General features: G+C 60.6%; 60 protein-coding genes and 1 pseudogene (2 of these 61 cut by a window edge). 28 read left to right on the forward strand and 33 right to left on the reverse strand.

What is annotated here, in order from left to right:
- Both fadD1 and fadD2 read right to left on the reverse strand, forming a co-directional pair.
- Positions 1-1,646, reverse strand: partial view of a long-chain-fatty-acid--CoA ligase FadD1 gene (gene fadD1 / locus F2S13_RS07495; protein ID WP_166359839.1) — the 5' portion only. It extends 52 nt beyond the left edge of the window; the window shows 1,646 of its 1,698 coding nt (coding positions 1-1,646); the start codon lies at positions 1,644-1,646; its stop codon lies off the left edge, out of view.
- 369 nt (positions 1,647-2,015) lie between these two features.
- A complete protein-coding gene (gene fadD2, locus F2S13_RS07500; protein WP_166359840.1) occupies positions 2,016-3,704 on the reverse strand; it encodes a long-chain-fatty-acid--CoA ligase FadD2 in 1,689 nt (562 codons plus the stop codon).
- Between the two features lie 196 nt (positions 3,705-3,900).
- On the opposite strand from fadD2, the gene F2S13_RS07505 reads away from it, so the two are divergent.
- The gene (locus F2S13_RS07505; protein WP_166359841.1) at positions 3,901-4,845 is read left to right on the forward strand and encodes an alpha/beta hydrolase; all 945 of its coding nucleotides are present in this window, start codon (positions 3,901-3,903) and stop codon (positions 4,843-4,845) included.
- Positions 4,846-4,878: 33 nt separating this feature from the next.
- Complete coding sequence (locus tag F2S13_RS07510; RefSeq protein WP_166359842.1) at positions 4,879-5,349, forward strand: MaoC family dehydratase; 471 nt, start codon at positions 4,879-4,881, stop codon at positions 5,347-5,349.
- Between the two features lie 20 nt (positions 5,350-5,369).
- Here the strand turns inward: F2S13_RS07510 and F2S13_RS07515 are convergent, their stop codons facing one another.
- The 4 genes from F2S13_RS07515 to F2S13_RS07530 form a co-directional block, all read right to left on the reverse strand.
- A complete protein-coding gene (locus F2S13_RS07515; protein ID WP_166359843.1) occupies positions 5,370-6,605 on the reverse strand; it encodes an RNA polymerase sigma factor in 1,236 nt (411 codons plus the stop codon).
- Positions 6,605-7,096, reverse strand: a complete 492-nt coding sequence (locus F2S13_RS07520; protein WP_166359844.1) for an SRPBCC family protein — start codon at positions 7,094-7,096, stop codon at positions 6,605-6,607. The genes F2S13_RS07515 and F2S13_RS07520 overlap by 1 nt, the downstream gene beginning before the upstream one ends.
- Positions 7,056-7,460, reverse strand: a complete 405-nt coding sequence (locus F2S13_RS07525) for a YciI family protein (RefSeq protein WP_166359845.1) — start codon at positions 7,458-7,460, stop codon at positions 7,056-7,058. Before F2S13_RS07525 ends, F2S13_RS07520 begins: the two co-directional genes overlap by 41 nt.
- Before the next feature lie 89 nt (positions 7,461-7,549).
- On the reverse strand, positions 7,550-7,996 hold the full coding sequence (locus tag F2S13_RS07530; protein ID WP_166359846.1) for a YybH family protein: 447 nt from the start codon (positions 7,994-7,996) through the stop codon (positions 7,550-7,552).
- A 167-nt stretch (positions 7,997-8,163) separates the two neighbouring features.
- Between F2S13_RS07530 and F2S13_RS07535 the strand changes: the two genes are divergently transcribed.
- Entirely contained in the window at positions 8,164-8,649 is a 486-nt protein-coding gene (locus F2S13_RS07535; RefSeq protein ID WP_166359847.1) for a GNAT family N-acetyltransferase, read from the forward strand.
- On the opposite strand, the gene F2S13_RS07540 is transcribed toward F2S13_RS07535, so the two are convergent.
- On the reverse strand, positions 8,650-9,138 hold the full coding sequence (locus F2S13_RS07540) for a GyrI-like domain-containing protein (RefSeq protein ID WP_166359848.1): 489 nt from the start codon (positions 9,136-9,138) through the stop codon (positions 8,650-8,652).
- Positions 9,139-9,269: 131 nt separating this feature from the next.
- Between F2S13_RS07540 and F2S13_RS07545 the strand changes: the two genes are divergently transcribed.
- Positions 9,270-10,061, forward strand: coding sequence for an AraC family transcriptional regulator (locus F2S13_RS07545; protein ID WP_166359849.1), 792 nt, complete (start codon positions 9,270-9,272; stop codon positions 10,059-10,061).
- A gap of 213 nt (positions 10,062-10,274) precedes the next feature.
- Here F2S13_RS07545 and F2S13_RS07550 read toward each other — a convergent pair whose 3' ends face one another.
- Together F2S13_RS07550 and F2S13_RS07555 are read right to left on the reverse strand one after the other, a co-directional pair.
- Entirely contained in the window at positions 10,275-10,934 is a 660-nt protein-coding gene (locus tag F2S13_RS07550; RefSeq protein WP_166359850.1) for a LysE family translocator, read from the reverse strand.
- Between the two features lie 130 nt (positions 10,935-11,064).
- The gene (locus F2S13_RS07555; protein ID WP_166359851.1) at positions 11,065-12,309 is read right to left on the reverse strand and encodes a DUF3422 domain-containing protein; all 1,245 of its coding nucleotides are present in this window, start codon (positions 12,307-12,309) and stop codon (positions 11,065-11,067) included.
- 165 nt (positions 12,310-12,474) lie between these two features.
- Here F2S13_RS07555 and F2S13_RS07560 point away from each other — a divergent pair, with 165 nt between their 5' ends.
- From F2S13_RS07560 to F2S13_RS07570, 3 genes are all read left to right on the forward strand, one after another.
- The gene (locus F2S13_RS07560) at positions 12,475-12,816 is read left to right on the forward strand and encodes an FKBP-type peptidyl-prolyl cis-trans isomerase (protein WP_166360170.1); all 342 of its coding nucleotides are present in this window, start codon (positions 12,475-12,477) and stop codon (positions 12,814-12,816) included.
- Between the two features lie 227 nt (positions 12,817-13,043).
- The gene (locus F2S13_RS07565) at positions 13,044-13,622 is read left to right on the forward strand and encodes a hypothetical protein (protein ID WP_166359852.1); all 579 of its coding nucleotides are present in this window, start codon (positions 13,044-13,046) and stop codon (positions 13,620-13,622) included.
- A gap of 95 nt (positions 13,623-13,717) precedes the next feature.
- The gene (locus F2S13_RS07570; protein WP_166359853.1) at positions 13,718-14,143 is read left to right on the forward strand and encodes a 3-isopropylmalate dehydratase; all 426 of its coding nucleotides are present in this window, start codon (positions 13,718-13,720) and stop codon (positions 14,141-14,143) included.
- On the opposite strand, the gene F2S13_RS07575 is transcribed toward F2S13_RS07570, so the two are convergent.
- Positions 14,144-15,112 (reverse strand): AraC family transcriptional regulator, encoded by a 969-nt coding sequence (locus F2S13_RS07575; protein WP_166359854.1) that lies wholly within the window; start codon positions 15,110-15,112, stop codon positions 14,144-14,146.
- A gap of 239 nt (positions 15,113-15,351) precedes the next feature.
- On the opposite strand from F2S13_RS07575, the gene F2S13_RS07580 reads away from it, so the two are divergent.
- From F2S13_RS07580 to F2S13_RS07590, 3 genes are all read left to right on the forward strand, one after another.
- Positions 15,352-15,624 carry a DUF4242 domain-containing protein gene (locus F2S13_RS07580; RefSeq protein ID WP_166359855.1) on the forward strand — a complete coding sequence of 91 codons (273 nt, stop codon included), beginning with the start codon at positions 15,352-15,354 and terminating at the stop codon, positions 15,622-15,624.
- A 39-nt stretch (positions 15,625-15,663) separates the two neighbouring features.
- Positions 15,664-16,476 (forward strand): class I SAM-dependent methyltransferase, encoded by an 813-nt coding sequence (locus F2S13_RS07585; protein ID WP_166359856.1) that lies wholly within the window; start codon positions 15,664-15,666, stop codon positions 16,474-16,476.
- Between the two features lie 153 nt (positions 16,477-16,629).
- On the forward strand, positions 16,630-17,961 hold the full coding sequence (locus tag F2S13_RS07590) for a sensor domain-containing diguanylate cyclase (protein ID WP_343047367.1): 1,332 nt from the start codon (positions 16,630-16,632) through the stop codon (positions 17,959-17,961).
- A gap of 10 nt (positions 17,962-17,971) precedes the next feature.
- Here the strand turns inward: F2S13_RS07590 and gfa are convergent, their stop codons facing one another.
- Positions 17,972-18,550, reverse strand: coding sequence for an S-(hydroxymethyl)glutathione synthase (gfa, locus tag F2S13_RS07595; protein ID WP_166359858.1), 579 nt, complete (start codon positions 18,548-18,550; stop codon positions 17,972-17,974).
- 85 nt (positions 18,551-18,635) lie between these two features.
- On the opposite strand from gfa, the gene F2S13_RS07600 reads away from it, so the two are divergent.
- On the forward strand, positions 18,636-19,013 hold the full coding sequence (locus F2S13_RS07600) for a VOC family protein (RefSeq protein WP_166359859.1): 378 nt from the start codon (positions 18,636-18,638) through the stop codon (positions 19,011-19,013).
- On the opposite strand, the gene F2S13_RS07605 is transcribed toward F2S13_RS07600, so the two are convergent.
- Entirely contained in the window at positions 19,005-19,967 is a 963-nt protein-coding gene (locus F2S13_RS07605; RefSeq protein WP_166359860.1) for a threonine dehydratase, read from the reverse strand. The genes F2S13_RS07600 and F2S13_RS07605 overlap by 9 nt on opposite strands.
- Positions 19,968-20,053: 86 nt before the next feature.
- On the opposite strand from F2S13_RS07605, the gene F2S13_RS07610 reads away from it, so the two are divergent.
- The 3 genes from F2S13_RS07610 to F2S13_RS07620 all read left to right on the forward strand — a co-directional run bounded on the left by F2S13_RS07610 (position 20,054) and on the right by F2S13_RS07620 (position 22,400).
- Positions 20,054-21,397 (forward strand): aminotransferase-like domain-containing protein, encoded by a 1,344-nt coding sequence (locus tag F2S13_RS07610; protein ID WP_166359861.1) that lies wholly within the window; start codon positions 20,054-20,056, stop codon positions 21,395-21,397.
- Positions 21,398-21,468: 71 nt separating this feature from the next.
- Positions 21,469-21,960: an SRPBCC family protein gene (locus F2S13_RS07615; protein ID WP_425500220.1), complete on the forward strand. Its 492-nt coding sequence runs from the start codon at positions 21,469-21,471 to the stop codon at positions 21,958-21,960.
- 23 nt (positions 21,961-21,983) lie between these two features.
- Complete coding sequence (locus F2S13_RS07620; RefSeq protein ID WP_166359863.1) at positions 21,984-22,400, forward strand: GNAT family N-acetyltransferase; 417 nt, start codon at positions 21,984-21,986, stop codon at positions 22,398-22,400.
- Here F2S13_RS07620 and def read toward each other — a convergent pair.
- Positions 22,397-22,936, reverse strand: coding sequence for a peptide deformylase (gene def, locus F2S13_RS07625; protein WP_166359864.1), 540 nt, complete (start codon positions 22,934-22,936; stop codon positions 22,397-22,399). The two genes, F2S13_RS07620 and def, sit on opposite strands and share 4 nt — an antisense overlap.
- Before the next feature lie 9 nt (positions 22,937-22,945).
- Entirely contained in the window at positions 22,946-23,887 is a 942-nt protein-coding gene (locus F2S13_RS07630) for a YihY/virulence factor BrkB family protein (protein WP_166359865.1), read from the reverse strand.
- 313 nt (positions 23,888-24,200) lie between these two features.
- Between F2S13_RS07630 and F2S13_RS07635 the strand changes: the two genes are divergently transcribed.
- Positions 24,201-24,581: a hypothetical protein gene (locus tag F2S13_RS07635; RefSeq protein WP_166359866.1), complete on the forward strand. Its 381-nt coding sequence runs from the start codon at positions 24,201-24,203 to the stop codon at positions 24,579-24,581.
- 18 nt (positions 24,582-24,599) lie between these two features.
- On the opposite strand, the gene F2S13_RS07640 is transcribed toward F2S13_RS07635, so the two are convergent.
- Complete coding sequence (locus tag F2S13_RS07640; protein ID WP_166359867.1) at positions 24,600-25,436, reverse strand: CvfB family protein; 837 nt, start codon at positions 25,434-25,436, stop codon at positions 24,600-24,602.
- Between the two features lie 310 nt (positions 25,437-25,746).
- Here F2S13_RS07640 and F2S13_RS07645 point away from each other — a divergent pair, with 310 nt between their 5' ends.
- Both F2S13_RS07645 and F2S13_RS07650 read left to right on the forward strand, forming a co-directional pair.
- Positions 25,747-25,935: a hypothetical protein gene (locus tag F2S13_RS07645; protein ID WP_178118992.1), complete on the forward strand. Its 189-nt coding sequence runs from the start codon at positions 25,747-25,749 to the stop codon at positions 25,933-25,935.
- A gap of 176 nt (positions 25,936-26,111) precedes the next feature.
- A complete protein-coding gene (locus F2S13_RS07650) occupies positions 26,112-26,987 on the forward strand; it encodes a DUF6279 family lipoprotein (protein ID WP_166359869.1) in 876 nt (291 codons plus the stop codon).
- Positions 26,988-27,001: 14 nt separating this feature from the next.
- On the opposite strand, the gene aceK is transcribed toward F2S13_RS07650, so the two are convergent.
- Positions 27,002-28,723, reverse strand: a complete 1,722-nt coding sequence (aceK, locus tag F2S13_RS07655) for a bifunctional isocitrate dehydrogenase kinase/phosphatase (RefSeq protein WP_166359870.1) — start codon at positions 28,721-28,723, stop codon at positions 27,002-27,004.
- Between the two features lie 344 nt (positions 28,724-29,067).
- Between aceK and F2S13_RS07660 the strand changes: the two genes are divergently transcribed.
- A complete protein-coding gene (locus tag F2S13_RS07660; protein WP_166359871.1) occupies positions 29,068-29,970 on the forward strand; it encodes a DMT family transporter in 903 nt (300 codons plus the stop codon).
- An 89-nt stretch (positions 29,971-30,059) separates the two neighbouring features.
- On the opposite strand, the gene F2S13_RS07665 is transcribed toward F2S13_RS07660, so the two are convergent.
- Positions 30,060-30,953, reverse strand: coding sequence for an aspartyl/asparaginyl beta-hydroxylase domain-containing protein (locus F2S13_RS07665; RefSeq protein ID WP_218583851.1), 894 nt, complete (start codon positions 30,951-30,953; stop codon positions 30,060-30,062).
- A 41-nt stretch (positions 30,954-30,994) separates the two neighbouring features.
- Positions 30,995-31,969: a cysteine synthase A gene (cysK, locus tag F2S13_RS07670; RefSeq protein WP_166359873.1), complete on the reverse strand. Its 975-nt coding sequence runs from the start codon at positions 31,967-31,969 to the stop codon at positions 30,995-30,997.
- Positions 31,970-32,096: 127 nt separating this feature from the next.
- Here cysK and F2S13_RS07675 point away from each other — a divergent pair, with 127 nt between their 5' ends.
- The 3 genes from F2S13_RS07675 to F2S13_RS07685 all read left to right on the forward strand — a co-directional run bounded on the left by F2S13_RS07675 (position 32,097) and on the right by F2S13_RS07685 (position 35,365).
- The gene (locus F2S13_RS07675) at positions 32,097-33,170 is read left to right on the forward strand and encodes a DUF748 domain-containing protein (RefSeq protein WP_166359874.1); all 1,074 of its coding nucleotides are present in this window, start codon (positions 32,097-32,099) and stop codon (positions 33,168-33,170) included.
- A 140-nt stretch (positions 33,171-33,310) separates the two neighbouring features.
- The gene (locus tag F2S13_RS07680; protein WP_166360171.1) at positions 33,311-34,156 is read left to right on the forward strand and encodes an AAA family ATPase; all 846 of its coding nucleotides are present in this window, start codon (positions 33,311-33,313) and stop codon (positions 34,154-34,156) included.
- Between the two features lie 30 nt (positions 34,157-34,186).
- Entirely contained in the window at positions 34,187-35,365 is a 1,179-nt protein-coding gene (locus tag F2S13_RS07685) for a vWA domain-containing protein (protein ID WP_166359875.1), read from the forward strand.
- A 115-nt stretch (positions 35,366-35,480) separates the two neighbouring features.
- Here F2S13_RS07685 and F2S13_RS07690 read toward each other — a convergent pair whose 3' ends face one another.
- From F2S13_RS07690 to F2S13_RS07705, 4 genes are all read right to left on the reverse strand, one after another.
- Positions 35,481-36,401: a 5-oxoprolinase subunit C family protein gene (locus tag F2S13_RS07690; RefSeq protein WP_166359876.1), complete on the reverse strand. Its 921-nt coding sequence runs from the start codon at positions 36,399-36,401 to the stop codon at positions 35,481-35,483.
- Positions 36,398-37,102: a 5-oxoprolinase subunit PxpB gene (gene pxpB / locus F2S13_RS07695; RefSeq protein WP_166359877.1), complete on the reverse strand. Its 705-nt coding sequence runs from the start codon at positions 37,100-37,102 to the stop codon at positions 36,398-36,400. The genes F2S13_RS07690 and pxpB overlap by 4 nt, the downstream gene beginning before the upstream one ends.
- Positions 37,099-37,851 (reverse strand): 5-oxoprolinase subunit PxpA, encoded by a 753-nt coding sequence (locus F2S13_RS07700; protein WP_166359878.1) that lies wholly within the window; start codon positions 37,849-37,851, stop codon positions 37,099-37,101. Before F2S13_RS07700 ends, pxpB begins: the two co-directional genes overlap by 4 nt.
- A 78-nt stretch (positions 37,852-37,929) precedes the next feature.
- The gene (locus F2S13_RS07705; RefSeq protein ID WP_166359879.1) at positions 37,930-39,216 is read right to left on the reverse strand and encodes an MFS transporter; all 1,287 of its coding nucleotides are present in this window, start codon (positions 39,214-39,216) and stop codon (positions 37,930-37,932) included.
- Positions 39,217-39,379: 163 nt separating this feature from the next.
- On the opposite strand from F2S13_RS07705, the gene F2S13_RS07710 reads away from it, so the two are divergent.
- A complete protein-coding gene (locus F2S13_RS07710; RefSeq protein WP_166359880.1) occupies positions 39,380-40,309 on the forward strand; it encodes a LysR family transcriptional regulator in 930 nt (309 codons plus the stop codon).
- Here F2S13_RS07710 and F2S13_RS07715 read toward each other — a convergent pair.
- The 3 genes from F2S13_RS07715 to F2S13_RS07725 are packed head-to-tail and all read right to left on the reverse strand — an operon-like array spanning position 40,303 to position 42,141.
- A complete protein-coding gene (locus tag F2S13_RS07715) occupies positions 40,303-40,827 on the reverse strand; it encodes a DUF2937 family protein (protein WP_166359881.1) in 525 nt (174 codons plus the stop codon). The two genes, F2S13_RS07710 and F2S13_RS07715, sit on opposite strands and share 7 nt — an antisense overlap.
- An 11-nt stretch (positions 40,828-40,838) precedes the next feature.
- Positions 40,839-41,615 (reverse strand): class II glutamine amidotransferase, encoded by a 777-nt coding sequence (locus F2S13_RS07720; RefSeq protein ID WP_166359882.1) that lies wholly within the window; start codon positions 41,613-41,615, stop codon positions 40,839-40,841.
- Between the two features lie 28 nt (positions 41,616-41,643).
- On the reverse strand, positions 41,644-42,141 hold the full coding sequence (locus F2S13_RS07725) for an MFS transporter (protein WP_166359883.1): 498 nt from the start codon (positions 42,139-42,141) through the stop codon (positions 41,644-41,646).
- A gap of 131 nt (positions 42,142-42,272) precedes the next feature.
- On the opposite strand from F2S13_RS07725, the gene F2S13_RS07730 reads away from it, so the two are divergent.
- Positions 42,273-44,330: a S9 family peptidase gene (locus tag F2S13_RS07730; protein WP_166359884.1), complete on the forward strand. Its 2,058-nt coding sequence runs from the start codon at positions 42,273-42,275 to the stop codon at positions 44,328-44,330.
- A gap of 41 nt (positions 44,331-44,371) precedes the next feature.
- Here the strand turns inward: F2S13_RS07730 and F2S13_RS07735 are convergent, their stop codons facing one another.
- Positions 44,372-44,665 (reverse strand): hypothetical protein, encoded by a 294-nt coding sequence (locus F2S13_RS07735; RefSeq protein ID WP_166359885.1) that lies wholly within the window; start codon positions 44,663-44,665, stop codon positions 44,372-44,374.
- An 84-nt stretch (positions 44,666-44,749) separates the two neighbouring features.
- On the opposite strand from F2S13_RS07735, the gene F2S13_RS07740 reads away from it, so the two are divergent.
- From F2S13_RS07740 to F2S13_RS07755, 4 genes and pseudogenes are all read left to right on the forward strand, one after another.
- Complete coding sequence (locus F2S13_RS07740) at positions 44,750-45,433, forward strand: spermidine synthase (protein WP_166359886.1); 684 nt, start codon at positions 44,750-44,752, stop codon at positions 45,431-45,433.
- Positions 45,434-45,475: 42 nt separating this feature from the next.
- Complete coding sequence (locus F2S13_RS07745) at positions 45,476-45,850, forward strand: YajD family HNH nuclease (protein WP_166359887.1); 375 nt, start codon at positions 45,476-45,478, stop codon at positions 45,848-45,850.
- 59 nt (positions 45,851-45,909) lie between these two features.
- Complete coding sequence (locus tag F2S13_RS07750; protein WP_166359888.1) at positions 45,910-46,380, forward strand: TrmH family RNA methyltransferase; 471 nt, start codon at positions 45,910-45,912, stop codon at positions 46,378-46,380.
- 8 nt (positions 46,381-46,388) lie between these two features.
- Positions 46,389-46,646 (forward strand): annotated as a pseudogene (locus tag F2S13_RS07755) (YgaP family membrane protein); the annotation flags it as partial.
- A 152-nt stretch (positions 46,647-46,798) separates the two neighbouring features.
- Here the strand turns inward: F2S13_RS07755 and F2S13_RS07760 are convergent.
- Complete coding sequence (locus tag F2S13_RS07760; protein WP_166359890.1) at positions 46,799-48,025, reverse strand: DUF1704 domain-containing protein; 1,227 nt, start codon at positions 48,023-48,025, stop codon at positions 46,799-46,801.
- Positions 48,026-48,051: 26 nt separating this feature from the next.
- Positions 48,052-48,501 (reverse strand): YcgN family cysteine cluster protein, encoded by a 450-nt coding sequence (locus F2S13_RS07765; RefSeq protein ID WP_166359891.1) that lies wholly within the window; start codon positions 48,499-48,501, stop codon positions 48,052-48,054.
- Positions 48,502-48,677: 176 nt separating this feature from the next.
- Here F2S13_RS07765 and F2S13_RS07770 point away from each other — a divergent pair, with 176 nt between their 5' ends.
- Positions 48,678-49,271 (forward strand): nitroreductase family protein, encoded by a 594-nt coding sequence (locus F2S13_RS07770; protein WP_166359892.1) that lies wholly within the window; start codon positions 48,678-48,680, stop codon positions 49,269-49,271.
- A 39-nt stretch (positions 49,272-49,310) separates the two neighbouring features.
- Here F2S13_RS07770 and F2S13_RS07775 read toward each other — a convergent pair whose 3' ends face one another.
- The 5 genes from F2S13_RS07775 to F2S13_RS07795 all read right to left on the reverse strand — a co-directional run.
- Positions 49,311-50,243, reverse strand: coding sequence for a D-2-hydroxyacid dehydrogenase (locus F2S13_RS07775; protein WP_166359893.1), 933 nt, complete (start codon positions 50,241-50,243; stop codon positions 49,311-49,313).
- Between the two features lie 116 nt (positions 50,244-50,359).
- A complete protein-coding gene (locus F2S13_RS07780) occupies positions 50,360-50,653 on the reverse strand; it encodes a YcgL domain-containing protein (protein ID WP_166359894.1) in 294 nt (97 codons plus the stop codon).
- Positions 50,650-51,783, reverse strand: a complete 1,134-nt coding sequence (gene rnd, locus F2S13_RS07785) for a ribonuclease D (protein ID WP_166359895.1) — start codon at positions 51,781-51,783, stop codon at positions 50,650-50,652. The genes F2S13_RS07780 and rnd overlap by 4 nt, the downstream gene beginning before the upstream one ends.
- A 99-nt stretch (positions 51,784-51,882) precedes the next feature.
- Positions 51,883-52,512, reverse strand: coding sequence for a class I SAM-dependent methyltransferase (locus F2S13_RS07790; RefSeq protein WP_166359896.1), 630 nt, complete (start codon positions 52,510-52,512; stop codon positions 51,883-51,885).
- 57 nt (positions 52,513-52,569) lie between these two features.
- Positions 52,570-53,749 carry the 3' portion of a phosphoethanolamine transferase gene (locus tag F2S13_RS07795; RefSeq protein WP_166359897.1) on the reverse strand. Its footprint extends 470 nt past the window's final position, so 1,180 of the gene's 1,650 nt are visible here — the last part of the coding sequence; the start codon falls outside the window, past its right edge — the gene reads right to left on this strand; it ends in the stop codon at positions 52,570-52,572.

Below are 53,749 nucleotides of genomic sequence, written 5' to 3' on the forward strand. Positions count from 1 at the left end.
CGCCGCAAGATCTTGCCAACGTTGGTAGTCGGCAACACATCCCGGAACTCCACAGCCTTGGGCACCTTGTAAGCCGTGACATTGGCACGCATATGCGCCATCACCTGCTCCTTGGTCAAGGTCACCCCCGGCTTGGCCACAACAAACACCTTGATCGCCTCACCCGACTTCTCATCCGGCACACCAATGGCCGCACATTGCATCACGCCCGGCAGAGTCACCAACACATCCTCGAGCTCGTTCGGGTAAACGTTGAAACCGGACACCAGAATCATGTCCTTCTTGCGATCGACAATACGCAGATAACCATCCGGCTGAATCAGCGCAATATCGCCCGTCTTCAACCAACCCTCGGCATCGAGAATCTCATCGGTTGCATCCTGACGCTGCCAGTAGCCCTTCATCACCTGCGGGCCTTTGACGCACAGCTCGCCAATGCCGCCCAGCGGCTGCTCGACACCTGCATCATCGACGATCTTGCACAAGGTCGAAGGCACCGGAATACCGATAGTGCCGATCTGATTGCACTTCGACGGGTTGACCGTCGCCACCGGACTGGTCTCGGTCATGCCGTAACCTTCACAGATCGCACAGCCTGTGACTTCCTTCCAGCGCTCGGCAGCCGCCAGTTGCAAGGCCATGCCGCCAGACAGCGTGATCTTCATTGCGGAGAAGTCCAGGTTGCGGAAATCCTGGTTATTGCACAACGCCACGAACAGTGTGTTCAGCCCCACGAAGCCGGTGAACTTCCACTTCGACAGTTCCTTGACCATGGCCGACATGTCGCGCGGGTTGCTGATCAGGATGTTGTGGTTGCCGATCAACATCATCGCCATGCAATGAAAGGTGAAGGCATAGATGTGGTAGAGCGGCAGCGGCGCGATCAGGATCTCGCAGCCTTCCTGCAGCTCCGACCCCATCAAGGCCCGGCACTGCAACATGTTCGCCATCAGGTTGCGGTGGGTCAGCATTGCGCCTTTGGCAACGCCGGTGGTACCACCGGTGTACTGCAGCACGGCAACGTCGTTTCTGTCCGGATTGGCTTCTTTGACTGGCTGCCCTCTGCCCTGGCTCAACGCATCGTTGAATTTGATGGCGTTCGGCAGGCTGTAGGCCGGCACCATTTTCTTCACGTACTTGATGACACTGTTGACCAGCAAGCGCTTGACCGGCGGCAGGATGTCGCCGACTTCAGTGACGATGACGTGTTTGACGCCCGTCTTGGGAACGACCTTTTCCGCCAGGTGCGCCATGTTCGCCAGGCACACCAATGCCTTGGCGCCGGAGTCATTGAACTGATGCTCCATTTCGCGCGCGGTGTACAGCGGGTTGGTGTTGACCACGATCAGCCCGGCGCGAATGGCACCGAAGACGGCGATGGGGTATTGCAGCAGGTTGGGCATCTGCACGGCGATCCGGTCACCCGGCTTGAGGTCCGTATGCTTTTGCAGATAGGCCGCAAAGGCGCCCGACAATTCGTACAGCTCGCCGTAAGTCAGTGTCTTGCCCAAGCTGCTGAAAGCCGGCTTGTTGGCGAAACGCTGGCAAGACTGTTTCAATACCGCCTGAATATTCGGAAACTCGTCAGGATTGATGTCGGCAGCAATCCCGGCTGGGTACTTATCCTTCCAGAAATTTTCAACCATGGAAGCCCACTCCTCCAGCGACAACGCGAATTCTACACCGCATTTGATGCGATTATTATTGATATGGTTTTCTGGTTTATTGCAAACCGAAAAGATCAAAAGCGCGCCGAGAGTAGCAGCTTTGCCAGAGGCCGACTAGGGCTCAATAGCTTAAAAAAGTCACAAAAATGACTTAGTAGAACTTAATGGTCATTTTTAGAGTAAAAATACTAAAGGTCGCAAAACTGCTCTAATTTGAGGCTTTCATCGGTCTTTAGGGCCTCATCGCGGGCAAGCCCGCTCCCACAGATTCAGCTCCCACATGCCATTGTGTGAACACTGCAGGGCCCTGTGGGAGCTGGCTTGCCAGCGATGAAAACACCACCGATATCAGGCGATATCCCGCAACTCCCGCCGCAGAATCTTGCCCACCGGCGTCATGGGCAACGAATCACGTAATACGATCTGCTTGGGCACCTTGTAGCCGGTGAAATTCTCCTTGCAGTAAGCCTTCAACTCTTCAACGCTGATACCGTTGTCACGGGCCACCACAAACAGCTTCACGGCTTCGCCCGAACGCTCGTCCGGTACACCGATCACCGCGCAGCTGGCGACTTTCGGGTGCGCCATCACCACATCCTCGATCTCGTTCGGATACACGTTGAAGCCCGAGACGATGATCATGTCCTTCTTGCGATCGACGATGCGCACAAAACCATCCGGGTCGATCACGGCGATGTCGCCGGTTTTCAACCAGCCTTCGGCATCCAGGGTTTCGGCAGTGGCGTCGGGACGTTGCCAGTAGCCTTTCATGACCTGCGGGCCCTTGATGCACAGTTCGCCGCGCTCGCCGATCGGCATCTCGTTACCGGCGTCGTCGATGACCTTGAGCGCCGTGCCCACCACCGGAATACCGACAGACCCCAGGCGCGCCTTGTCACCGTAAGGGTTGGTGCAGGCCACCGGCGAGGTTTCGGTCAAGCCGTAACCTTCGACGATGCGGCAACCGGTCAAGGCTTCCCAACGCTCGGCCGTGGCCTTTACCAGGGCGGTGCCACCGGAGTTGGTGACCTTCAGGTTGGAGAAGTCCAGAGTCTTGAACTCCGGGTGCTCCATCAGCGCCACGAACAGGGTGTTGAGGCCCAGCAAGGCGGAGAACCGCCACTTTTTCAGCTCCTTGATGAAGCCGCCGATGTCCCGTGGGTTGCTGATCAGAACGTTGTGGTTGCCGGTCACCATCATGCACATGCAATTCGCGGTGAAGGCATAGATGTGATAAAGCGGCAGCGGCGCGATCATCACCTCCTGCCCTTCCTTGATGATCTTTTGCCCGTCGGCCCCGTGCTGGGAGAAGCAGGCCATGACCTGCTGCATGTTGGCGACCAGATTGCCGTGGGTCAGCATCGCGCCCTTGGCAAGGCCAGTTGTGCCGCCGGTGTATTGCAGCACCGCGATATCGCCCAGGCCGATGTTCACTGGCTTGAGAGCATGCCCACGCCCCTGCTTGAGCGCGGACTTGAACGACACCGCCTGAGGCAAGTGATAATCCGGGACCATTTTCTTGACTTTGTCGACGACGGTGTTGATCAACCAACCCTTGGCTGCTGGCATCAGGTCGCCCATCTTCGCTTCGATCAGGTATTCGATACCGGTATCGGGCACCACCTCCTGGACCAGCTTGCCGAACAGGTTCAGGTAAACCAGCGCCCTGGCGCCGGAGTCCTTGAATTGATGACGCATTTCCCGGGCGGTATACAAGGGGTTGGTATTGACCACGATCAGGCCGGCGCGCAGGGCGCCGAACACGGCGATCGGGTAATGCAGCACGTTGGGCATCTGCACGGCGATGCGATCGCCGGGCTTGAGGTCGGTGTGCTGCTGCAGGTAAGCGGCAAACGCCGCGGAGTAACGCTCGACTTGCGCATAGCTTAAGGTAACGCCCATATTGCTGAACGCCGGACGATCGGCGAACTTCTTGCAAGAGCGCTCAAAAACCTCGATAACCGATTTATAGGCACCCAGGTCCAAGTGTGAAGGGACGCCTGCAGGGCGCTTATCATTCCAGAAATCAGGTTGCATTATTCTTGTCCTCTTACCTGCGCCGGTCCGGGCCGTATCGCTTGTTTGCCGATACGGATCTTTTTGGACGTTAGCAGTTATGGAAGGTGTGGCAAACAGACAACCCCGCGTCATTTACATTGTGAATCTTATTGCTGGCCCAGCCTCGATCGGGAGTATGGGCTATACAATCTCCTCAATCCGTAGGGAAACGCCAATGAACCACGATACTTTCTGGCTGCCGGCAAGCGACCACTGCAGCCTGTACGTCTATCAGTGGCTGCCGCAAGGCCCACCGAAAGCCGTGGTTCTTCTCGCCCATGGCATGGCTGAACATGCTGCCCGCTATGGGCGCCTGGGCGAGGCCTTGAGCGCCGCCGGCTATGCCCTGTATGCCCACGACCAGCGTGGCCATGGCCGCACCGCCGAACAGGGCACCCTGGGGCTTTATGCCAAAAGCAACGGCTGGTGCAGGGTGGTCGACGACCTCGGGCTGCTCAGCCAGTACATCGGCCAGCATCATCCGGGCATCCCCCTGTTTCTGTTCGGCCACAGCATGGGCAGCTACATTGCCCAGGGCTATCTGCTGCACCACAGCGCCAGCCTGCAGGGTGCGATTCTCAGTGGTTCGAATTTCCATCCACCCGGGCTGTATCGCAGTGCAAGCCTGATCGCCCATTTCGAGCGCTGGCGCCAGGGTGCGAGCGGGCGTAGCGCCTTGATCGAGTGGATATCGTTCGGCAGCTTCAATAACGCCTTCAAGCCCACGCGCACCGCCTTCGACTGGCTCAGCCGCGATCCCCGCGAGGTCGACAAGTACGCCAGCGACCCGCTGTGCGGCTTTCGCTGCACCAACCAGCTATGGCTCGATCTGCTGGCCGGCTTGCAGCAGATCAGCAAACCGGCCAATCTCGCCCAGGTCGATCCGAACCTGCCTTTGCTGATCATCGGCGGCGAATGTGATCCGGTGAGTGCCGGCAAGCGTCTGAAAGACCTGTGCGATGCATTTCGTCGGGCGGGGAACCAGCAGGTGCAGCTCAAGCTCTATGCTCAGGCGCGCCACGAATTGCTGAATGAAACCAACCGCGAGGAAGTCACCAGCGATGTGATTGCCTGGCTTGATCAGGCCCTAAGCCTCCGGCGCCCGGCACGTACCGAGTAGTTTTCCTCTTTTTTGCCCAAGGATTCCTTGCCAATGACCCAGGTCACCAACACCCCTTACGAAGCCCTTGAAATCGGCCAGACCGCCAGCTACAGCAAGACCGTCGAGGAACGTGACATCCAGCTCTTCGCAGCCATGTCCGGTGACCACAACCCGGTGCACCTGGACCCGGAATTCGCCGCCGCCAGCATGTTCAAGGAGCGTATCGCCCATGGCATGTTCAGTGGCGCGCTGATCAGTGCCGCCGTGGCCTGCGAGCTGCCCGGCCCGGGCACCATCTATCTCGGCCAGCAAATGAGCTTCCAGAAGCCAGTGAAAATCGGTGACACCCTGACCGTACGCCTGGAGATCCTCGAGAAGCTGCCAAAGTTTCGCGTGCGCATTGCCACCCGCGTGTTCAACCAGCGCGACGAGCTGGTGGTCGACGGTGAAGCCGAGATCCTGGCGCCACGCAAGCAACAGACCGTGAACCTGCCAACCCTGCCGACCATCAGCATCGGCTGATTGCACTGCCGCCTGAGTGTTTACAACTGGCTCAGGCGGCGCTCGATAAACCGGCGCTCAGGTGTAACCTGGGTCATTCCCAATGCCGTTTCAAAAGCGCTGCGAGCCTGTTGGGTCTGCCCCAGCTGGCGGCAGAATTCGGCCTTGGCACAATGGGCCAGGTGATAGTCCAGCAACTCGCCACGGGCAAGAATCGCGTCGACCAGTGCCAGGCCTGCCTGCGGCCCATCACGCCGGGCCAGCGCCACCGCGCGATTGAGTTCGACAACCGCTGATGGCTGCGCGCGCAACAGGACGTCATACAAACCGATGATCTGCTCCCAGTCAGTGTCGGCGGCCGTCGCCGCTTCGGCATGCACCGCAGCAATCGCGGCCTGCAGGCTGTAGGGACCGAAGTTTCGGCTGCGCAGCGCCTGCTCCACCAGGGCACAGCCTTCGCTGATCAGCGCCCGGTCCCAGAGCGCGCGGTCCTGTTCATCGAGCAGGACAAGTTCGCCATCGGCCGATGTCCGCGCCCGATTGCGCGAAGCCTGCAACAACATCAGCGCCAACAGCCCCATGACTTCAGGGTCGGGCAAAAGCTCCAGCAGCAGCCGTCCCAGACGGATCGCCTCCTCGCTCAGGTCACTGCGGGTCAGGCTGGCGCCGCTGGTGGCCGAATAGCCTTCGTTGAATACCAGGTAGATCACCCGCAGCACACTCTCCAGCCGCTCGGGCAACTCCGCCAGGGAGGGCACCTGGTAAGGAATGCGCGCCTCGCGGATCTTGACCTTGGCGCGCACGATGCGTTGGGCGATCGCCCCGGGGCGGGTAAGGAAGGCACGGGCGATTTCCTCGGTCGTCAGGTCGCAGACTTCCCGCAGTGTCAGGGGCACCTGGGCATCGGCCGCCAACGCCGGGTGGCAACAGGTGAAGATCAGTCTCAGACGATCGTCCTCCACATCATCCTCACAAAGGTCAGGCGCCTCGAGGGATTCCAGGGCTTGGGCCAGGCGAGCCTGAGAGACATCGAAACGGGCCCGCCGGCGCAAGCCATCGATCGCCTTGAAGCGGCCGGTGGACACCAGCCAGGCACGAGGGCTGGCGGGTATCCCGTCGCGCTGCCAGCGTTCGACGGCAATGAAGAAGGCTTCGTGCAACGCTTCTTCGGCCAGATCGAAATCACCGAGCAAGCGAATCAGGGTTGCCAGAATCCGCCGCGACTCCTGGCGATAGACAAGCTCCAGCTGCTGGCGAACTTCGGCTTCGGCAATCATCAGTCCGGCATTTTCCGGGTCACGACGTCCACCAGCCGGTCAAGGCTTTCACCCCAGCCGCGGTAGAACCCCATCTGCTCATGAGCCTCTCGGTCGGCAGCGCTCCAGTGCAATGCGCGGGCGGTGTAGCGGGTCATGCCCTGGACTTCATCCATCGTGATGATGGCCGTCATGAAAGGCTTTTTCGAAGGAATCCAGCCGGGCAGATAAGCATCGGTGTAGACGATTCGCTGTGGCGCGAGGATCTCCAGAAAGACCCCCTGGTAGGGGTACTCGCCCCCATCGGGTGCGCACATGACGGTACGGAACAAGCCTCCCACCCAGAGCTGTATTTCGCAGACTGGCGTGGTCATGCCGTGTGGCCCCCACCATTGGGCCAGTAACTCGGGTTCGGTCCAGGCCCGGAATACCTTGATGCGTGGCGCGTCGATCAAACGACTGATGTACAGCTCATGCTCGGCCGGCGCCGCGATGATCTGTGGAAGGCTCATTTGATGGTTCTCCCGTTTGGGCGTGTCTGAGTTCGCGTACCGGCCGCACCTCGACACTACCGACCCGGGCCGCAGGAATCTTGCCGGCTATCTGCAAGGCTTCATTGAGGTCTCGGGCGTCGATCAAATAGAACCCAGCCAGCTGTTCTTTGGTTTCGGCAAAAGGGCCATCGGTAATGCTCATGTGCCCATTGCGCATGCGTACCGTGGTTGCTGTCTGCGTCGGTTTCAGTGCTTCGGCGGCGAGCATGCGACCGCTGGCGTGCACCGATTCGGCATAGGCCAGGCATTCGTCATCGGCCGGGCTGTCGGGATCGTTGTGCAAAAGACCTTCGTCGCAATAGACCAGACAGAGGTATTTCATGGCGATCTCCAATGCTCTAAAAACAACTATGGCTGTAGTTTTACCTTTTTGCGAAAGCGTAATTAGGCATAAAACCAACGCTTTTCAGCTCAAGGTTTCAGGTTGAACAGGGCCTTGGTGGTTTCCATGTCGAAGGGCGCCGACCAATGCTCATGCACGACTTTCCATTGCCCGTCGATGCGCTTGTAGCCGGCAGTCACGCGCATGTAGCAGCTCTTGTCTTCCCCCGCCTCCCGGGCCGGCCCGCAGTGGGCCAGCCAATGGGCGAAGGCCACGTCCTGGGCTGCAGCAACCTGCAATTGCTCGAAATCGAAGATGCCCGCATCGGGGCAGAGCGCCATGCAGGCCTGCCAGTGATCACGATAGGTTTGCTTACCCTTGAATTGCAGCGCCTTGACTGCATCGAAGGCGACGATATCGTCGGCATAAGGTTGCACGATGGCGTCAATATCCTTGGCTACAACGGCGCGTTGCCAGCGCTGGATCAAGTCGCGGATTTCTGTTTCGACGCTGCTGGGGCTGGTTTTGGCGTTCATGGGCATTCTCCTTCCAGAGTGAGTGCGTGCTTGATATAAAAAGCGAAGTCACTGGTAGTCGTTTGACCGCGCTCGAAATCGACAGACTCCCCGGAAAATTCTGAAAAGAGTTGCGCCCAGGCGCCGTCGCGGCGTCTTATTGATGCCTCAGTACAAGAGCGACACCGATGCACACATGCCTCGTTCCCTATGCGTCACTCAACGCGCTGCAAGTGGAGCAACTGAAAGAGCTCGAGGTACGCCCCGACCAGCTGTATGCCTCGGGCGATATCGAGTCGGCCCTGTTTATGCTGCTCAACCGCCCGGCCCCGGGGATAAGGGGCTTCGCCTTGCTGGTCGATGACAGGCCGCTGGCGTTTCTATTGCTCAAGCGCCCGCCTTTCCTGCCGAACTGGGCGGCGGACGACGCCGCGACGCTCCATGCATTCCAGGTGGATCGGCGCTTCCAGGGTCAAGGTCTGGGCAAGGCCTGCCTGCAGGCACTGCCCGCCGTCGCGCGCAGCGCATGGCCGGAAATCACCCAACTGATGCTGTCGGTCGATCCCAAGAACCAGGCCGCGCTCAAACTCTACCTTTCCCAGGGTTGGGTCGACTGCGGCGAAGCCTACCGGGCCAAGTTCGGTTTCGAGCGCAAACTGGTACTTGAGCTCTGATCATTCAGGTTTGAGCGGCAACCAGATTTCCACGGTTCCGCTCCCCGTATCGGGATTGAAGTCCGCGCTGTAACGCTCGAACTCCGGCGCATCGGCCGCCTGCTCGCCAGAGTTGGGCAACCAGTCCTTGCCAATGGCCTCGAACGTCTCGCCGATACTGGAAATATGCCCTCGATGTTCGAAAACGGCATACCGCTGGGGTTCGATCACAATGGCGCGAAAGTGTTCAGGCAACCCCTGGGTCGTGCTCACTCGAACCCCGGCGATGTATTCAAAGCTGCCCTTGCCGTCCGGATTGCAGCACACGCCGTACGTCTGCGCGCCCATTTGCGCGGAGACCTTGCCGATATACGGGACGAACTTGTCCCACAGCGCCGGAATGCCGCTTTTGCTCTGCAGGGTGAAACGTTCACCCATCCCGGCGATGGTGAATGAAGTTCCATTTTCAATACGTACCGGGGCAAACCCCTCATCCTGATGGTCTGACATGTTGCGCACCCATGAAGATAAATGACCTGAATGAACATAGTCGTTTCTGCGCCAAGGTCGAAATTTTCTTGCAGGCCCGGTCAACTTTCCGCTAGCGTTCAGCCCAATGCCGCCCGCTGGAACCGCCGCCCATGGCCCTGATCACCGAACACCTGCACGCCTGCGGCCTGGTCGAATCCTCATGGGTCAAGGCCTGCGCGGCAAGCTTTCCCAAACACACCCACGATGAGTATGTGCTGGGGGTCAACCTGGTCGGTACCGAGCGGGTCTGGCTCGATGGCAAGGTCATGGATGCCCCGCCCGGCAGCGTGACCCTGTACAACCCCCTGGCGGTGCAAGGTTCGGAGTTCGGCCCTGAAGGCGTCGAATACATCAGCCTGCACCTCGATCCTCACGCCATCGCCCAGGTGATCGTCGACAACCACCTTGACCACCCACAGACCTGCCCGACCTTCGAGCAAGGCGTGTTGCACAATCCGCATCTGTTCCAGGCAATTGTCGACTTCGCACGGGTATCACCGCAGCAGGCAGCGGAGCAGGAAGAAGCCTTTATCGGCCTGCTCTGCCAACTGCTCGAACGCACCCCGGGCAAGATCGGCGAACAGGTCAACGGCCTGACCCAGGCCAAGGACTACATGCGCACCCATCTGGGTCAGAAACTCGAACTCGACGAACTGGCCCAGGTGGCCGGATTAAGCAAGTACCACTTCGTGCGCTGCTTCAAGAAAGAAACCGGTCTGGCGCCCCTGCAATACCAGATGCAACTGCGCCTGATCGAAGCCCGCAAACGCCTGCGCCGGCAGCAGCATCCGCTGGATATCGCCAGTGAGCTGGGGTTTTACGACCAGAGCCACTTTATCAATGTGTATCGCAAGGTGATGGGGATTACGCCGCAGGCGTATTGTGCGGCGTTGAGGCGCTGAATTTCAGCTGCAAAAAAAAGAGCCCCTCCCGGAGCTCTCTTTCGCTTAATGGCTTCCCAGTATCCCGACATTGGACTTTTTCGCCTTTTTCTCGTGGCGTTTTTCAATGGCTGTCTTGGTGGGTTTTTTCTTGGTGGATTTCTTCGCATCGAGACCTTTCATGGCCAGGCCCTCCCGATTCAGGCAACGCCTGTCTGGCGCTGCAGAAACTGATTATAGACCCGCTGGCGCAAGGGGCGAGGCGACGATGAACTCCTGGTAGCCGGAGACGATGACATAGAACGCGAAGTAGCAAAAAATGCCCGCCGAAGCGATGTAGGAATACTTCAGCAGCTTGTCACCGAGCAGTTTGCCGCCGTGGGTGGCCGCCAGGCACAACGAGATTGTCCAGGCCAGACCGGCGCAGAAAAAGCCTGCCAGGAACAAGCCGGCATCCATCGCGCTGCCGCTGCCGGAGCGGGAAATCAACACGCCGCCAACCGCCGCGAACCACAGGATCGCACTGGGCGAAGACATGGCCAGGAAGATGCCTCGGGAGAATTCCTTCCACCCGGAACCCACCAGGACTTCTCCGTCAGCAGACATGGACGTGACGCTGCCAAATGCAGCCAGCAGCATCTTGAAGGCGAAGTACACCAGCAACACCGAGCCACCGACCCACAACGCCCAGCGCACCATTTCGTATTGCAGAAGCACGGTCATGCCGGCCAGGGCGGCAACGGCATAGATCAGGTCGCCCACGCAGGTACCCAGGCCCAGCCAGAACCCTTGCAGGTAACCGCGCTGCATGGCCAGGGTGATCATGGCGATATTGGCCACGCCAATGTCCAGGCACAGGGAAAGACTCAGGAGAAAACCGTTGGAAAACGCCATGGGGGATCTGCTGTATTGAGAGTGACTACACGTATTGGAACAGTTGGGCAGCGCTGCGGTATTGGAAGAAATTGCCGTACTGCAGCGCTTCCTCGACGAATTCATCGAGGAGATCGGCTGAACCTCAGCCTCACTCCTCCTTCGCCTTCCTGATCCGCAGCGCAATCGCGCCGATCACCAAGATCGCGATCGGCGCCAGGTACAGGCTGGCTTGCTTGGGACTGATGTCCAACCCCAGCGTGTGCAGGCCGCCATACAAGAATTTGAACAGGCTGAGCAGGTAATACGTGATCGCAATGATCGACAACCCCTCGACCGCCTTCTGGATCTTGATCTGGGTGGTCGCGCGGGTGTGCAGGCTGTGCAGGATTTCCATGTTCTGCTCTTCGACTTCCACCTGAACCCGGGCCTGGAGCAACTCGCCCAGGTTCGCAACGCTGTCGCCCAGCCGCTCCAGGCGATGGTTGGTAGCGGAGCAGTAGCGCACTGTCGGCTTGAAACGGCGCTCGATGAATACCCCCAACCGCTGGCAATCACCCACATGGGTTTCGCGCAGCTCGCCGATGCGTTCGAAGACGATCTGGGAATAAGCTTCGGCGGCGCTGAAGCGCAGGCGGGACTGCGCAGTGGTGCGCACGATTTTGGCGGACAGGTCCGAAATATCGCTGAGAATCAGCCTGGCGGTCGCGCTGTTGGCGCTGGCGTTCTGGTCCGAGAGTTTGGCCCACTGCTCATCGAAGGTCTTGAGCTGCTGGCTGACCTCCTTGGCCACCGGCAACGCCAGCGAGGCCATCATTCGATAGGTTTCGATTTCCAGCAGACGACGCACCATGCGCCCGAGCCGATAGGCGTTGAGCTTGCGATTGATCAGCAGCAGTCGATTGCTGCCGCTCTCGGTCAACTTGAAATCGCTCCAGACAACGGCATCGCCGCTGCCTATCTGTGAACCGGCCGGGTCCTTGAAGCCATAACGGGCGGTGTCGCCCTGCCAGCTTTGCTCGGACTCGACCAGGATCTGCGTCGCGTTGATCACCAAGTGTTCATGGCCGTGCACCAGCGCCATCAAGTTGTCCGGGAACCTTGGCCAGAACTCTTCACGGTCCGACTTGAGTACCACCAGAGTCAGGGACAGGAACTCGGTGTGACGCTCCCATTTCAGGTCATGCCCATCGAACTTGAGCAGGCCCTGGGCCTCAGTCTGTTGATGCTGCTGCGCCGCCCCATTGGCAGATGCGGCATACAACCGACCGATGATGTCCTCCAGGGCGCCATCGCGCTCCAGCAAGGCCAGATGGAACACATAGGCCGGTGCGTTGAAATAAACCGAAGGGCGAGAGTGGAGTTCGTTATGCAGTTCGAATCGCAAGGCATGCATGGCGCAATCATCGCTAGGGAGTATCCAGCAGTGACGCCGCCATGCATTGCCCGGTCACCGAGCAATGCTGGGCAGGTCGCGCCCGTGACGCTGGAGCCTGATCATGCGTCATCACTCAAAGGGTCGATTGATGCCCTCCGGCTAACCAGCAAGCGAGTTCGAGAAATGATCAGCGAATTGAAAGTTGAAGACATTCAATTGGGCGAAGGCAAGGAAGTCGTCAAGGGTGCCTTGATCACGACCAACTACAAGGGCACTTTGGAAGATGGCACGGTTTTCGACTCTTCCTATGATCGCGGCAAACCTTTCCAGTGCGTGATTAGCAAGGGCCGTGTCATCGAGGGCTGGGTTCAGGGCATGATCGGCATGAAGGTCGGTGGCAAGCGAAAACTTTATGTCCCGGCGTCCCTTGCATATGGCGAACGCGAATTTGGCGCGTTTATCAAGCCCAATTCGGACCTGATCTTCGAAGTCGAGCTGCTGGAAGTGCTGACTCGGGACGAGTGAGCCTCGCCCCGACGTCTCGTTCCCACGCTCCCGCGTGGGAATGCAGTCCAAGACGCTCCAGCGTCGACTTACGCAGGCAGATCTCGACGCGGAGCGTCGCCGGATGCATTCCCACGCGGAGCGTGGGAACGAGGAAACACTCCCTGTTTGGCAACCAGCGTCTATGCTCTCCCCGACAGCATTACGCACCTCTGTTTCTCATTAGCCATCACACGGAATGTACGCCTATGAAACAACTCAGCTCCTTCACCCGTGCAATTTTCCTTGCCTCGCTGATGTCCGCAGCCACCTTCGCTGCCCACGCGGACGATGTTTTGATCGGAGGCCGAGCCATAGAAAACGATGTGACTACCAAGGTCCTCGCTGTCGATGCGACAAATCATGTGGTGACGGTAGAGGACGCCAAGGGCGATCCGATTTCCATCCAGCTGAGCGATAAAGCCAAGGATCTGGGCAACCTGAAGGTCGGTGACACCGTCAAGGTTCACGTCTCCCGCTCTGTTGCAGCGGTACTCGAAAAAAACGTCGTTGCAGCGCCGGGCGTCAGCGAAGAAAAAGGGGTTATCCGCGCCACCCCGAACAATCCCAACCCTGGCGGTGAAGCGTTCCGTCAAATCAAGATCACTTCGAAAATCACCAAAATCAATCTGAAGACTCATGAGGTGACCTTGCTACCGCCTGAAGGCATGGAAAAAGTGGTCAAAGTCGAAGACAAGGACCTGCAGGCGCGCATGAAAAACCTCAAGGTCGGCGATATGGTGACAGTCACTTATACTGACTTGCTGAAAATCACCACCGCACACTAAAGCTGCCTCTCGGCTTCGCCATATTTGCGCAAACCTGTCAGGCACCCGTCCCGGACGACACCCGGGATGGGCTGACAGCGCCGGAGCAGATCACGATGAGAATGCTTTACGCCGTACTCCCCCTCCTGGCCCTGGCGGGCTGTTCATCCTTCAGGGCCGACCGCGAACACGTGACCCAAGTCCCGACGGACCGTTTGCTGGCCTACCAACAACCCATCGAAGGCGGCGGCCAGATCGTCGTCAACCGTGACGTCGGCATGCTTGGCGGTGGTTGTTATGTGGCCATCCTGATCGATCGCCAGGTGGCTGCGCGCATCGGCATTGGCGAAGAGGCCAGTTTCCAGGTGCCGGCGGGCTCGCGCATCGTCGGTATCGGCATCGATCAGCAGGACGACACCCTGTGCGGCATGGGCCGCCTTGATCGTGAACGGTCAGTGCAGCTCAAGGCCGGAGGGCGTGAACAGTTCCACATCGTCAGCGAAGCCAAGAGCGGTTTCGACATCAAACCCCAGGACAAGTGATCAATGTGTTGCATGCGCCAGGTGGCTGCGCCGCCAGGCAGCAGGCGGCGAGCCGAACTCCCGTCGAAATGCCCGGCTGAACGCCGTATCGGTCTGGTAACCGACATCCTCGGCGATCCGCGCCAGCGGGGCATTGCTATGGCAAAGCAGGTTGGACGCCAGGAGCATGCGCCACTGGGTCAGGTACTGGATGGGTGAGCTGCCCACCAGCAGTTGAAAGCGTTCAGCCAGCACCGAGCGGGACGTGCCGGCGGTGCGCGCCAGTTCTTCCAGCGTCCAGGCATGGGCCGGGTGTCGATGCAACGCCTCGAGGGCGGCTCCGACAATGCGGTCGCCGACGCCCGCCAGCCAACCGGTACGCCCTTCTCCCAGTTCATGCATGTGCAAACGCAGCACTTCGATGAACAACACTTCGGCGAGCTTTGCCAGCACCCCGGCACCGCCGGGCCTGGGCGAGCGCGCCTCGTTCAGGGCGTAATGCACCGATGATTCCAGCCAGAGGCCGGCGCTTGAGTCGCGCACATTGACCTTCACCAGCGGTGCCAGCCCGTTCAGTAATATGCCGGCCAGGCGCGCATCACAGGCCAGGTAACCACAGACCAGTCGAGTGGCAGCGCCACCTCCGCCATAGGACAATTGCCGGGGCCGCCGCGCCAGTACTCGATCCAGACGCCCTCCGACCGCCGGGGGCAAGCCAGGTGCGGAAGCCATGCGGTGGGCGTCCCCCTGGGGAAAAATGACGACGTCGCCGGCCACCAGGTGCAGCGGCGGTTGCTCGCCCAGTTCGACGTAGCATTCGCCCTCGGTGATCAGGTGAAAAATCACTACCCGCTCGGCCCCTGGTTCCAGCAAGGGCGCTACCGAATCGGCACAGGGTGACTGATAACACCAGGGCGCGGTGAAGCGGGCGTTGATAAAGATCGCGCCGACCAGGTGCACCACCTTGAGAATTTGCGACAGAGCGTCCATTCGCCGATTACCCGGACCTTATCCCTTCAATATTGAGCGCCTCGACGCGCTCCGCCTAGGGGAAACGACCGCCTAACCCCCTGTTGCCGGATGAATGGCCGTGCTGCCGGACGTTCGGACAAGGATCGGCGACGCACGGGCAGGACACCACACCAGTTGAGGACGATAGTTGTGCCATACGCAGCTGCCTTGACCACTTGAGTGACTGCGTATCCCGTCGTCCACCATTGGAGGTTGTCATGCCGAAGTTCCTCATCGAACGTGAGATCCCGGGCGCAGGCGCGCTCACCGAACGAGACCTCAAGGCCGTATCGCAAAAGTCCTGTCGCGCCCTGGGGCAACTCGAGGGTCAGGTGCAGTGGCAGCAAAGCTATGTCACCGGCAACAAGATCTACTGCGTGTACATCGCCCCGAACGAGGAGCTGATCAGGGAGCACGCCAGGTTGGGCGGTTTCCCCGCCAACAGCGTGGCGCAGATCACCACCATCATCGATCCCACTACGGCAGAGTAATGCCCGCTGGCGCATACCAATTACAAGAGGCCAGATTCAATGAGTACTCCCCTTGATCTCGCTGCCCTGAAAACCCGTCAGATGGCTGCCTGGGCCAGCGGCGACTACGCCGTGATCGGCACCACGCTGCAGCTTGTCGGCGAACAGCTCGCCGAAGCCTGCGACCTGCACTGCGACGAGCGCGTGCTCGACGTCGCTGCCGGCAATGGCAATGCCACCCTCGCCGCCGCCCGCCGCGGCGCCCGGGTGACATCGACCGATTACGTCGCGCAGTTGCTCGAACGTGGGCAGGAGCGGGCCCGGGCCGAGCACCTGGAGGTCGCATTCCAGGAGGCCGACGCCGAAAACCTGCCGTTTGCCGATGCCAGCTTCGACGCGGTGCTGTCGACCTTCGGTGTGATGTTCACGCCCGATCATGCCAAAGCGGCCAGCGAACTGGCCCGCGTATGTCGCCCCGGTGGGCGCATTGGCCTGGCCAACTGGACGCCTGAAGGCTTCGTCGGGCAGATGTTCAAGACCCTAGGACGTCACTTGCCGCCTGCGCCCGGGGTTCAACTCCCCTCGCTGTGGGGTACCGAAGCGCACTTGCAGGAATTGTTCGGCGAACGTGCCGCCAGGATTGCGGTGACACCCCGCCAGTTCAATTTTCGCTACCGCTCGGCAGAGCATTTCCTCGATGTCTTCCGTACCTGGTACGGGCCAGTGCACAAGGCTTTCGCCGCCCTCCCCGCCGACGGCGCCGCAGCACTGGAGAAGGACCTGATCGAGCTGTTGAACCGGTCCAATCGAGCAGGCCTACAGTCGCTGGTGGTGCCCAGTGAGTATCTGGAGACGGTGATTACCCGCCGCTAACTGACAATAACAATGCTCTAAGCCGAGTATGAAATCCGGCCGGCCTGGCAGTCTTGCAAAATGCCACGCGCGGCCGGATTTCTGTACGAGCCATGCCCTGAAATAGCTGCTATAAAATGTCCGCATCTTCCAGCCCTTTCGACTGAAGTGAATATGCTGACACCCGTGATCCCTGACGCATCAGAAGACGCCGACACGCTGCGCGAAAGCGAAAAGCGCATGGCGCTGGCTATCGCCGGGAGCTCCACGGGCGTTTGGGACCGCAATGTCCTGACCGGCGAGATCCACTATTCCACCGGCTGGAAGGCCATCCTGGGCTATGCCGAGCATGAAATCAGCAACCTGATCGAAGACAGCTACCAGCGCCTCCATCCCGATGACCTGGCGTACGTCAAGGCAACGATCCAGGCCCACTTCGACCAGCAGACCGAACATTACGAGGTGGAGCACCGGATTCGCTGCAAGGATGGCAGCTACAAGTGGATCTGCAGCCGCGGCAAGGTGGTCAGCCGCGACAGCGAAGGCAGGCCGTTGCGCATGACCGGCACCACCACCGATATTTCGGCGATGCGCGCCATATCGGACAAGCTGCAGCAGACCGTCGACCTGATGACCAGCCTGACCGATGAAGTACCGGGTCTGGTCTTCCAGTATCGCCTGATGCCGGACGCCACCTCGTTTCTTTCCTATGCCAGCGCCGGCATACGGGATATCTACGAGCTCGAGCCGGAGCAGGTTGCCAGCCACACCGACGCAATCAACGCACTCATCCATCCCGATGACCGTGCAACCTATCGATCATCCTTCGAGTTTTCCGCCCAGAACCTGACACCCTGGCACTGCGAATACCGCGTCCGCCTACCGCGGCAAGGCCTGCGCTGGCGCCAGGGAGATGCCAGGCCCCAGCGCCTCGAAGACGGCAGTACCCTCTGGCACGGTTTCATCACCGACGTGACCGAGCGCAAGCGTATCGAGGCAGAACTGCAGGAATTCGCCACCGTCGACTACCTCACCCAACTGCCCAATCGCCGTCATTTCATGATGCAGATCGAAGCCGAACTGGCCATGCTCCAGCGCAGTGGCGAGCATTGCGCCGCTGTGCTGATGTGTGATCTGGATCACTTCAAGACCATCAATGACCGCTGGGGGCATGCGGTCGGTGACCAGGCCCTCAAGCACTTCGCGACCATCCTCAGCGATCAGTTGGGCGCAACCGACCTGGCTGGGCGGGTCGGTGGCGAAGAGTTTGCCGTGGTGCTCAGTGGCGCCGACGTCGCCGAGGCCACGGCATTCGCCCGGTTGATGCAACAGCGCATCGAAGCATCGCCCCTGCTCGAAGGCAATCAGCGCATTCCCCTGACCGTCAGCGTGGGCGTGGCAGCCATGAGCGCCAACGACGCCAGCGCTCATTCGGCACTCTCGCGCAGCGACCTGGCGCTGTATCGCGCCAAGGAAAACGGCCGCAACCGTATCGAGTGCCACTGACCGGCACGCTTCAGGATTTCAGCGCGCCCGAGGCCTTGGCAGTATGGGTGGCGATGGCATCCATCAAGGGCGGTGACAGGCAATCGTAGGGTTCCAGACCCAGCCCTTCGAGCCTTCCGCGCACCTCGCCCATGATGGCAGGATCGGTGCCCGACTCGATGATCGATGAGACGAAGGCAGCAAATTGCGGCGCCGACCAGCCTTTCTCCGGTGACAACTCGGTATGGATGAAGTCAAACCCGTACAAGGGATGCGCCGTGTTCTCGATGCGCCCATACATGTGAACGCCACATTGGCTGCAGGCATGGCGCTGGATGGCGGCCTTGGGGTCGACGACCGCAAGCTTCTCGGCATGCTCGGTCACCCGCAGCTTGTCCCGTGGCACCACCGCGATCATCGAGAACAAGGCCCCTTTGGGCTTCCAGCACTTGGTGCAGCCGCAGACATGGTTGAACGCCGATTGCGCATCGATCTGAACCCGCACCGGATCCTGCGCACATTTACAGACCAGGGTGCCGCCAGTGAAATTGTCTGCGCCGGCCTGGATGCCGTTATCGACAGACGGATGGATCGAAAATGAAGCGGCCATTTCCCACCTCCCGATTGATTTCATCTAATACTAGAGGGCAACCGGATGCCAGCACGTGCTACTGGTCTGGAAAGGAGGCTGCGAAGTGAGCGTACAACTGAACCACACGATCGTCTGGTGCAGGAACAAGCAAATCTCGTCGACATTCCTGACACAAATCCTCGGCCTGCCGCCGGCGACGCCCTTCGGGCCGATGCTGGTGGTCGAGCTCGGCAACGAAGTCTCGATGGACTACTACGACAACGACGCGTTTTCCTCCCAGCACTATGCGTTTCTGGTGAGTGCGGACGAGTTCGATGCCATATTTGCCCGGGTACGCGAGCGCCGTTTGCCCTACTGGGGCGATCCCGGCAAGCACCGCCCTGGCGAGACTTACGATTACAACGGCGACCGCGGATTCTACTTCGATGACCCGGACGGGCACCTGCTGGAGGTCATCACCCGGGCGGGCACCTCAATCTGACAAACTCGCCAGAACCTGCGCATAACGCAGCCGGTCGATATTGGCGCCACTGAGGACCACCGCCACCCGGGCGCCTCGCTGGCGATCCTGTTCCTGGATCAGCGCGGCCAACCCGGCAGCCCCCGCTCCCTCGGCGGTGTTGTGAGTATCTTCATGAAAGATACGCATGGCATTGGCGATTTCGTCGTCGCTCACACGCAAGATCCGCGCGGCGCCCTGGCGGATGATTTCAAACGCATCCGCCGAAGGCAGGCGGCAGGCCATGCCATCGGCGAAGGTGTTCGCCGTTGCGGTGGTGACGATCTTGCCTTGCTCGAAACTTTTCGCATACGCGTCGGCCGCCGTGGAAACCACCCCGACGATTTCAGTCTCGAGCCCCAACAGATCGCGGGTCTGGATCAGCCCGCAAATACCCGAGCCCATGCCGATCGGCACGTAGACGGTGCCTAGCCCCTGCACCGCTTCGAGCAATTCGAGCGCATAGGTGGCGACGCCGCGAATCAGGTCCGGATGAAATGCCGGGACGCTTTCATAGCCATGCACCTGTGCCTGGCGGGCGGCTTCGTCGCGGGCCTCGTCGAAGTCCTGACCATGTTCGATCAACTGGGCACCCAAGGCGCGCATGGCCGCATTTTTCTCCCGGGAATTCCCTTGTGGCACCACGATGATGATCGGTAAGCCAGCGCTGCGCGCCGCCAGGGCCAGGCTCTGGCCATGGTTGCCGCGCGTGGCGGTGACCAACCCGCGCACTTCGGGCAGGCGTTCACGCAAGGCCTGGACATAGAGCAGGCCACCGCGGACCTTGAAGGCGCCGGTCGGTGCATGGTTTTCATGCTTGACCCAGACCTCGCATCCCAGCCGTTCGGCCAGTCTCGGCCAGGCATATTGCGGGGTTGGCGGGACATGCTGATGAACATGCCGGGCGGCTGTGCGCAGGGCAATCAGATCGAACATAGGGCACCTGTCAGGGCTGGGTTTGACCTGATCATAGAAGCGTCGCATTGTATGGGTGAATCCTTATATTGCATGGGCAACAATAAATGTGGACTCCCCAACTGCTCGACGACGCCCAGCCGCGCTACCTCGCGCTGGTCGACGCGATTGCCCGGGCAATCGAAAATGGCGAGCTGAAAGTCGGTGAACGCCTACCGCCGCAACGACGCCTGGCCTGGAACCTGGGCCTGAACCCGAGCACGACCATGCAGGCGTATCGCGAGGCGGCGCGCAGGCACCTGGTCTCCGGTGAAGTGGGACGCGGCACTTATGTGCTGGCCGGCAGCAAGGAAGCCACGCTGTTCCGCCTCAAGCACCCGGGTGAACGCCCTGCCTTGATCGACCTGTCCACCAATGTACCGGTGACCGACGAGTCGAACGAAGATGTCGAAAGCGCCTTGCAGGCTCTGCTGCGTAACGGCCATGCCAGGGATTTGCAGCATTACCTGACCGCCGAGGATTTGCAGCTTGGACGCCTGCATGGCGCGGCCTGGTTGCAGACCCGCGGCCTGAGTGTGCCGACCCGGAACATTCTGCTGTGTGCCGGCGCGCAACAGGGGTTGTTCACTGTCCTGTTGTCGCTCTGCCAGCCCGGTGAGCCAGTGTTGGTGGAAGCCTTCACCGCACCGGGCATCAAGGCCGCGTGCCGCCAGCTGCGTCTGCCGGTGCACGGGGTCGCGCTGGACCGGCACGGCATCGTCCCGGACGATCTGGACCGCATGGCACGTGCGACCGGGGCGAAAGTCATCGTCCTGACCCCGACCCTGCAAAACCCCACGGCGGCGACCATGACCTTGCAGCGTCAACGGGAAGTCGCCGAAGTCGTCAGGCATCACGATCTGCTGGTCATCGAAGACGACGTCTATGGTGGCCTGGCGAACCGGGCGCCCCTGTCCACGGTCCTCGGCCGCCATGGGTTGCTGGTGACCAGCCTGTCGAAAACCGTCGCGCCCGGCTTGCGCCTGGGCTGGATCGTTGCCGATCCCGACGTCCTGCAACGTATCGACCCCCACGCCCAGGCCACGCACTGGTCGGTATCGCCGTTATGCCTGAACATTGCCTGCCAGTGGATCGAGAATGGCACGGCGCAACGGCGCCTGGCCTGGCAGACCGAGGAAGTCACCCAGCGCTGGCGCCTGGCCAGGAAGATCCTCGGTGCAGCCCTCTACGAAACCGATACACCCTCACCGCATATCTGGGTCACGACAACGCAATCATCCATGGCATTGGCGCAGGCCTGTCGAGCCGCCGAAGTGGACGTCGTGCCAGCAGAGGTTTTCGCGGTCAAACCGAGCGATACCCAGGCGATTCGCATCAGCCTCTCGGCGGCGAGGAGCCGGGCACAGCTCAAGCTGGCGCTGGAAAGGATTGCCGAAGCCCTGGCGGGTTGAACTCCGCAGCAGCCCTTCTACTCTGGATGCTGTGAACGTCCGTCCATCAACACATTTGCAATAGGTTGCCCATGACAGATCGTATCGAAAGAGAAGTTCGCCTCAAGGCTTCACGTGCCGAGGTATGGAAAGTGCTTGCCGATGCCCAGGCCTTCGGCGAATGGTTCGGCGTGGCCCTCCAGGGCAAGCAATTCAAGGTCGGCTCCCAGATCAAGGGACCTATCACCCACCCAGGTTACGAGCACATCACGTGGGAGGTGCATATCGACCGCATCGAACCCGACCACTTGCTGTCCTTTCTCTGGCACCCCTACGCCATCGACCCCAAGGTGGACTATTCCCATGAGACGCCGACACGGGTTGTGTTCCAGTTGCAGGAACTGGCGGAAGGCACCTTGCTGCGCCTGGTAGAGTCCGGTTTTGATAAGATCCCGGCCACACGCCGCGACGAGGCGTACAAGATGCACTGTGACGGTTGGGATCAACAGATGATCAATATCGGCAAGTACCTCGAGCAAAAAAGCCTCGAGCCGGAAAATCGCCGGTCGCAGGCACTTTCGTAAACTCATCCACTGGACCCCGAGCCGTGCCCGATCTGCAATACAGCCTGCTGCCCGAACCGCTGCGACCGTTGCTCGACAAGTTCTACCGCGCCCATCGTTCGCCCATGCGTGCCGTCGCCGAGGCGCAAATCTGGGTAGCCAGGCATACGGATATTCTGGCCGGGCTGTGTCTGCGTCCAGTGAGTGAAGGCTTCTGGCTGACCGGCCTGCTGGTGGATCCCGCCGCGCGCGGGCAAGGTCTGGCCCGCGGCTTGATCGAGCACGTACAGGAGCAATGTGCCAGCGCGATCTGGTTGTTCTGCCACCCTGACCTTGCGCAGTTCTACGAGCGCCTGGGCTTTACCGCTGCCGCCAACTTGCCGGCCCAACTCTGCGAGCGGCTCGTACGCTATCAACGAAACAAGGCCATGCTGGCGCTGGAGTGGCAGCCGGCGCCTTAATCGTCAGCTGCCGGATCCAGCCCCGGAAACAGCACTTCGGTGAAGCCAAAACGGCTGAAATCACGAATCCGCGAGGGATAGAGCCTGCCAATCAGGTGATCGCACTCGTGCTGCACCACCCGCGCATGAAAGCCTTCGGCGGTCCTCAGGATAGGCTCGCCCTGTGGATCGAAGCCTTCGTAGCGGATATGCCGGTACCGTTCGACCACACCGCGCAGGCCGGGTACTGACAGGCAACCCTCCCAGCCCTCCTCCAGTTCCGGACTCAAGGGCGTGATCAGGGGGTTGAGCAGAACCGTCTGTGGGACCGCTTCGGCGTCCGGATAGCGTTCGCTGTGCTCGAAGCCGAAGATCACCAGCTGCAGGTCGATGCCAATCTGCGGTGCAGCCAGCCCGACACCCCCGACATGCTCCATGGTCTCGAACATATCGGCGATCAGCCGGTCAAGCTCCTCGGTACCGAACAAGGCCTGGGGCACCGGCGGGGCAATGCGCAGCAGGCGCTCGTCGCCCATCTTGAGGATTTCATGAATCATGGCGTTCTCTTAGAAGTGTTCGGCGTCAAGCGAGTGATCGCGGGCCAGCCCCGACACGTGTTTTTTGTCGTGTAGGGTCGGGTCGTAACCCTTTTCACCCGGTTTCTTGCCTTCGGTGGACATGTGCTCGATCACCGCATTCATTTCCGCGCCCAGCAACAACACGGCCGCTGAAATGTAGAAATACAGCAGCAACACGATGATCGCACCGATGCTGCCATACATGGCGTTATAGTTGGCGAAAGTCTTGACGTAATAACCGAAACCCAGGGAAGCAATGATCCACACCACCACCGCCAGCACGGAACCTGCGGTAATGAAGCGGAACTCCTGCCTCACATCCGGCATGACGTAGTAGATCAAGGCCACGGCCATCATCAGCAATACGATGATCACGGGCCAGCGCAGCACCGTCCAGAGGGTGACGATAAACTCTTCCATGCCGATCTGGCTGGCCAGCCATTCCATGACCTGGGGCCCTGTGACCATCAGCGCGGCTGCGGCCAGCAGCATCCCGGCAATGCCCACCGTGTAGAAGATCGACAAGGGAAAGCGCTTCCAGATGGGCCGCCGCTCGACCACGTCGTAGGCGGCGTTCATCGCGCTCATCATCAGGCGCACGCCAGCCGAGGCCGTCCACAGGGCGATCACGATACCGATCGAGAGCAGACTACCTTTGGACTGCTGCAACTGGTCGATCACCGGATTGACCTGTTCCAGCGCCTGGGGGGGCAATACCAGCTCCGACTGCAGGCGCAGCCAGGAGAAAAAGTCGGGTAAATGCAGGAACCCGATCAACGCGATCAGAAACAGAATGAAGGGAAAAAGCGAAAACAGCATCTGATAGGCAAGCGCCGAAGCGTAGGTCGACATCTCGTCTTCAATAAATTCGTGAACTGTGCGCAGCAATACCCGGCCCAGCGGTAAACCGCGTAAATCCGGCAAAAACATAGCGTCTCCTTGCGCCGTTCGATGAACTTGAAACTACCAAATAAGTTTAGTTGACGAGCCTGGCAGTATTTCAAGCACTGACTGTCAGCACAATGGAGAGGTTCATTTGATTTTTTGTCATTTGCGAGCGCTGCGCGCTCGATCGCTGGCAAGCCAGCTCCCACAGGGATTTTCACGGCCCGCACGATCTCTGTGGGAGCGGGCTTGCCCGCGATGATGCCCGCAAGACTGACCACAAACTCAGTTTTAACTTTATGTTTACCGACGCACCCACCAGAATGCACAACTGAAGATTCACACCAGTAGGAACCTTATGAAACTCGACAAACCCCTGGCCATTGCGCGCCGCAACAAAGAACTCGGCGGCGCGGTGCTGGGCGTCAACAATTGCCATTTCACCCTGCACGATGCCAAGCGCAATATCTTCTGGTTCGACATTCCCGTGTCTCGCCTGCAGGTCGGCCAGTACGAATGGGTGCACCTGCTGCTGCACAACCCGCAGACCGACCAGCTCCTGCACTTGAAGGTGCCAACCGTCTATATGCGGGAAAACCTCGAAGGGCTGGTGGTGCGCAACGCCGGCAAGCGCAAGTCCACGGTCAGCCTGGAACTCAGTGCCGACAAGGACTCCTTTCTCAAGGATGTGCGCCCTGCCGGCAGCGGCGTGGGCTTTGCCCAGTTCCTGCAGCCTTGAGTAACAGCCCGGATAAAATCAACTGAGCTCGATGCGATCGGCGTGAATCACGATCTTGCCTTCCTTGTAGAGGGCGCCGATTGCTTTCTTGAAATTACCCTTGCTGACACCGAACAAACTGCTGATCACTTGCGGATCGCTCTTGTCGCTCACCGGTAGCACACCGTTGTTCTCGCGCAACTTGTCGAGAATCTTCGAGTGCAGGCTGACGCTCGCATCCTGCCCGACCGGCTGCAGGCTCAAGGCGATCTTGCCGTCGGCGCGCAACTCCTTGATATAGCCCTTCTCCTGCTTGCCCGAGCGCAGGAACTTGAACACTTCGTTCTTGTGGATCAGGCCCCAGTGCTTGTTGTTGATGATGGCCTTGAAACCCATGTCGGTTTCTTCGACCACCAGCAGATCGACTTCCTGGCCCACCGTATAGTTGGCCGGCACCTTGTCCAGGTAGCGGTCCAGACGCGCGGTGGCGGTGATGCGGCGAGTACGCTTGTCCAGGTAGGCGTGCACCACGCAATACTGGCCAGCACTCATCTGACGCTTCTCTTCGGAAAACGGCAGCAGCAGATCCTTGGGCAAACCCCAGTCAAGAAATACGCCGATGCTATTGACCTCGACCACTTTCAAACTGGCGAACTCGCCGACTTGAAGTTTTGTTTTTTCGGTGGTTGCGATTAATTTATCTTCGCTGTCCAGATAAACAAAAACATTCAACCAGTCTTCATCTTCACTGGGAATATCTTTAGGAATATATCGATTGGGCAGCAGAATTTCACCGTCCGCGCCACCGTCGAGATATAAACCGAAATCCGTATGTTTAACCACTTGCAAGCTGTTGTAGCGACCGATTAAAGCCATTTGCGAAAATCCTCATTGCGTGGGCAGCATTCTACCCGAGATTGCCTCGCTTGCCTTGCTGACCGTGCGCCATGCCCGATTTTCGCGGGCTGCGACCCAAGGTCGCGGCGCGGCATGCGCCAGCGCCGCCGACCAGCGCCGCACATTGGCCAGACTTTTCAGTAAAAACAGTGAGTTAGCGACTTATTTCAAACCTCAACTTTTACCGATCGTCGCTATTTATCGGCTTAATGCGCGGCCGATAGTTGGCTAACAAAAAAGGTGAATATTCGTGTACAATGGCTGGCCATATTGAATTCCAGACAGGTTAATGGCAGCCATGCGCGTAAAAGCATCCAACAGCAAAGTGAAGCCAGCCCCCGCCGTCGAAACCAGCGAATCGATCAACGAACAGATCGCTGCGTTTCTGAAATCCGGTGGTGAAATCCAGCAAATCGCCAAAGGCGTCAGCGGCCAGACTTTCGCGCCATCCAAGCACATCAGCCTGGGCAAAAAGTAATTCGCAGCACCCTTCGCAACACCTGAGGCCCGTGGGCGCCCTGACAGATGATCAGCCAAAGCCCACTGCCTTCTCTCCCTGCACAGCCCTTCCTTCATACCTGATCCGGGATAGCGGAACCGCCAGCGCCCCAGGTTGATCTATAAAGACAAGCATGCCCTCGCAAGGATTCGATCATGTATCGCCGCCTGCTTGCGCCCCTTCGCGCCTTGTCATTGCTGATCATTTGCAGCCTGATGCCGGCCTGCGACCGGGTCGAATTGGCCTATCGCAATCTCGACGTGATCATTCCCTGGACCCTGAGCGACTACCTGGACATGAATGCCAGGCAGAAAACCTGGTTCAAGGAGCGCCTCGGCGCCCATCTACGCTGGCATTGCAGCACGCAATTGCCCGGCTACCTGGCATGGCTCGACAGGGTCCAGCAAATGGTCGCCAGCAATCAGGTCAACGATCAGCAATTGCAGGCGCGTGCTCAGGAAGCCCAAAAGGCGATGAACGACATCGCAGCAGCCATTACGCCTTCGGCGGTCGAATTGCTTCGTGGGCTGGACGATGAGCAGGTCGGGGAGATGCGCCAGGCGTTCGCCAGGGATGTGCGCCAGCGCGAAGAACGATACGTCCGCACTCCCATGGATGAACAAATCGGCAATCGGGCCGAGCGCATGGAAAAGCGCCTCACCCCCTGGCTGGGCGAATTGACGCCCGAACAAAGCCGGCTCGTCGAGGCCTGGTCACAATCGCTGATCGAGCAAAATCGCCTGTCGCTCGACAACCGTGCACGTTGGCAGGCCCAGATGAGCGCAGCGCTGGCGCAACGCCAAAGCCCGGAATTCGGCCAGCAGATCCAGCGCCTGCTCACCAATCGCCAGAGTGTGTGGACGCCTCAGTATCGCCAGTTCAATGCTCGGGCCGAACAGGCAGGGCGCAGCCTGCTGGTCGACCTGATGCAGGCCAGCACACCCGCGCAACGCCAGCATTTGCAGGAAAGACTCGCCGATGTGCGCAAGGACTTCAGCGAGCTCAAATGCCTGAAAGTCGCCAAGTCCTGACGCGTAGTTTCAACTCACTCGTCGCGGCCCTTGCGCCGGTACGGGAACACGTCGATCACCTTGCCCTCGCGAATCGCGCCCTGCAGGCCCTTCCAGTAGTCGGCATCGTAGAGCTCGCCGTGCATCTGGCTGAATAGCCGTCGCTGACCGGCATCGGCAAACAGGAACGGCGGGAACTCCTCGGGGAATACATCCAGTGGCCCGATCGAGTACCAGGGCTCCGAGGCCATTTCGTCTTCGGGAAAGCGCGGTGGCGGGATATAGCGGAAATTCGCTTCGGTCAGGAAGCAGATTTCATCGTAGTCGTAGAACACCACCCGGCCGTGACGGGTCACGCCGAAGTTTTTCAGCAGCATGTCGCCAGGAAAGATGTTCGCCGCCGCCAATTGCTTGATGGCCATGCCGTAGTCGTCCAGCGCCTCGCGCACCTGCGCTTCGTTGGCGTTTTCCAGGTACAGGTTCAACGGGGTCATACGCCGCTCGGTCCAGCAATGGCGGATCAGTACGGTGTCGCCATGCACTTCCACCGTTTTGGTCGCCACCTCCAGCAGCTCGGCCAGGCATTCGGGATCAAACTTGCTCAGCGGAAAGCGGAAATCGGAGAACTCCTGGGTATCGGCCATGCGTCCGACCCGGTCAACGCTTTTCACCAGGCGGTATTTTTCGATCACCGTGGCCCGATCGACGCTCTTGGACGGCGAGAAGCGGTCCTTGATGATCTTGAACACGGTATTGAAACCCGGCAGGGTGAACACGCTCATGACCATGCCGCGCACGCCCGGGGCCATGATGAAGCGGTCGTCGGTATTGGCCAGGTGATTGATCAGCGCCCGGTAGAACTCGGACTTGCCGTGCTTGTAGAAGCCGATCGAGGTATACAGTTCGGCGATGTGCTTGCCCGGCAGAATGCGCTTGAGAAAGCCGACGAATTCGGCCGGCACCGGCACATCGACCATGAAATACGAGCGGGTGAAAGAGAAGATGATCGACACTTCCGCTTCATCGGTGATCAGTGCATCGATCTGGATGCCCTTGCCTTCGCGGTGCAGCAGTGGAATCACCAGGGGCCATTGCTCGTCCTGGTTGAACAGCCGCCCGACCAGATAGGCCCCCTTGTTGCGGTACAGCACCGGGGAGAACAGTTCCACGCTGAGCGCCGGGTCCTTGCAGACCCAATCGGGCAGGCTCTCGCGCAATTCGCCCTCCAGGCGGCGCAGGTCCCCTTCCAGATCGGCATACGGCACATTGAACGAGTAGTCGGCGAAGATCTGCTCGAGCATGCTCGACAGCGCGCCCCGGGGCCGGTAAATACGCGTCTGCGCCGCCCGCTCATGCCCGCGCAACGACGGCCGGGTGGTGTGGATGAACATGCAGCCATCGCTGATCAGGTCGTGGCTGAACAGCCCGCAGAAAATCGAGTTGTACCAGGTTTCGGCCAGTTCATCGTCAAGGCGCAGGTCGATCAGGCAGATGTAGGCACTCTTGACCAACGGCCAGTACGACACGTCCAGCAGCGCCACTTCATCGAAGCCGGCGCGCAGCCAGCCGGTGACCTCACTGACCTTTTCTTCATACAGGTTGATCCGTGCAGCCGAGGCCGTCTGGGTCTCCTGCCAGTGGGCCTGCTCGAAACGCTCACGCGCCCCATCGGTGATCTGGCGAAAGTGCTCACGGTAATCGTCGAAGCCATCGAGGATTCTTCGAGCGATATCGGCGGCCGGCCATTGCTGGGGCATAACGAGTCCTCTGCGGGATTTTCAAAAGCCTGAGCTTATCCATCGGCCGGGGTTTGGAAAAGTGCAATCTGTGGATGGGTGGTCAGGTTTGCTGGAGGTTTTGTACTGCCTGTGCGGGCCTCATCGCTGGCAAGCCAGCTCCCACAGAGGTCCAGTGTCCTGAATGCCATTTGTGTACACACTGCAGAACCCTGTGGGAGCTGGCTTGCCAGCGATGAGGCCCGCACAGGCGCGATAGCATCCTCATACACCACACAAGGCCAATTCAACCGCAACATTCCGATTGCCCGAGACCCACCACTGAGCAACACTCGCGCCCCTTGCCAAAGGATCCGGAGTTCACCATGCGCCCCACAGCCGTTATCAACATGCTGCTGCTCGCCGCCATCTGGGGCGCGAGCTTCTTGTTCATGCGCATCATCGCGCCGGTCCTCGGCGCCATGCCCACGGCATTTTTCCGCGTGTCGATTGCGGCCGTCGGGTTGCTGGTGATCCTGGCAGTGATGCGCATCGACTGGAATTTCCACGGCAAATTCAAGACCGCTCTGGTGCTGGGCATGATCAACTCCGGCATCCCCGCGGCCCTGTATTCGGTAGCCGCACAGGTCCTGCCCGCCGGTTACTCGGCGATTTTCAATGCCACTACCCCGTTGATGGGCGTATTGATCGGCGGCCTGTTCTTCCGCGAGCCCATGACCCTGAATAAACTGATCGGCATTTTTCTCGGGCTGTTCGGTGTCGCCGTGTTGAGCGGCGCGGGCCCGGTGGCGTTCGATCTGGCCCTGCTGCAAGGTGCCCTTGCCTGCCTTGGTGCGACCACCTGCTACGGTTTCGCGGGGTTTCTGGCGCGGCGCTGGCTCGACCAGCGCGGTGGGCTGGACAGTCGCTTGTCGGCGCTGGGCAGTATGCTCGGTGCCACCTTGTTGCTGCTACCGCTGTTTGGCTACAGCGTGCTGACCCAGCCGCCGGCCAGCTGGGGAGGCTGGAGCGTCTGGCTGTCACTGCTGGGATTGGGGCTGGTGTGCACGGCGCTGGCCTACATCCTGTATTTCAGGCTGCTGAGCGAGATCGGCCCGGTCAAATCCATGACCGTGACCTTCATGATCCCGCCCTTCGGCGTGCTCTGGGGCGCATGGCTGCTGGATGAGCCCCTGTCGATGGGGCATCTCTACGGTGGCTTGATGATCGCCGTGGCATTGTGGCTGGTGCTCAAGCCCGCGAAGATCGGGCAAACGGCAACTGCCTGACAACTTCGCGCTATCTTCGGGGCTCACGCGGCGCGGCTACAGGGATCAGCTGCAGACCAGGATTTTTTTGTGGAGCGGGTTGCCAGGGCTCAGCCGAACAACCAGCGCCCCAGCAACGCCAGCACAATCACCGCCAGCACCGGGCGCATCACGCGATACAGTTTCGGGAAGCGGCGCTTGAATTTCTTGACCCGGCCGCTGATCCCGTTGCTGAAGCGCTTGCTGAACGCATAGGCCTGGTTGATCCCGCCAACACGCTCGTCATCGAGGTTCTGCGGCGCAGTCGCACGTCCCAGGAATGCGCTGACCCGATGGTTGATCGCCGCCATCAGGCGATTGCTCAAGGGCCGTTCGATATCGCAGAAGAGAATGACCCGGGTCTGCTCGGTTTCGTTCTTGACCCAGTGCACATAGGTCTCGTCGAACATCACGTCTTCACCATCGCGCCAGGCGTAGACCTGGCCGTCGACATAGATGCGGCAGTCGTCGGAATTGGGCGTCGACAGCCCCAGGTGATAGCGCAAGGAACCGGCGAACGGATCGCGGTGGGGGTTCAGGTGGCTGCCACCGGGTAACAGGGCGAACATCGCTCCCTTGACGTTGGGAATGCTGCTGAGCAACTCCACGGTTTTCGGGCACAACAGATGGGCCGAAGGCAGCGGTTTGTCGTACCACTTGAGGTAGAAACGCTTCCAGCCCTTCTTGAAGAACGAACCGAAGCCGGCGTCGTTATCCTTGGCCGCGGCGCGGATGTAGCCCTCGTCGAACAGGTGCATGGCTTCGTCGCGAATGACTTGCCAGTTGTCCTTGAGCACATCGAGCTCGGGGAACTTGCTGCGGTCCAGGTAGGGTTTGGAAGGCACCCCGGAAAACAGGTACATCATGGCGTTGTAAGGGGCGAACAATGCCGAGTGGTTGACGAACTGGCGCAACACCGGCAAACGCGCCTTACCACGCAAATGCACGTAGAGCGTGCTGCCCATGAACAGCAGCAGGACAAAGGATTTGACGGCAAAAGATAGAGTCACTGTTGGTTTTCCTGATCGGTAAACAGGTCGCTGAAAAGCATGCTCGACAAGTAACGCTCACCCGAATCGGGCAGGATGACCACGATGGTCTTGCCCTGCATTTCCGGCTTCTCGGCCAGGCGCACGGCGGCCGCCATGGCCGCGCCGCAGGAAATGCCGGAAAGAATCCCTTCCTCGCGCATCAGACGCAAAGCCATGGCCTTGGATTCTTCATCGCTGACCTGCTCCACCCGATCGACCATCGACAGGTCGAGGTTCTTCGGCACGAAACCGGCGCCAATGCCCTGGATCTTGTGCGGGCTTGGCTTGATCTCTTCACCGGCAAGGGCCTGGGTGATCACCGGGGATGCGGCAGGCTCCACCGCAACCGACAGAATCGGCTTGCCCTGGGTGTTCTTGATGTAGCGCGAAACGCCCGTGATGGTACCGCCGGTTCCCACGCCGGCCACCAGTACATCAATGGCGCCATCGGTGTCGTTCCAGATTTCCGGACCGGTGGTTTTTTCATGGATGGCCGGGTTGGACGGGTTCTCGAACTGCTGCGGCATGAAGTAGGTGGCTGGATCGCTGGCCAGGATTTCAGCGGCCTTCTCGATGGCGCCTTTCATGCCCTTGGCAGGCTCGGTGAGTACCAGTTCGGCCCCCAGGGCCTTGAGTACCTTGCGCCGTTCGATACTCATGGACGCCGGCATCGTCAGCATCAATTTATAACCCCGCGCCGCCGCAACGTAGGCCAGGCCGATACCGGTATTGCCCGAAGTGGGTTCGATAATGGTCATGCCCGGCTTGAGCTTGCCGCTGCTTTCGGCGTCCCAGATCATGCTCGCACCGATCCGGCACTTGACCGAATAGCCCGGGTTGCGCCCCTCGATCTTGGCCAGAATGGTCACGCCGCGCGGAGCGATACGGTTGATCTGCACCAGCGGCGTGTTGCCGATGGAATGCGCGTTGTCAGCAAAAATACGGCTCATGGCGGGTCCTTTTGACACCAGTCGAAAACTTCAAGGTTATGCCTCGGCTTCTGGCGAGTCCACCCCTGCCGAACGGATGCCGGCAGCAACAGTCAATGACTGTATAGACACGCATGGAATCCTGACCATGAAACGTCGCTACAGTTGGCCGCTCTGGACCCTGGCCGGGATTGCCGTGCTGTTGCTTGCTCTGCATATCGCCCTGCCCTGGCTGGTCCGTGACTACCTCAATGACAAGCTTGCACATATGGGCGACTATAGCGGCCAGATCGCCGACGTTGACCTTGCTTTATGGCGTGGAGCCTACAAGATCAATGGACTCAAAATCGTCAAGTCCAGCGGTAAAGTCCCGGTGCCGTTCCTCGATGCGCCCCTGATAGACCTGTCCGTCAGCTGGCATTCGCTCTGGTATGACCATGCCGTGGTAGCCGAAGCCGAGTTTGTTCGCCCGGAACTGAACTTCGTCGACGGCGGTGCCAACAAACAGGCTTCGCAAACCGGCCGAGGCACCGACTGGCGCGCCCAATTGGACAAGCTGTTGCCGATCACCCTCAATGAGGTTCGCATCCGCGATGGGATCATCACCTTTCGGAATTTCAATTCAAAACCGCCGGTCAAGCTCGAGGCCACCCAGGTCAATGCCGATGCGTTCAATCTGACCAACGTCGTGGACGCCAAGGGCAAACGCGATGCGCGCTTTGCGGGCAAGGCCCTGTTGTTCAACCATGCCAGCCTGGAAACCGCTGCGACCTTCGACCCCTTGAGCGACTTCCAGGATTTCGATTTCCGCCTGCGCACCACCGGCATCCAGCTGCGCCGGCTCAACGACTTTGCCAGTGCCTATGGCAAGTTCGATTTCAACGCCGGCAGCGGCGATGTGGTAATCGAGGCCAAGGCTGAAAAAGGGCGGCTCAGCGGCTATATCAAACCTTTGCTGCACGACGTCGATGTCTTCGACTGGCAACAGGATGTGAAGGAAGAAGACAAAGGTTTCTTCCGCTCGATCTGGGAGGCGCTGGTAGGCACTACCGAGACCGTGCTCAAGAACCAGCGCAAGAACCAGTTCGCCACCCGCGTCGAGCTCAAGGGCAGCGTGCATCAGAAAGATATCAGCGGCCTGCAGGCGTTCTTCGAGATCCTGCGCAATGGCTTCGTCGAAGCCTTCACAGCGCGCTATGAGCAACCGCCCCCCAAAGGCTGACTCAATCACGAGATTACGGCCAATTCAGAGACTGAATAGGTCGCCTGCGTTCACAGTCGAGCCGGGCCCGCGTTATAGTCATGCATAAATTTATTTCCGCCGGCGGTGAATCGCCCGGCGACCTGTTCGAGGATTGGCAGATGAAGTTCGAAGGCACCAGCGCATATGTCGCTACAAACGACCTGAAGCTTGCGGTCAACGCAGCGATCACCCTGGAGCGGCCTTTGCTGGTCAAGGGCGAGCCCGGCACCGGCAAGACCATGCTGGCCGAGCAACTGGCCGAGTCCTTTGGCGCCAAGCTGATCACCTGGCACATCAAGTCCACCACCAAGGCCCACCAGGGCCTCTACGAGTACGATGCGGTCAGCCGCCTGCGCGACTCGCAGTTGGGCGTGGACAAGGTCCATGACGTGCGCAACTACCTGAAAAAGGGCAAGCTCTGGGAGGCGTTCGAGGCTGAGGAGCGGGTCATCCTGCTGATCGACGAGATCGACAAGGCCGACATCGAGTTCCCCAACGACCTGTTGCAGGAACTCGACAAGATGGAGTTCTACGTTTACGAGACCAATGAGACGATCAAGGCCAAGCAGCGCCCGATCATCATCATTACTTCCAACAACGAAAAAGAACTGCCGGATGCCTTCCTGCGCCGCTGCTTCTTCCATTACATCGCATTCCCGGACCGCACCACGATGCAGCAGATCGTCGACGTGCACTACCCGGACATCAAGAAGGATCTGGTCAGCGAAGCCCTGGACGTGTTCTTCGACGTGCGCAAGGTGCCGGGCCTGAAGAAGAAGCCTTCGACCTCCGAGCTGGTCGACTGGCTGAAGCTGCTGATGGCCGACAACATCGGCGAAGCGGTACTGCGCGAGCGCGATCCGACCAAGGCCATCCCGCCGCTGGCCGGCGCCCTGGTCAAGAACGAGCAGGACGTGCAATTGCTCGAGCGCCTGGCGTTCATGAGCCGTCGCGGCAATCGCTGATCATTCCACCTGGATCAAAGGGCGACAGCCATGCTGCTCAACCTGTTCAATGAAATGCGCGCAGCCAAGGTGCCGGTCTCGGTACGCGAGCTGCTCGATCTGATCAACGCGCTCAAGCAGCGCGTGACCTTCGCCGACATGGACGAGTTCTACTACTTGTCCCGGGCCATTCTGGTGAAGGACGAACGCCATTTCGACAAGTTCGACCGGGCGTTCGGGGCCTATTTCAACGGGCTGGACAAGCTCGACGAGCACTTGCAGGCGTTGATCCCCGAGGATTGGCTGCGCAAGGAGTTCGAACGCTCGCTCAGCGATGAAGAGCGCGCGCAGATCCAGTCCCTGGGCGGCCTGGACAAGCTGATCGAAGAATTCAAGAAGCGCCTGGAAGAACAGAAGGAACGCCACGCCGGCGGCAACAAATGGATCGGCACCGGCGGTACCAGCCCGTTCGGCTCCGGCGGCTTCAACCCCGAAGGCATCCGCGTCGGCGACGCCGGCAAGCGCCAGGGCAAGGCGGTCAAGGTCTGGGACCAGCGCGAGTACAAGAACCTCGACGACCAGGTCGAGCTGGGCACGCGCAACATCAAGGTCGCCTTGCGTCGCCTGCGCAAGTTCGCCCGCCAGGGTGCGGCCGACGAGCTGGATATCGATGGCACCATCGACCATACCGCCCGCGATGCAGGTCTTCTGAACATCCAGATGCGCCCTGAACGGCGCAACACCATCAAGTTGCTGCTGTTGTTCGATATCGGCGGCTCGATGGACGCCCACGTGAAGATCTGCGAAGAACTGTTCTCGGCCTGCAAGACCGAGTTCAAGCACCTGGAGTACTACTACTTCCACAACTTCGTGTACGAGTCGGTGTGGAAGAACAACCTGCGCCGCACGTCGGAACGCACCGCGACCCAGGACCTGCTGCACAAGTACGGTGCCGATTACAAAGTGATATTCGTCGGCGACGCCGCCATGGCGCCCTACGAAATCACCCAGGCCGGCGGCAGCGTCGAGCACTGGAACGAAGAGCCTGGCTATGTCTGGATGCAGCGCTTCAAGGAGAAGTACAAGAAGCTCATCTGGATCAACCCCTACCCCAAGGACACCTGGAATTACACGGCCTCGACCAATATCGTGCGCGACCTGATCGAGGACCAGATGTATCCGTTGACCTTGCGGGGGTTGGAGGAAGGGATGCGGTTTCTTTCGAAGTAATTGCAGACCGCACCGCCCCCATCGCTGGCAAGCCAGCTCCCACAGGGAATGTACAATACCTGACCCTGTGGGAGCTGGCTTGCCAGCGATGAGGCCCTCTCAGGCAATACAAATCTCAGACCGCAAACCGCTCCAGAAACCGCCGATGCTCCTGGCACGCCGTCTCCTGCACCACCGGGCTCAGTCTCACCACCGCCCCCGGCAAACACTGCGCCAGCCGCGCCAGCGCCAACGGCGTCAATGCTCCCAGCCGCGGATAGCCACCAATGGTCTGCCGATCGTTGAGCAGCACAATCGGTTGCCCATCGGGCGGTACTTGAATCGCCCCCAATGGAATCCCCTCGGAGATCATGGGCTTGCCCAGGTAGCTCAAGGTCGGCCCGAGCAAGCGAATGCCCATGCGATCGGCGCGGGTGTCCAGGGTCCATGGCGCGTTGAACGCATCGAACAGGCTTTGCCCGCTGAAATCGCCGATCTGTGCCCCCAGCACCACGTCCAGTGGTTGATTGGCGACCAGGTCGGGGACCAATCCGCCAGGCATCTCGCGCACTCGCTGCGATTGGCTGGAGTAACCCAGTTGCTGCCCCTTGGCCAAGGGTTTGCCGAGGCCGTCGAGCCCGCCCAGTTCTTCACGCAGCACGCTGGCACAACTGCCGAGCACCTTCGGTGCATCGAAACCACCGGGGGCCGCCAGGTACGCACGCGCGCCGGACAATGGCCGGGTGAACTGCAAGCGCTGGTCCGGGCCCATGGCGAAGCTGCGCCAGGGCGCCAGCGGCTGCCCGTCGAGCGTGGCCCCCAGATCGGCGCCGGCCAGGGCCAGCACACATTCCTGCTGGGCGATCAACGTCAGGCCACCCAGGGTCACCTCCACGACTGCCGCATCCAGGGAATTGCCCAATAACCAGTTGGCCCAGGACATCGATACCCAATCCAATGCCCCGCCCTGGGTCACGCCCAGATGCCGCACGCCGAAACGCCCGGCATCCTGCAACAGGCAAAGGGGTGTGCTGGTCTCGATCAACAAGCGGCTCATTCCTGGCCCTCCAATGGCGTATCGTCACCGCCCAGGCTGATGAATTCGTCATGACTGACGGGCACGAAACGCACCCGGTCGCCCGGTTGCAGCAGGCTGTAGCCGTCACGCTGACGATCGAAGAGCTTGCTCGGTGTGCGTCCGATGAGGTTCCAACCACCGGGCGATACAGCGGGATACGCCGCGGTCTGGCGCTCGGCGATGCCCACGCTACCGGCGGCGACGCGTTTGCGTGGCGTGTCCAGGCGCGGTGCGGCAAGTTGCTCATCGACCAGGCCCATGAAAGCGAAGCCCGGTGCGAAGCCCAGGGCGAACACCTGGTACTCGCGACCACTGTGGCGATCAATCACCTGTTCGATCGATTCGCCACTGCGTTGCGCCAGCAAGGCCAGTTCCGGGCCGACACTACGGTCATACCACACGGGGATCTCGTGGCAGCGTCCCATGCCGCCGGCATCGGGCTGCAAGTCCTTCAGCGCCCGGACAATACACTCGCGAGCGGCACCCGGCGTAAGCCGCAGCAGATCGTAGTGCACCATCAAGGTGGTATAGGACGGCACCAGATCGATCAGCGCATCACCGAACCCGGCACGCAGCCGTTGGCCGGCCGCGAGCATCCAGGGCATGTTGGCTTCGTCGATGGCATCGAACAGCCGGACCATCAGGCAATCGATGGCCACCACTTCAATACGCACCTTCATGAGCCGAACTGCTTGTCGAGGGCTTCACGGATGCGCTGCACCGCTGCGATCGAGCTGGCGTTGTCGCCGTGCACGCACAGGGTATCGGCGGCAAGCACCAGTTCGCTGCCATCGCTGGCGGTCAGGGCCCTGCCCGTGGCCAGGCGCAAGGCCTGCTCGACAATCAGCTCCGGGGCGTGGTGCACGGCGCCCGGAAGCTGTCGCGACACCAGGCGTCCGGCCGCGTCGTAAGCCCGATCGGCAAAGGCTTCGAACCACAGCGTAACGCCATATTCATCGCCCAGCGCCTGGGCTGCGCTGTTGTCGCGGGTGGCCATCAGCATCAAAGGCAATTGCCGGTCATAGGCCGCCACGGCCTTGATCACGGCGCGCAATTTTCCGGCATCGGCCATCATGTCGTTGTACAGCGCACCATGGGGTTTGACGTAACCGACCCGGCCGCCCTGGGCCCGGCAAATACCATCGAGTGCGCCGACCTGGTAGTGCAGCAGGTCTTCGATTTCCTGGGCCGTGCAGGCCATGGAACGCCGCCCGAAACCGGCCAGGTCCGGATAGGCCGGGTGCGCACCGATCATCACATCGTGCGCCAGGGCCAGGCCGACCGTCTTGCGCATGATGCCCGGGTCACCGGCATGGAAGCCGCAAGCGATGTTGGCACAGTCGATGAAAGGCATGACCTCGGCATCCAGGCCCATGGTCCAGCTGCCGAAACTTTCACCCATATCGCAATTCAATAACAGGCGGCTCACGGTTGCTGCTCCTGAGTACGTGTAGGGAGTCCTGGCTGGCGCATCATCGTGCCAGCAATGGGTCGCAGTTCCATCATATCAACGCGCCTCGAGCACTTTGCCACGGGTTTCCGGCAGGCTCAGCGCCGCCAGGATCACCACTCCGTAAGACACCGCGGCAAAGCCACCAATGCCCAGGCCCAGTGGCACTTTCTGGCTCAGCAGGCCGATCAGCAGCGGGAACAGCGCCGCAATGGCTCGACCGACGTTGTAGCAGAAGCCCTGGCCGGAGCCGCGGATGCGGGTCGGGAACAACTCGGTCAGGAAGGCGCCCATGCCACTGAAGATACCGGAGGCGAAGAACCCCAACGGAAAGCCCAGCCAGAGCATGACGCCGTCGCTGACGCGCATTTGCGTGTAGAGCAGGACAATGATGAAGGAGCCGACGGCGAACAGGATGAAGTTCTTTTTGCGCCCCAGCACGTCGGTCAGGTACGCACTGATCACATAGCCCACATAAGAACCGAAGATCACCATGGCCAGATAGCCGCCGGTGCCCAGAACACTCAAGCCTCGCTCGTTCTTGAGGAATGTCGGCAACCAGGAGGTAATTGCGTAATAGCCGCCCAGCGCCCCCGTGGTCAGCAACGATGCCCGCACGGTAGTGAAGAGCATGCCCGGAGCAAAGATCTCGTAGAACTTCGAGGGTGTCTCGGTGCTTTCACTGGCCTTGGCAGCGCGGTAGACCTCCGGGTCCTTGACCAGACGGCGCACGAAGATGACGAAGATGGCCGGGACCAGTCCGAGCAGGAACAGCGCCCGCCAGGCGTCTTCCGGTGCCAGCAGCGAGAACAGCAGCGCATAGAGAATCGCTGTCAGGCCCCAGCCAAGGGCCCAGCCGGACTGGACCATGCCGACCGCCTTGCCGCGATCCTGGGCGCGGATGACTTCGCCGATCAGCACAGCGCCGGCGGTCCATTCGCCGCCGAATCCGAACCCCATCAGGGTGCGGGCGATCAGCAACTGCTCATAGTTCTGGGCGAAACCGCAGAGAAAAGTGAAGAAAGCGAACCAGAGGACGGTCAGTTGCAGGGTGCGTACGCGACCGATGCGGTCCGAGAGAATGCCGGCGATCCAGCCACCCAATGCGGAGGCGATCAGGGTACTGGTGTGGATCAGGCCCGCCTGACCGGTGGTGATGCCCCACATGGCGATCAGGGTCGGAATCACGAAACTGAGCATCTGGGTGTCCATGCCGTCCAGACCGTAGCCGATCTTGCAGCTCCAGAAGGTCCGCCGTTCCTGCTTGCCGATATTGCGATACCAGGCAAAGGGGCCGCTACCTGTGCCTGCCTCGACCTGCTCCAGCACGCCCGACTTGTTCATGGGGGGACTCTCCGCTTCAACTTATTGGTATTGTTTTACAGCCATCGATGTCGATCGTGGCCTGGAGCACATTTTTGGACGCTTGGCGAAGACACGTCCAACGAGAAAAAATGGGTGTCTGGCATAAGAAAAATTTGATTGCGCCAAGCTGAGCGAGTGCACCATGAACCTCAAATTCCTCGAAACCTTCGTCTGGGTCGCGCGACTCAAGAGCTTTCGCCTGACCGCCGAAAAGCTGTTCACCACCCAGGCATCGATCTCCAGCCGGATCGCCGCGCTGGAAGGCGAGTTGGGCGTAAGGCTGTTTCTGCGCGACTCACGGGGCGTCAGCCTGACCCCGGAGGGGGTGAAGGTGCTCGACTATGCCGAACGGATGCTCGATACCGCCAAGGCCCTCAAGCAATCGCTGGACAGCAACCGACAAAAGACCGGGCGCATCCGTATCGGCGTCATGGACACGGTCATCCATACGTGGCTGAGCCCGCTGGTCTCGGAACTGATGGAGCGTTATCCCCAGGTCGAAATCGAACTGGTCGCCGATACCGCGCTGAACCTCTGCGATCAGCTACAAAAAGGCTTTCTTGATCTGATCCTGCAAACCGACCTGCTGCGCCAGGAGTCCATTCGCAGCCAGGAACTGGCCACCTACCCCATGGGCTGGATCGTCGCCAGCCACTCAATCCATAATCGCGAATACGCGTCGCTGGCGGACCTGGCCAGGGAACGGATCATCACCTTTTCGAAAAACTCACGCCCGCACCAGGACATCCTCAGCTTGTTGCAGGCCCATGGCGTCAGCACCCCGAGGCTCAACTGCGTCAACTCGGTCGCCGCGATCACCCGGCTGTTGCGCGATGGTTTCGGCATTGGCGCCCTGCCCCCGGCGCTGGTCAGCGAAGAGCTGGCCAGGGGCGAACTGACCTTGCTGCATCTGGAGCAGCAACCGCCAAGCCTGGAAGTGGTGGTGTCCTGGCAGGTGGGGGTCGAATGGGTCGATGAAGTCGTCGCGTTGTGTCGCAGCGTGCTGCAGCACTACGCCAGCAAGGCTGGCCCCGGGCAGATCATCTTGGCCAAGCCCCTGCGTGCTCAGTGAAAGCTGCGGTCGGGCACAGGCTTGGGCCGGCCCCCCAGGATGACCCAGCCAATCAGCAGGAACAGGACTTCCACCAGCCACGCCAGGATCAGCGCACTGGCCAGGCCCCAGGCGATCGCCTGCGGCGCCAGCAGGATCTGATAGCCATAGCCCTTGAGGGTTTCTTCGCGCAGCTGCGGATCGGCAGCGGCAATCACATGCCAGGCGCGGGCATACCAGGGCCCTTGCAAGGCCTGCCATTCCGCTTCCAGCAGCTGATTGCGCCCCAGCAGATTGCCGATGCTGTCGGCGTCGCTGCGAAAAACCGGATCGTCGCTGGCCCGATAGTGCGCAACCAGCGCCTTCAGATCGCCGTTGAAGAAGCGCCCGGCAGTCTCCTTGAAGCCCTGGAGCCCCTGCCTTGCTTCGATCAGGTGGGCTTCGACACGCTGGCTGTAATCATTGATCAGTCCGGGTACTTGCACACCCACCAGTAAACCGAAGGCGAAAATCACCAATCGCAGGTAGCTTCGCAGCATGACGCCCTTCCCTATTCAGTCCGCCCTTGGCTGACACACTCGCCGCGACGCCACAGGCTCCATTGGCCGGGCTCGTAGCGGTTCCAGGTTTCGTTCTCGGTCAAAGGTTCGGTAGCAATCACCGTGACCACGTCATTGGGTGTGGTTTCGGCCTGAAAATCGACGATCACATCGACGTCTTTCAAGCGCGCGGGGCCGAACGGTGCCCGGCGGGTGATGTGGACAAGCTTGGTCGAGCAAAAGCAAAACAGCCAGTCGCCGTCGCTAAGCAAGCAATTGAACACACCCTTGCCGCGATATTCGCTGCATGCAGCGACGAGCTCGGGCAACAGCCGATCGACTTCGACCGGTTCAGGGAAAGCTGCGCGAACCCGATTGAGCAGATCGCAGAAGGCCGCTTCGCTGTCGGTATCCCCCACCGGTCGATAAAAACTGGCGGTGGGCTCAAACCCTGCCAGCTGACCGTTGTGGGCGAAACACCAGTTGCGCCCCCAGAGCTCGCGGACGAACGGATGGGTATTGGACAGGCAGACTTTACCGACATTGGCCTGACGGATATGGCCAATGACCACTTCGCTCTTGATCGGATAACGCTGTACCAGTTGCGCGACTTCCGATTCGCTGCTGGCCGCCGGATCCTGGAACAGGCGCAGGCCGCGTCCCTCGTAGAAGCCGATACCCCAGCCATCCCGGTGCGGCCCGGTGCGACCGCCACGTTGCATCAGCCCGGTAAAGCTGAACACGATATCGGTCGGCACGTTGGCGCTCATGCCCAGTAGTTCACACATGCTCGGACTCTCGCTTCAGGCGGCAATGTTACAAGCGTGGTTCAACCCGCAGACGACCGCCCGAAGGCGGGGAAGCAGGCGGCTTGCGCCCGTACCGGTCATTGCTGTCGGCGGCGAAGGGTTCGTCCGGCGCAGGCGGCTCGTAGGCGTCCTGCTGGGCAGCTGCTGCAGCAGCCCGTTCGCGACGTTCCCGGGCACGCTTTTGCACCGGCCAGCGAAGCAGCACGAACACTGCATACAGGCCAAAGGCGATCATGCCGTACATGGCCAGGTCCGAAATCGCGCGCCAGGCATTGTTGCCAACCTTGAACAGCAGATCGAGGGCCGTGATGGCCACGGCCGGCGCGAACTTCTCTTTTACCGGATCAATGATGGTCGGGGTCAGTAGCAGAACCGCCATCAGCACACGCAGCGGCTCGCGCAGCCAGCGCCACATCCAGCGGGTCAACAGCCACCACACCAGCAGGCAGCCCAAGGCGGCGAAGGCGTAGAGGCCCCAGGCGAGCAGATAATCGTTCTCGGTCATGGCGTCCGTGGCAAGGTAGGCAAATAGGCGCTTATGATAACTACTTTTCGCAGCGCAGGCGCCCCCTACTGCTGCCAGCCTCCAGGCGGCTGCCAGGCGCAGCGCCCACTTTCAGCACAAGAGAGCTTCGCATGTCCTCATCAGCCTCCGTCCCAAGCGCACCGATTGCCCACATGGCGGCAGGCGCCGACCCTTATGCCTGGCTGCACGACCGTGACAGCGATGCAGTGCTGGACTACCTCAAGGCCGAAAACAGCTACCAGGAAGCGCAACTGGCCGACCAGGCGCAATTGCGCGAACAGCTGTTCCAGGAGATCAAGGCACGAATCCGCGAAACCGACCTTTCGCTGGCATCGCCCTGGGGTCCGTACCTGTATTTCACCCGCACCACGGCCGGCGACGAATACCCCCGGCACTATCGCTGCCCGCGCCCGGCCGACGACTCGCTGACGGTCGATGAAAGCCGCGAAGAACTGCTGCTCGACCCCAACGAACTGGCCGCCGGCGGCTTTCTCTCCGTGGGTGCGTTCAACATCAGCCCGGACCACAAGCGCCTGGCCTACAGCCTCGACACCAGCGGCGACGAGGTCTACCGCCTGTATGTGAAGGAGATCGCCACCGGCGTGATCCGTGAACTGCCGTTCGAAGATTGCGACGGCAGCATGACCTGGGCCAACGACAGCCAGACCCTGTTCTTCGCCGAGTTGGACGAAACCCATCGCCCGCACAAGCTCTACCGCCACCACTTGGGCGGCAGGGCTGTCCAGGAGGTGTTCCATGAGCCCGACGGGCGCTTCTTCCTGCACTGCTACCGCTCGAGCTCCGAGCGCCAGCTGATCCTGCTGCTCAATAGCAAGACCACCAGCGAAGCCTGGTCGCTCGATGCCGAACATCCCGAAAATGACTTCGCCTGCATGGCCCCTCGGGTGGAGGACCATGAGTACTATCCCGACCACGGCCAGCTCGACGGCGTCTGGACCTGGTTTATCCGCAGCAATCAGGATGGCATCAATTTCTCCTTGTTCCAGACACCCGATCAGGGCCAGGGCGCGCCGACCCGCGACCAGTGGCAACCATTGATCGCCCACCGCGACGACGTCATGCTCGAGGGCGTCAGCCTCAATGCCTCGGCATTGACCCTGAGCCTGCGTGAAGGCGGCCTGCCGATCATCGAAGTGCACCCACAGGGGCTGTCGACCTATCGCGTGCATCTGCCGGATGCGGCGTACAGCCTGTATGTGCAGGACAGCCTCGAGTTCGTCAGCACGCGCATTCGCCTGCGCTATGAATCGCTCAATCGTCCAGCCCAGGTACGCCAGCTGACCCTCGCCGACGGCGAACAGCAAGTCTTGAAGGAAACCCCGGTACTCGGCCCGTTCGACGCCGACGCCTATATCAGCCAGCGTCTCTGGGCCACTGCCGCCGACGGCACCCAGGTACCGATCAGCCTGGTGACCCGCCGCGAAGACCAGGGCAAGGTCGTGCCACTCTATCTCTATGGCTACGGCGCCTACGGCGAGAGCCTCGACCCCTGGTTCTCCCACGCCCGCCTGAGCCTGCTCGAGCGTGGAGTGGGCTTCGCCATCGCCCACGTCCGTGGCGGTGGCGAGCTGGGTGAAGCCTGGTACCGGGCGGGCAAACAGGAACACAAGCACAACACCTTCAGCGACTTCATCGCCTGTGCCGAGCATCTGATTGCCGCCGGTGTGACCAGCGCCTCGCAACTGGTCATCAGTGGCGGCAGCGCCGGTGGCCTGCTGATCGGTGCGGTGCTGAACCAGCGGCCGGAGCTGTTCAAGGCCGCCGTTGCCGAGGTGCCATTCGTCGACGTACTGAACACCATGCTCGATCCGGAATTGCCACTGACCGTGACCGAATACGACGAGTGGGGCAATCCACAGGATCCGGCCGTCTACGAGCGCATCAAGGCCTATGCGCCCTATGAGAACGTCAGCGCCCAGGCCTACCCGGCCTTGCTGGTGGTTGCCGGGTACAACGACAGTCGGGTGCAGTATTGGGAGGCCGCCAAGTGGGTGGCCAAGCTGCGGACACACAAGACCGACGATAACCTGCTGCTGCTCAAGACCGAGCTGGGGGCGGGTCATGGGGGCATGAGCGGGCGTTATCAGGGGTTGCGGGATGTGGCTTTGGAGTATGGGTTTGTGTTCAAGGTTTTGGGGATAGCGTAAGCCTGTTAGATCGCATCGCTGGCAAGCCAGCGATGAGGCTCTCACTGACTCTCTAAGGATTTAGGCTTCTCCGGCCGCTGCTCCAGCCCCGGCAACGGCTGGTCCTTGGGCGGTGCCGGCACCTTGATCGGCGGCAGCAAGGGTGAACCCGATTTATTGATACTGCCGGCCCTGGGAATGGTCGGTGCGACAACCTGCGGGTAAGGCGTCGGGGTTGGCGTACCCGGCGCCCCGGGAGGCAGCCCGCCAGTGGAAGGGGGTTGCAGGCCCACCACCTGGGCCAGCGTTATAGCAACCACGGCAACGACAATCGCCGATATAATCGAACGTTTCATCTATGGCTCCGACGCCAGACGAACAGTGTCTGCCTTCAGGCTACTCCCAACGCGGCAGTTTTGCCCTCCCTCCTTGAGAAATCCATGAAACGTTTTGTGCTGCTCGACACCACCCCGATCCCCGAGAACGGTGGTGCACTGTGCCTGTTCGAGTACGGCGAGGATTTCGTCATCAAGATCCAGGGCGGCGACGGCGGGCAGTTGATGAACACCCGCATGCACGGTTCCGAAGACGCCCTGGCGGAAATCCCCTGCCGCAAGGTCGCTGGCCGCCCCGGTTCACGGGTGCTGATCGGCGGGTTGGGCATGGGCTTCACCCTGGCCTCGGCCCTCAAGCACCTGGGTAAAGGCGCCGAGGTGGTGGTCGCCGAGCTGGTGCCGGGGGTGGTCGAATGGAATCGCGGGCCGCTGGGCGAAAAATCCGGCCGGCCCTTGCTGGACCCGCGCACGACCATTCGTCAGGAAGACGTGGCCAAGGTCCTCCAGGCCGAGCCTGCGGGCTTCGACGCGATCATGCTCGACGTCGACAACGGCCCTGAAGGCCTGACCCAGAAAGCCAACAGCTGGCTGTATTCGGCTGGCGGCCTCAGTGCCTGCGCCCGCGCCTTGCGCCCCAAGGGCGTGCTGGCCGTGTGGTCGGCCAGTGCCGACCGACAGTTTTCCGAGAAACTGCGCAAGGCCGGGTTCAAGTCTGAAGAAGTCCAGGTCTATGCCCACGGCAACAAAGGTACGCGCCATACCATCTGGATCGCGGAAAAAACGCGCTAAACTTGCAGTCATAACCGTATCAAGCCAAAAAAAGGTGAACCCATGAGTTCGGCAACACCACCGTCCAACACCGCCAAGCTCGACCGCATCCTCGCCGACGCCCAGCGCGACCGGGAGATGGGCTATCGCGACAAGGCCCTGAAGATGTACCCGCACGTTTGCGGCCGTTGTGCCCGTGAGTTTTCCGGCAAGCGCCTGAGCGAATTGACCGTGCACCACCGTGACCATAACCACGACAACAACCCCCAGGACGGTTCCAACTGGGAACTGCTGTGCCTGTACTGCCACGACAACGAGCACTCGCGTTACACCGATCAGCAATACTTCGGCGAAGGCTCGCTGAGCACGCCCAAGATCGCCAAGGCAACGCATAACCCCTTTGCTGCCCTGGCCGGGATGATGAAGAAAGACGATTGACCGACCACCACGTGCCGGCAAGCCTTATAATCGCGGTTTTTTCGTGAAGGCACCGGCTCGTGGCAAACAAACGGTACAGCTGCATTGGTTTGTATAACCCCAAATCACCGGAGAACGTCGGTTCGGTGATGCGTGCCGCAGGCTGCTACGGCGTCAATACGGTGTTCTACACCGGCAAGCGCTATGAACGCGCCCGCGATTTCGTCACCGATACCAAGCGAATCCACTATGACATTCCGCTGATCGGCATCGACGACCTGCAAAAGATCATCCCGCTCGGCTGCACACCTGTTGCGGTCGAACTGGTCGACGGCGCTCGCCCCTTGCCCGAATATACCCATCCTGATCGGGCGATCTATATCTTCGGCCCCGAAGACGGCTCGCTGGATCAAAGCGTGCGCGACTGGTGCGAAGACACCATCTACATTCCCACCACCGGCTGCATGAACCTGGCCGCCACGGTCAACGTGGTGCTGTACGATCGCATGGCCAAGGGCAACAACACCCGGTCCGGTCCCAAGTTCAAGTGAGGAACATCATGAGCGACAACAAGCTTATCGAGTCCACATCCTTGCAGCGTCAATCCGAACATAACGTCCAGGGCTGGGAGCGAGCAGGCTCCGTTGCCGGCGGCGTCATCATGGTCGGCAAGGGATTGCGCCGTGGCGGGCTGTTCGGGTTGATCCAGGTCGCCATCGGCGGCGTCGCCCTGGCCCGCGGCATTACCGGGCACAGTTCGGCCAAGAGTTTGCTGGAGAAGGGGCGACGCGATATCGACAATGTCAGGTCGCGGCTGATGGACCGCAAGCCCTGAGGCGAATCCGAGATTTTTACGACCGCTGCGCGGCCGAGCGCAGCCTTCGGCAGCGGCTACAGAGGTCGGCGTAACTGGCCCGGCGTAGCCGCTGCCGCAGGCTGCGCTCGGCCGCGAAGCGGTCGCAAAACGGGCTATTGCAACAACTTCGAAGCCAGCACCCGCGAAGGCCCACCGATCACGCTTTCACTGAGCTGAATGAATTCGGGGGTGCTGACCGTGCCCAGGCGCATCAACCCCTGGGTGACATCGTCCAGCGAACGCTTGTCGCGGGTCTGCAGGCGGATTTCGCGGTCCAGGTCCTGCAGCAGCAACACCGTGCGGGCAATAGTCGACTGATCGATCCGTTCGCCGCGCAAGGTCGTGACCTTGCGACTTTCCTTGGTCAGGTGCAGTTGCAGATTCTGATAGCGTTCATCGCTCATGCCGCCGGCGCGACGAACCAATTCGATGGCGTAATACTCGGCCAGGCCCTTGTCGATCCAGTCACTGCGCTGGCTGCCCTGGATCCGCCCGAATACCCGTACCAGCTCCCGAACCAAAGGGCTGGATCCGCTTTCGCTGACCAGAGGCCGCGCACTGTGCAGGAAGATCGAATTGTCCGCGCCAATGGCTACGCGCCACATCGGGTCGCCAGCGCCCACAATCAGCAGCTTTGGCGGCGTGCGCGGGAACACCGATTGCAACTGCGGCCAGACGAAAGTCATGAGCGTCAGGACATCCATCCTGCGCATACCCTGGGACTGGGGCGCGGCGACGCTGACTTCGCTCTCGCCCAGGCGGGTCCGGCGCGTGCCGATGGTACCGGCGAGCATCCATCCGGTCGGACGGTCGAACAACCGTGAAACATTGTCGATGCGAAAGCGGTTCTTGCCGATGCGCGGCCAGGCCGTTTCAACGCTTTTCCAGCCGGCCGGCAGCTCGAAGGTCAGGCGGCTCACCAGTTCGATGCCATCCTGCTGGTCGAGGCGTGCCGAAGGCACCAGGTCGTCGCCGCGAAACAGTGCCCAGTTTGGCGTCATGCGACTGTCGAAGCTGCCGGACTTGAGCGGATGGCTGAGCTTTACCCGGTAACTCAGATTGGCCTTGCCTGGCGCAGGATGCCATTGGCCACGCCTGGCATCGGCTTGCAGCTGCCAACTGCCATCGGCCTTGAAGTCGGTGTAGGCCCCCTGCTCGCCCAGGTTGAAATCCAGACTGCGCACCGCCGCGCCCTCGGCCAGGGTCAGCTGGACCTCGGCCTGATCACTGGCTGGCAACAATTGAACCCGGTATTCCAGATCGACCTTTTTCGCCGCCCACAGCGGTGTACTCAATACCAGCAGTAACCCAGTCAGCGCCAATCGGCCACACGCACGCATACAGACTCCCTTCGACCTGGCCGGCGTCAACCCGCTCGAAAAATCAGATAATCTTCCCAGTCGTCTTCGTCGACGCTCTTCTCACTGAGCATGCGCCCGGACTGGGAAATCCGCTGTTTGTGCACCTGCTCGCGATCGCCGCAGACCAAATGGTGCCAGAGGGGCAAGTCCTTGCCCTCGCTGACCAGGCGATAGCCACAGGTCGGTGGCAGCCACTTGAACTGATCGGCCTTGCCCGGCGTGAGCTGGATGCAATCGGGTACTTCAGCGCGGCGATTGCTGTAGTCGGTGCACTGGCAGGTGTTCAAGTCCAGCAGCTTGCAGGCGATGCGCGTGTAATAGACGCTATTGTCGTCTTCATCCTCGAGCTTTTGCAGGCAGCACAGGCCACAGCCGTCACACAGCGACTCCCATTCCCCCTGATCGAGTTGCTCGAGGGTCTTGCGCATCCAGAAGGGTTTGACTTCAGCAGTCATGGTGGCGGTGTCCTGTTTCGAAATTGCAGTGCAGCCATAAAAAGGCCGCCAGTCTAGTGCGCCGGGACTGTGGGGCCAAGTGCGGGCGACTGTCGGTACCTGGACCTGTCCTGGCGCTTGTCAGCGAGCAGCCGGCGCAGTAGCTTGCGCTCCTCACCCATAGAAAGGAACTCGACATGAGTGCCAACCCTCGCGTTGCCGAATACGCCATCGATGCCCAATTCATCAATCGCTGGTCACCCCGTGCATTCACCTCTGAAAGCATTGCCGAAGAAACCCTGCTGGGCTTCTTCGAAGCCGCCCGCTGGGCCCCTTCCGCGTACAACTCGCAACCTTGGCGCTTTCTTTATGCACGCCGCGATACGCCGCACTGGGAGCGCTTCCTGGGCCTGCTCAACGAGTTCAACCGCAGCTGGGCACAGCACGCCTCGGCGCTGGTGATCGTCATGTCCAAGACCACCTTCACCGCGCCCGGCACCAGCGAAGAAACCCCTGCCCTGTCGCACTCCTTTGACACGGGCTCGGCCTGGGGTCACCTGGCGCTGCAAGCGAGCCTGGATGGCTGGCATACCCACGCCATGGCCGGCTTCGACCAGGCGCTGACACGCCAGGAACTGAACATCCCTGAAGGCTATGCCCTGCATGCAGCCGTGGCCATTGGCAAGTTGGGTGACAAGGCGAGCCTGGCCGAAGGCCTGCAGGCCCGCGAAGTGCCGAGCCCGCGTCGCCCCCTGAGCGAATTGGTGGCCGAAGGCGACTTCAGCCTGTAATGGCTTGCGGTCCGCGCATTTGTAGCGCGGACCGCCCCCTCAATAGCCGCGCTGAAAATCCACTTCGCCACGCAGCGGCTGGCCAGCCTTGTAAGCCCGCAGATTATCGATGAACAACTGCACCATGGCCGGCGGAGAGGTCGGTGCCGAACTGTGTCCGGTCAACAGCAAGCCCCAGGCAGTCCAGAAGGGGTGGCGCTGCGGCAACGGCTCCTGACGGCACACGTCGATCACGGCACCGGCCAGATGGCCCTGTTTCAAGGCTTCGACCAGGTCCGCATCGACGACCGCCACACCACGGCCGGCATTGATGAACAGCGCATCGGGGTTGAAGCGCTTGAACATGGCGGCGTCGTACAAATCGTGGGTTGCAGGCGTGTCGGGCAACAGATTGACCACATAATCGACCTCACCGACCAGACGCCCCAGGTCTTGCAACCCGGCCACTTCGATAAATGGCGCTTGAGTGCGCGTCTGGCTGGCAATGCCGTACAGCTTTACACCGAACGGCAGCAGAAAGTCGGCAACGCTCTGGCCGATGTCGCCAGTCCCGACAATCAGCACCTTGCGCCCTGCCAGACTGCGGCCCGGGCGGTTGTCCCACTTGCGTTCAACCTGACTGACCAGCCGCGCCAGCACTTCACGCTCGTGACCGAGCATGTAGGTCAGCACATACTCGGCCATGACTTGACCGAAGATGCCCACGGCGCGGGTCAGGCGATAGTCCCGGGGCAAGCCATCGGCCAGTAGCGGAGTGATGCCTGCCCAGGTCGATTGCAGCCACTGGGGCTGATGGCCTTGTCGCAGCAAGGTCGCCAACAGATCTGGCTGGCCCAGCCAGACCGGACAATCGGCCGCGAGCCCGGCCAACTCGGCCGAGTCACCGCTGGTCAAGACCTCCAGGTCCGGGGCGGCCTCGCGCAGCAGTTGAGCGTAGAGGGCGTAATCCTGTTCAGCGATCAGCACGCGCATGATTCAAAACCTTTCCAATAGCCACGCCTGCGGCCAGGGCCGGGAATGTCCCGACGCGCTCGACCTCAGGGGAAATACCTGTCGATTATCGCAGTAAAACGGGGGTTATGACCGATTCAGACCGGATCGTTGCGGCGCAACAATTCTTCGGGCAAGTGCTCGATGTATTCGTCTTCGGCAGGTGGCATCTGCAGGTGATACCCCTGCTTTTCGAGGTTTTCCAGCACCAGCTGGATATCTTCGCGGGCCAGTGTGCGCTCCGGTGTCAGGACCAGATCGAAGGCATGCTGCGGTTTGCCAAAGGCCGGCAACAGGCCTTCAGGTACGCGCTCCAGGCCATCGGCCTTGAGCACATAGAGATACATCTCGTTGCGGCGCGGGCTTTTATAGATCGAACAAATACGTTTCATGGCTGTTCTCCTGCAGTGGCGAGGCTGTCGAGCAGCGCCTGGCCCATCAGTTCGCGCCGCCAGCCGCGCAACGAATCGGGCAATTGGTAGGGTCCGTTGGGGTAGCCGCTCTTGAGCAGGGCTTCCAGGGTTTTCTTGCGCAACATCAATTCGGGAGCGATGTTCAGCCGCTCGGCCTCGGCCTGGCCGATACTGCGCAATTGCTTGAGCAGCGCCGCGGCTTCGATCGGCAGGGGCTCGGGCAGCGCCGGTGGCCATTGCGCTGGCGGGATGCTGGCGGCTTGCTTGATCAGGCCAAGCAGGAATTCGCCGTCCTGACGCACGGTACGCGGGTGCATGTCTTCGATTTTCGCCAGGGCCGACAAGTTGTCCGGCTGCGTCCTGGCCAGCGGCCACAACGAATGCTCGCGAATTATCCGGTTGCGTGGCAGGTCCCTGGCGCGGGCCTCACGCTCGCGCCAGGCGCAAAGCTCGCGCAGCACCGCCAATTGCGCGCGGGACAGCTTCCAGGCCAGCTTGGCGTCACGGTACAGCTCGTTGGGGTCGATCTCGCGACGCAGTTGCGCCACCAGCTCGGCGCCGTCCTCGAGTACCCAGGCGTATTTTTCATCCGACAATTGCGGACGCAACTTTTCATAGACTTCGGCCAGGTGCACGGCGTCTTCGGCGGCGTAGCTCACCTGGGTTTCCGACAATGGACGCTGCAGCCAGTCCGACCGCGTCTCGCCCTTGGGCAGATCGATACCCAACACTTCCTGCACCAGGCGTGAGTAGCCCATGGAGAAGCCCAGGTTCAAGTAAGCCGCCGCCAGCTGAGTGTCGAACAACGGCGCGGGCAGGCTACCGGTCAGGCGCAGCAGCACCTCGAGGTCTTCGCTGCAGGCGTGCAGCACCTTGATCACCGCCGGATCGTCCAGCAGCGCCGCAAAGGGGCTCCAGTCGCTGATCAGCAAAGGGTCGATCAAATAGGCGCGCACGCCATCACCGACCTGGATCAAACCGGCAATAGGGTAAAAGGTGTCAACCCGCATGAACTCGGTGTCGAGTGCAACGTACGGCAGGCGCAGCCACTGCGCGCAATGGCTGGCTAGGCTGGCGTCGTCGCCAATCCAGTGAATATCGATGGCCACAAGGCTCTCCCTCGAACAATGGCGCGCAGTATATATCGGCGCTGGCCAATACTGGGCATTGACTCGACAGGAACGCCTCTCAAAGGCGTAGAAGCCCGCTCACGATCGCTTGCGCAGCACATAGACTCGCCACATGGCGATGCCCGGGACCAGATCCTGATGTGCAAGGATATCAAAACCGGCGGTCTGGAATTCGGCCTCGATACAGGCCTTGCTCACCACGAAGCGGTTGCCACTGGCGCCGAGCAGACGCTCTCGACGCTTGCGTCGCCAGGCCTTGAAGTTGCCATCGACCCAGAGCGAAAGGATCACGGTGTCACGGCTGACGCGCTGGAACTCGCGCAAAATGGCCAGACGTTCTTCGCTGTCTTCGATCTGATGCAGCAATCGCATGCTGAAAATGCAGTCGACCGAGTTGCTGGTGAGCCCGGTGGCAAGCACTGGCGCCTGAAACGTCCTGATGCGCTGCAACACCTGCGGCGGATACGCCGTTGCCGCGCTCGCAAGACTCTCGGACGAAGGGTCGGCGGCCAGAATCACCCGATTGCCGTGTTCGGCCAGCACCGACCAGAACCTTCCTGCCCGGCATGGCATGTCCAGCACCAGCCCGGGCTCGCCGGCAACGGCCAGGGCATTACGGGCAAGCTGCCGCTCCCGCCAAAGGGAAAACCGTCGGAAAAGACCCTCCGATGGATCTTCACTCGGGGGTGGAGGTGGCTGGAAGAACATTAACCGAGCATTCTCCGGGTCATTGGATTGGTTTTATGAAGCAAAAACCGTCGATCACTATTCCGTCGCCAGGACGCCATCGAGCAAGGGGCCGCGACACGTGGAAAACATATCCAGTTGCGACTTGTACGCTTGCGTATTGACTTCCAGCAGACCAATCATCGAATGGAACAGGTTGTCCTGGCTCAACGGCATATTGCGTTGTTGCTGCAAGCAGTCGGTATTGACGGCAAAGGACCGTTTGTACGAATCGGAGAACCAGGCCAGCATGGCTACGTGCTTTTGCTGATCGGGCGCCAACATGTAAGGCGTGCCGTGGAGGAACAGGTTGTACTCACCCAACGACTCACCATGGTCCGACAGGTACAACATGGCGGTGTCCACCTTGCCCTGATTGGCACGCAGAATATCAATCAATGAGGACAATACATGGTCGGTGTAGACCAGGGTATTGTCATAGGCATTGACGATACTTTCGCGGCTGCAATTGTTCAGTGCGTTGCTCTTGCACACAGGGGTGAACTTCTCGAACTCCTGAGGGTAGCGCTTGTAATACTCCGGTCCGTGGCTACCCATCTGGTGCAGTACCAGCACGGTATCCTGCTGCAAGTTATCGATGAAGCTCTGCAAGCCCTGCAGAAGAATCTCATCGCGGCACTCGCTGTTGGCGCACAACACCGGATCCTTCAGGTTACTGACATCTTCGATGGTCACCCGGTCGCAGGTGCCCTTGCAGCCTGACTGGTTATCACGCCAGACCACATTCAAACCGGCTCGCTTGAGTACGTCGAGCAAGCCTTCCTGGTTCTTGGCCTTGCTCGCGACGTAATCCTTGCGACCAAAATCCGAGAACATGCACGGCACGGATACGGCGGTCTCGGTGCCACAGGAAGTGACATCGGTAAAGGCAATCAAACCATGCTGCTTGCTCAGTTGCGGAGTCGTATCCCGGGCATAGCCCAGCACGCCGAAGTTTTCCGCCCGGGCACTTTCACCCACCACCAGAACGGTCAGTGATTTACGCTCGCGGCGCTGCCAGGCATCGCCCTTGTGCGCATCTTCGGCAATCTTCACAAACGGTTGCTGTGCCGACGCTACTTGTTCTTTGAGATAACTGATGGAAGCGCCAATGTAGTTGCTGGGCACCACCATCAAACGCAGTTCATGGTGATTGCGAAACAGCGAGGACAGGCCTTGATAGTTGGCCAGGGCCACACCACCGATCACACTGCAGGAC

The sequence above is a fragment of the Pseudomonas akapageensis genome (genome assembly GCF_011355085.1).
GTDB classification, from domain to species: Bacteria; Pseudomonadota; Gammaproteobacteria; order Pseudomonadales; family Pseudomonadaceae; genus Aquipseudomonas; species Aquipseudomonas akapageensis.

Excerpts from the sequence above, each read along its gene's own strand:
- fadD2 (WP_166359840.1), bottom strand. The coding sequence starts at position 3,704 with ATGCAACCTGATTTCTGGAATGATAAGCGCCCTGCAGGCGTCCCTTCA.
- F2S13_RS07505 (WP_166359841.1), top strand. The coding sequence starts at position 3,901 with ATGAACCACGATACTTTCTGGCTGCCGGCAAGCGACCACTGCAGCCTG.
- F2S13_RS07510 (WP_166359842.1), top strand. The coding sequence starts at position 4,879 with ATGACCCAGGTCACCAACACCCCTTACGAAGCCCTTGAAATCGGCCAG.
- F2S13_RS07515 (WP_166359843.1), bottom strand. The coding sequence starts at position 6,605 with ATGATTGCCGAAGCCGAAGTTCGCCAGCAGCTGGAGCTTGTCTATCGC.
- F2S13_RS07520 (WP_166359844.1), bottom strand. The coding sequence starts at position 7,096 with ATGAGCCTTCCACAGATCATCGCGGCGCCGGCCGAGCATGAGCTGTAC.
- F2S13_RS07525 (WP_166359845.1), bottom strand. The coding sequence starts at position 7,460 with ATGAAATACCTCTGTCTGGTCTATTGCGACGAAGGTCTTTTGCACAAC.
- F2S13_RS07530 (WP_166359846.1), bottom strand. The coding sequence starts at position 7,996 with ATGAACGCCAAAACCAGCCCCAGCAGCGTCGAAACAGAAATCCGCGAC.
- F2S13_RS07535 (WP_166359847.1), top strand. The coding sequence starts at position 8,164 with ATGCACACATGCCTCGTTCCCTATGCGTCACTCAACGCGCTGCAAGTG.
- F2S13_RS07540 (WP_166359848.1), bottom strand. The coding sequence starts at position 9,138 with ATGTCAGACCATCAGGATGAGGGGTTTGCCCCGGTACGTATTGAAAAT.
- F2S13_RS07545 (WP_166359849.1), top strand. The coding sequence starts at position 9,270 with ATGGCCCTGATCACCGAACACCTGCACGCCTGCGGCCTGGTCGAATCC.
- F2S13_RS07550 (WP_166359850.1), bottom strand. The coding sequence starts at position 10,934 with ATGGCGTTTTCCAACGGTTTTCTCCTGAGTCTTTCCCTGTGCCTGGAC.
- F2S13_RS07555 (WP_166359851.1), bottom strand. The coding sequence starts at position 12,309 with ATGCATGCCTTGCGATTCGAACTGCATAACGAACTCCACTCTCGCCCT.
- F2S13_RS07560 (WP_166360170.1), top strand. The coding sequence starts at position 12,475 with ATGATCAGCGAATTGAAAGTTGAAGACATTCAATTGGGCGAAGGCAAG.
- F2S13_RS07565 (WP_166359852.1), top strand. The coding sequence starts at position 13,044 with ATGAAACAACTCAGCTCCTTCACCCGTGCAATTTTCCTTGCCTCGCTG.
- F2S13_RS07570 (WP_166359853.1), top strand. The coding sequence starts at position 13,718 with ATGAGAATGCTTTACGCCGTACTCCCCCTCCTGGCCCTGGCGGGCTGT.
- F2S13_RS07575 (WP_166359854.1), bottom strand. The coding sequence starts at position 15,112 with ATGGACGCTCTGTCGCAAATTCTCAAGGTGGTGCACCTGGTCGGCGCG.
- F2S13_RS07580 (WP_166359855.1), top strand. The coding sequence starts at position 15,352 with ATGCCGAAGTTCCTCATCGAACGTGAGATCCCGGGCGCAGGCGCGCTC.
- F2S13_RS07585 (WP_166359856.1), top strand. The coding sequence starts at position 15,664 with ATGAGTACTCCCCTTGATCTCGCTGCCCTGAAAACCCGTCAGATGGCT.
- F2S13_RS07590 (WP_343047367.1), top strand. The coding sequence starts at position 16,630 with ATGCTGACACCCGTGATCCCTGACGCATCAGAAGACGCCGACACGCTG.
- gfa (WP_166359858.1), bottom strand. The coding sequence starts at position 18,550 with ATGGCCGCTTCATTTTCGATCCATCCGTCTGTCGATAACGGCATCCAG.
- F2S13_RS07605 (WP_166359860.1), bottom strand. The coding sequence starts at position 19,967 with ATGTTCGATCTGATTGCCCTGCGCACAGCCGCCCGGCATGTTCATCAG.
- F2S13_RS07610 (WP_166359861.1), top strand. The coding sequence starts at position 20,054 with ATGTGGACTCCCCAACTGCTCGACGACGCCCAGCCGCGCTACCTCGCG.
- F2S13_RS07615 (WP_425500220.1), top strand. The coding sequence starts at position 21,469 with ATGACAGATCGTATCGAAAGAGAAGTTCGCCTCAAGGCTTCACGTGCC.
- def (WP_166359864.1), bottom strand. The coding sequence starts at position 22,936 with ATGATTCATGAAATCCTCAAGATGGGCGACGAGCGCCTGCTGCGCATT.
- F2S13_RS07630 (WP_166359865.1), bottom strand. The coding sequence starts at position 23,887 with ATGTTTTTGCCGGATTTACGCGGTTTACCGCTGGGCCGGGTATTGCTG.
- F2S13_RS07635 (WP_166359866.1), top strand. The coding sequence starts at position 24,201 with ATGAAACTCGACAAACCCCTGGCCATTGCGCGCCGCAACAAAGAACTC.
- F2S13_RS07640 (WP_166359867.1), bottom strand. The coding sequence starts at position 25,436 with ATGGCTTTAATCGGTCGCTACAACAGCTTGCAAGTGGTTAAACATACG.
- F2S13_RS07645 (WP_178118992.1), top strand. The coding sequence starts at position 25,747 with ATGGCAGCCATGCGCGTAAAAGCATCCAACAGCAAAGTGAAGCCAGCC.
- F2S13_RS07650 (WP_166359869.1), top strand. The coding sequence starts at position 26,112 with ATGTATCGCCGCCTGCTTGCGCCCCTTCGCGCCTTGTCATTGCTGATC.
- aceK (WP_166359870.1), bottom strand. The coding sequence starts at position 28,723 with ATGCCCCAGCAATGGCCGGCCGCCGATATCGCTCGAAGAATCCTCGAT.
- F2S13_RS07660 (WP_166359871.1), top strand. The coding sequence starts at position 29,068 with ATGCGCCCCACAGCCGTTATCAACATGCTGCTGCTCGCCGCCATCTGG.
- F2S13_RS07665 (WP_218583851.1), bottom strand. The coding sequence starts at position 30,953 with ATGGGCAGCACGCTCTACGTGCATTTGCGTGGTAAGGCGCGTTTGCCG.
- cysK (WP_166359873.1), bottom strand. The coding sequence starts at position 31,969 with ATGAGCCGTATTTTTGCTGACAACGCGCATTCCATCGGCAACACGCCG.
- F2S13_RS07675 (WP_166359874.1), top strand. The coding sequence starts at position 32,097 with ATGAAACGTCGCTACAGTTGGCCGCTCTGGACCCTGGCCGGGATTGCC.
- F2S13_RS07680 (WP_166360171.1), top strand. The coding sequence starts at position 33,311 with ATGAAGTTCGAAGGCACCAGCGCATATGTCGCTACAAACGACCTGAAG.
- F2S13_RS07685 (WP_166359875.1), top strand. The coding sequence starts at position 34,187 with ATGCTGCTCAACCTGTTCAATGAAATGCGCGCAGCCAAGGTGCCGGTC.
- F2S13_RS07690 (WP_166359876.1), bottom strand. The coding sequence starts at position 36,401 with ATGAGCCGCTTGTTGATCGAGACCAGCACACCCCTTTGCCTGTTGCAG.
- pxpB (WP_166359877.1), bottom strand. The coding sequence starts at position 37,102 with ATGAAGGTGCGTATTGAAGTGGTGGCCATCGATTGCCTGATGGTCCGG.
- F2S13_RS07705 (WP_166359879.1), bottom strand. The coding sequence starts at position 39,216 with ATGAACAAGTCGGGCGTGCTGGAGCAGGTCGAGGCAGGCACAGGTAGC.
- F2S13_RS07710 (WP_166359880.1), top strand. The coding sequence starts at position 39,380 with ATGAACCTCAAATTCCTCGAAACCTTCGTCTGGGTCGCGCGACTCAAG.
- F2S13_RS07715 (WP_166359881.1), bottom strand. The coding sequence starts at position 40,827 with ATGCTGCGAAGCTACCTGCGATTGGTGATTTTCGCCTTCGGTTTACTG.
- F2S13_RS07720 (WP_166359882.1), bottom strand. The coding sequence starts at position 41,615 with ATGTGTGAACTACTGGGCATGAGCGCCAACGTGCCGACCGATATCGTG.
- F2S13_RS07725 (WP_166359883.1), bottom strand. The coding sequence starts at position 42,141 with ATGACCGAGAACGATTATCTGCTCGCCTGGGGCCTCTACGCCTTCGCC.
- F2S13_RS07730 (WP_166359884.1), top strand. The coding sequence starts at position 42,273 with ATGTCCTCATCAGCCTCCGTCCCAAGCGCACCGATTGCCCACATGGCG.
- F2S13_RS07735 (WP_166359885.1), bottom strand. The coding sequence starts at position 44,665 with ATGAAACGTTCGATTATATCGGCGATTGTCGTTGCCGTGGTTGCTATA.
- F2S13_RS07740 (WP_166359886.1), top strand. The coding sequence starts at position 44,750 with ATGAAACGTTTTGTGCTGCTCGACACCACCCCGATCCCCGAGAACGGT.
- F2S13_RS07745 (WP_166359887.1), top strand. The coding sequence starts at position 45,476 with ATGAGTTCGGCAACACCACCGTCCAACACCGCCAAGCTCGACCGCATC.
- F2S13_RS07760 (WP_166359890.1), bottom strand. The coding sequence starts at position 48,025 with ATGCGTGCGTGTGGCCGATTGGCGCTGACTGGGTTACTGCTGGTATTG.
- F2S13_RS07765 (WP_166359891.1), bottom strand. The coding sequence starts at position 48,501 with ATGACTGCTGAAGTCAAACCCTTCTGGATGCGCAAGACCCTCGAGCAA.
- F2S13_RS07770 (WP_166359892.1), top strand. The coding sequence starts at position 48,678 with ATGAGTGCCAACCCTCGCGTTGCCGAATACGCCATCGATGCCCAATTC.
- F2S13_RS07775 (WP_166359893.1), bottom strand. The coding sequence starts at position 50,243 with ATGCGCGTGCTGATCGCTGAACAGGATTACGCCCTCTACGCTCAACTG.
- F2S13_RS07780 (WP_166359894.1), bottom strand. The coding sequence starts at position 50,653 with ATGAAACGTATTTGTTCGATCTATAAAAGCCCGCGCCGCAACGAGATG.
- F2S13_RS07790 (WP_166359896.1), bottom strand. The coding sequence starts at position 52,512 with ATGTTCTTCCAGCCACCTCCACCCCCGAGTGAAGATCCATCGGAGGGT.